Below are 57671 nucleotides of genomic sequence, written 5' to 3'. Positions count from 1 at the left end.
CCTATCGACGCTTACTGGGCTATTTCTCACCACGTTTTCTGCTGGGTTTAACGGCGACGCCAGATCGTTCAGACCAGTCCGATATCTTGTCGCTATGCGATGACAATCTGGTGTTCACGCGGGGGCTATTTGCCGGTATCCAAGCCAAGCTCTTGGTACCGTTTCACTATTATGGCATCTTCGACAGTTCCGTCGATTACACCGAGATACCTTGGCGCAGCGGGCGCTTCGTTCTTGAGCAACTGAGCAATAAATTAGCGACGCTGGCTCGTGCTAAGCATGCGCTGACGGAGTGGCAGCGGCATAAGCAGCAACGCACGCTGGCATTTTGTGTCTCGGTCACGCATGCCGAATTTATGACTGCCCAGTTTTCCAAAGCGGGTATCGCTTGTGCTGCCGTGTATGCCGGTTCGCCGCTGAGTCGTGCCGATGCGCTGGAGCGCCTGCGTGACGGACGGCTCGCAGTGATCTTCTCTGTTGATCTGTTTAACGAAGGCGTGGATTTGCCGGCAATCGATACGGTCATGATGCTGCGCCCTACCGAGTCCAAAATCCTATTTCTCCAGCAATTGGGGCGAGGCTTGCGCAAAAGCGAAGGCAAGGAACGCTTGGTTATTTTGGACTTTATCGGCAATCACAAGAGCTTTCTGCATAAACCCGAGGCCTTGTTTGAGATCGATGCCAGCTATAAAAAATTAGCAGATTTCGCACGCAAGGCAGAGGCGAATCAGCTTGATCTGCCAGAGGGATGCTTCGTCAACTACGATTTGGAATTGATCGAGTTTCTCAAATCGTTGGATAGCGAAGGAACGAAGAACGAGTACATCGCCTTGCGTGACAGCTTCGGGCGGCGCCCGACCTTGGCTGAGTTTTACCGAGCCGGCGCCAGCATGCCAGCCATGCGTAAGGAGTACGGCGATTGGTACGCGCTCGTCCACGCCATGGATGATCTTGACGCAGATGAGCAAGCCATCGCCGCCAAGCATCGCAGCTTCCTGCGCGAACTGGAAACAACCGCGATGAACAAGAGCTTCAAGATGGTATTGCTTGAGGCATTACAGGAAATCGATGGTTGGCATAAGCCGCCGACAGCAGCCGCTCTGGCTGAGCGCTCATGGCAAGTGCTGCAACGGCGACGCGCGCTGTTGGCAGATCTTCCGCAGCCACTGCGCGTAGGGAATGGTCAAAGCGAAGCATGGCTGCGCTACTGGTGCAGCAATCCCATCAACGCTTGGATAGGCGGCAATAGCACTGGTAAGAATAGCGATTTCCGGATGAAAGATGGGCGATTTGAAGCCGTCTTTAAGCTTCATGACGGCCATCGGGAGAACTTCGAACTGATGGTGCAAGAGATTATTGATTACCGCTTGGCCACCTATGAAGTCCGTCGCATCCAAGCAGATTTAACAAATAATGTGATTCCGTTTGTTCGCAGCGAAAAGGCGAACAATCTGACGGCACTGCCATATTTCCCAAATTTAAAAATCGCTTGCGGCCACTTTAAGACCGGGACTGTAGATGCGGAGGAGTACCGCAATCTGCCTACCAGCTACGGAAATATCGATCCGCATCGACACTTTATCGCCAGAGCATCGGGCAATTCCATGAACGGTGGAAAACACCCGATTCAAGATGGCGACTACCTGCTACTGGAACATATTACGCCCACCAATGCGGGCTCGATTACTGGCTCGGTGATGGCAATCGAGCGTCAAGATGAGTCTAGCGATGGCTTCCAGTATTTACTGCGCCATATCATCAAAACACCTGACGGCGGCTATGTGCTGCAGGCAACGAATACAGACTATCAAGACATGGATGCCACCGAGGATATGCACACCTTGGCGCGTTTCAAAACCATTGTCAGTCCGCTCGATTTGGCCGTCGGACAGGCATTCAAGCGCGAGGATATTGCGCCGTTATTTGGCGAAACCTATAGCATCGGTAATTGGAATGTCGGGCATGTGACGCTGGCCAGCAAGAACGCAATGGTGTTGCTGGTAACGCTGAATAAGCAAGGCAAGGCCGCAGATCATCGGTACGTCGATCATTGGGTCGATGACAGCACCTTTCATTGGCAAAGCCAAAATTCCACAACACCGAGCAACAAAAGAGGACGAGACATTATCGAGCACGAGCAAAAAGGACTCACAATCCATCTGTTTGTGCGTGAATCTAAGCTACACAACGGCAAAGGTGCGCCCTTCGTTTATCATGGAGCAGTACGCTACGTGAGCCACACAGGCAGCAGTCCGATGAGTGTCTTATTTAGCTTAGCTACGCTATAAGCATCTGATCTATCGCAGCGTGAACGCTAACACCGAAAGAGAAAATAATTACTACTGCCAAAGAAGAACGTGCACTCAGTGCCGCTCCAATTCGCGCTTGGTCAAGAAAAACGACGCTGCCGCGTTCCAGTGCAAGCGCAGTGGCAAGGGCACAGAGGCGTGGCACGCCATATCGCCGGCAATGGTCGATGTGTAGATCCCTGTGAGTCCACGTTGCATAGGTGCGCTGAAGTTAACATGAATGGAAGCATTATTTCAACTTGAGGTGAAAAATGAAATAATGAAATCCTTATTTTATGTTGACGCTATCAAGCCGCCTTCGGCAACAGCACTTCCCAAAAGGTTTACAACACTTGTTCCAACTTGCCGCCCAACATCGCGTCAAGACGCCGACGATGCTGGCGGTGTCAGCATGGCTTCGGTATAACTGTACTGATCGAGCAATAAGCGCCCTTCCTTCATACTGTGGCAGCAGCAGGACACTGCCCATCGTTTTCCTCGCCTCAATCCCCCACACCCCCCAAGAAACCAGTACACTAGTTCCTGAGCGCAACTATTTTGTGCGCGCGCCATACCGCCTGCCGTTGCCGGGAGGCGCCCCTGCCGCAAGGCGTGTTGTCTGCCTGGACAAATGCAATGTTCACTTCACGCAGCCTGTCTCCTGCCTTTTATTACCTGTTCTTTTCAGGAGAACGGGAGCAGCAGCAGCGCTTTTTCAAGGAACTGCATTTCATTTCGATAGCCATCCTGACGTTTGGCCTGGCTTGCTGGCTGGTCACGTTCAGCCTGACCTTGCCGCGCGCCTCGCTCGATCATGCGCAGGCGGCGCTGGGCGTGACGGGCATGGTGCTCGGGCTGGTGTTGACCAAGTATGCGAAGTCCTTGCAGGCCATCATCGTCAGCGGCACCATCAGCGTGCTATTCATCGCTTTCAGTTTTCGCGTGCTGATGCTGGGCACAGACGATCCCGCTTTCTGGGTGTTGCCGCTGGGTGTGATGATCACCCTGACGACGGCGCCCATTTTCAGCGGCATCGCGTATTACCTGGGCGTGTCGCTGTGCGTGTGGGCCATTCTGGGGCTGGGGCAGTTTCCCGTGCATGCGGGCCAGGCAGACCAGCATTGGCCCGTGCTGGCCGTCACCATCAGTGTGATCATCGGCCTGGCGCTGAATATCTATTTTCTCGTCTTGCGCATCCATAACTACCGTGCCCAGCGCGACCTGGCGACGATGGCTTACAAGGATGGCTTGACCGGGCTTAACAACCGCCGCATGTTTACGCAAGGCGCCCGCGCCCTGCAGCGCACGGTGCGCACGCCCGCGTATTTCCTGATGATCGACATCGACGACTTCAAGCAGATCAACGACGTGTGCGGCCATGACGTGGGCGACGAGGTACTGAAAAAGATCGCCGACGTGATATCTGAACTGTCGGGCGAGCACCTGTGCGGCCGGCTGGGTGGCGAGGAGTTTGCCGTGATTTACCTGGGCGAAAAGAACGCGGCCTGCGCCTTTGCCGCGCAACTGGTCGACAGCGTCGAGGCGGCCTTTGTGCCGGAACGCAAGGTGTCCGTCAGCATCGGCATGGCGGAACTGATCAAGGAAGCGGACTTGTCGCACAGCTACCGGCGCGCCGATGAGTCCTTGTACCAGGCCAAGAAAAGCGGCAAGAACCGCTACGTGCTCAACGCCGCCTAGGCATTGCCGCCGGGTTTGGCATCTAGCAGCGCCAGCAAAGCTTGCGGCGCCATCTTCCACGGGTCGCGCTGCTCGGGGTCCACCTCGTCCCAGCTGTCCAGGGCGCCGATCTTGAGGATGGAAATGGTGATCTTGGCCATGGCAACGGGACAGTGATTCAATAGCCAAGCTTAGCAGAAAGGGATTTATTCCTGAAATGCTAAGATCGCGGCCCGCGCATGCCGGCAACCAGTCCGGCATGGCGACTCGACAAGGATGGCCATTGAACACCCCAGGAAAAATCACTCTGCGCATGCTGACGCTGTGCGCCGCCCTGTGCTTGCCGCTTTCCAGCATGGCACAAGGCATTTCTGCCGAAGATGCCGCCTTCGTGGCTGCCACCGTGCCCGTGCCGTCGCCGCCGCTGCGCCTGAGTGCGCACCCGGAGATCCGCGCCGACGTCTTCAAGCTGCTCGGCTATGCGCGCGGCAGCTATACACAAGGCAACACCCTGATCGCGCGCCAAGTGCTCGACAGCATGCATTCACTCGATGACATCACGCGCACCATGCTGCCCGACGGACGTTCGGTGCTGGCCTCCATCGATGCCGGCACGCACGGTGCATGGCGCGCCGCCATGCTGTTCGATCCGCAACGCAAGCTGTTGGCGCTGGGCCTCGTCAACGGCCATTGCCAGGCCACCGGCGATGCCGCCCCCGCCTGCCTGCCGTCCACGCACGCCGTGCTGACCCTGCTCCTGCCGCCAGGCGCGGAGGACGAGACGGCCGCGCCGCTGCTGGTCTGGGCGCGACAAGTGCCGGCCATGCTGGCACAGGCTGCGCCGGAACAGCGGCAAAGCATTGCAGCAGTGGAATACATCACCACCCGCCCCGACCAGCCCGGCTGGGAGCCGCGCGACGTGCCGCCCGGCTTTCCCGCCAGCTTGCTGCACCTGCTGCTGCCGAATGCGGAGTTGAACAGCAGTTCCAGCGGCGGCAAAATCGTCACACCGGCCGGCCTAGCCGGTTTGCCCATGCGCACGCCCACGGAAGCGGCCGAGGCGGGCGACGAACCCATGCCCGATGCCGACATCACCTTGCGCAGCTATGCCGATTTCCACTGGGTGCTCAACACCTACGCGAAACTGGCCAAGGGCGCGCAAGTGAAGGGCCATGACGACAAGGTGGTGTTCACCGGTAGCGATGCCAGCGGCCGCTACACGGTGACCTTGCGCGAACCCAACAAGGACGATGGCGTCGTCATCACCGTGGCCAGCTGGCGGGAAAAATAAGCGCAAGAGCAGGGAAAGCATTGCCATTACGCACAAGAGCATGGCATTTTGGCATTTTGCGGTATGATTTCCGGCCGTGCGGCGCGGCCCTGTCCCTGCCTTGCCCACCCTGCCCTTCAAGCCAGTCACGCTTGCGTCGCCTCCTGCCCTAAGGAATTCATATGTTCGGTTTTAACTTGCGCGTTGCCAAGATGGTGTGGACGGCGTTCCTCATCGCCTTCCTGCTATTTCTCACCTACAAGGTCTCGTCGACCCTGATCGTGGTGGTCTTTGCGATTTTCTTCAGCTACCTCGTGTATCCACTGATCGGCCTGCTGGAACGCCATGGCCCGAAACGCTTGCCGCGCACGGCCGCCATCGGCATCGTCTTTCTCGTGGTGATCTTGCTGGTGGCGATACTGGGCTCCATCTTTGGCGCGCGCATCGAGGAAGAGGCGATCAAGCTCAGCGATCAGTTGCCGACCTTGCTCAAGGGGAATAATTTTGCCGAGCGCATCCCGTTGCCGGAGTTCATGGAACCCTTGCGCGCGCGCCTGCTGTCGTTCATGCAGTCGCAGCTGAGCAGCGGTACGGGACAAGCCATGCCACTGGCGAAAGAACTGGGCTTGACCGTCATGCATGCGGCCAGCAACCTGATCTATCTGGTGCTGGTGCCCGTGCTGAGCTTTTTGCTGATCAAGGAAGGGCCGGACATGCGCGACGGCTTGCTGTCCCTGCTGAACCGCCCGAACAAGAAGCTCTGGGGCGCCATCATCGATGACCTCGACATCTTGCTGTCGCGCTATGTGCGCGCCCTGCTGCTGTTGTCGATCGCCACGTTTGTGTCCTACAGCATCGCCTTTTCCCTGATGGGCGTGCCGTACAGCCTGCTGCTGGCCGGCGCGGCAGCCTTGCTGGAATTCATCCCGTTTGCCGGCCCGCTGGCAGCCGCCGTCATCGCCGTCGTCGTGGCCGGTTTCAGCGGCTTCGAGCACGTGTTCTGGCTGATCGGCTTTATCGCCGCCTACCGTTTGTTCCAGGATTACGTGGTCAATCCGTACTTGATGAGCGAAGGCGTGGAAGTGAGCCCGCTGATGGTGATCGTCGGCTTGCTGGCCGGCGACCAGCTCGGGGGCGTGGTGGGCATCTTCCTGTCCGTGCCCGTGATGGCGGCCATCAAGATCGTCTTCGTGCGCGCGCGGGCGGCCTTGCAGGCACGACACGATGCGCATGAGAAAGCGGAACAGGCGGCGGAAGAAGCGCGCGCCCAGGCCCTGGCCGAGGCGGCGCGCTTGCAGGAACAGGGCAGCAAGGCCACCCTGCCGGCGCAGTAACTTAGAACTCTTCCCACTCGCCGCTATTGTCCGCGGCAGGTTTGGCTGGACGCGGTTTTGCGGCAGCGGCAGGTGCTGCGGCGGCGCGGGTTGGCGCCAGGCGCAGTGCCGGGCGTTTCAAGGCCGTGCTGGCGGCGGCGGTGGCAGGCTTGCGCAAGGCGGGCTTGGCGGCAGGGCCGCTATGGTTGGCGTCGAGTTTGAAGATGCTGACCATCTCGGCCAGTGCCGCCGCCTGCTCCTGCATGGATTCCGAGGCGGCTGCCGCTTCTTCCACCAGTGCCGCATTCTGTTGCGTCACGGTATCCATTTCCGCCACGGCTTGATTAATCTGACCGATGCCCAGTTCCTGTTCGCGGCCGGCGGCGCTGATTTCGCCCATGATGTCCGTCACGCGGCGGATGCTGGCCACGATTTCGTCCATCGTCGTGCCCGTCTGGCTGACCAGCGCGCTGCCGGCGCCCACGTTCTGCACCGACGCTTCGATCAGCATCTTGATGTCCTTGGCGGCGCTGGCCGAGCGGTGCGCCAGGTTGCGCACTTCCGTGGCGACGACGGCAAAGCCGCGGCCTTGCTCGCCGGCACGCGCCGCTTCCACGGCCGCGTTCAGTGCCAAAATATTCGTCTGGAAGGCGATGCCGTCGATCACGCCGATGATGTCGGCGATCTTTTTCGACGATTCGCTGATGGTGCCCATGGTATCGACCACTTGCGCCACCAGTGCGCCACCCTTCACCGCCACGTCCGAGGCCGACACGGCCAGCTGGTTGGCCTGGCGCGCATTGTCGGAATTCTGCTTGACGGTCGAGGTCAGCTCTTCCAGCGAGGACGCCGTTTCTTCCAGGCTCGACGCTTGCTGCTCCGTGCGGCTGGACAAGTCCAGATTGCCCGAGGCGATTTCATTACTGGCCGTGGCGATGGCGCCGCTGCCGTCGCGCACGCCGCGCACGGTGGTCGACAGGCGTTCCTGCATTTTCAGCAAGCCCGTCAGCAAGGCGCCCATCTCGTCGTTGCGCGTGATGACGATGTCGTTGGCCAGGTTGCCGTCGGAAATGGCGCCGAAATGGCGCAGGGCCTGGTCCAGCGGGTTAAAGATGGCGCGCAGCAGCAAAAAGCTGGAAATAATGGTCAGCAAGGCGCCGACGATCATGCCGCCGATGGCCATGGCCACCTGGCTGCGGAAGCTGGACTGGCTGGCCGCATACATCGCGGCGGCCGAAGTGGCCTGGTATTGCGTCAATGTTTCGGCGGCCTGGTCCAGGGTACGGTACAGCGGCGTCAGTCCCGACATCATCAAACCGTCCGCTTGTGCAACGTTGCCTTCACGCAAAGCCTTGCTCATGACCAACAAGCCGTTGCTCATGTAATCGCTGCGCTTCTTGTCCATGTCGTCGGACAGGCGCTTTTCGTCCGTGCTTTGCGGCAAGGCCAGGTACACCTTCCAGGACTTGTTCGAGGCTTCCATGAATTGTTCGGCACGGGCCAGGATATCCTTGGCGTCGGCCGCATCGGGATGCACCATCACGCGGTCCATCGTGAACCGGGCGCGGCCCAGCAGAATCTGCGATTCGCCGATCGCTTGCGTCGATGCCAGCTGATTGCTGTAGACCTCGTTGAGGCTGTTGTTGGCCGATTTCAGGCTGATGATACTCATGACGCCCAGCACGGCGATCAGCAAGCCCAGCACACTCATGGTGGCGATCAGGCGCATTTTTATTGTTATATTCGACAGCATGCATTTTCCTTGGTAGGGGCGCAACCATGCCTGCGTTCACCAAACGGGATAGCAGCAAGCGCCAGATGGGCGGGTCACGTGAATTGTTCAGGACAGGTCGATACGGCGTGTGCGGCGGCAGGGGGGAAGGCGGCCCGCGCATATCGTCAGGAGTGAAAGACAGATCAACAGGGTTGAGGTTTTCTGTATTTTTATTTCCTGACTGCAAGATACAGGGAAAGATTACTAGTAGCAACATCCAGCATGGATTTTCACGCTTTGTAACAAGCGGATGATGTTTTTTGCGCAGAACTGGCATTCCGCAATCGTGCGCGCTCGCGCCGGAATGCCATTTATGTTAGCCAATTAGTTAATACATGGTTTCTTCGATGAGCTGGCCATCGTCGCGGAAGTACTGGAAGCGGCCCGTTTTCTTGCCCATGGTATAGGCGCCGATCTGCTTCGGTTTTCCGTTCTGGAAATTTTCGATGTTGACGCCGTGCAGCACGCCCTTGTGCCAGTTGCGGTGAAATTGCGGCACTTCGCCATCGGGATAAAACAGGGTTTCCGCCCCGTCGCGCTTGCCGCCGGCAAAGCTGCCCTGGTAACGCCGCTTGCCGTCCGGATAGAAACTCTCCATCGGGCCCTCAAGCTCGCCCAGGCGGTAATGTTCGGCCAGTTCCAGCTGGCCGCTGGCCGCGTATTGCTCCAGCTTGCCGTCGGGCTTGCCGTCAACCATCGTCAACACTTGCCAGCCGCCGTCCGGCGTCGCTTTCTTCCACGGCCCCTGTTTTACATCATTGACGTAGTTGCCGCCACCGCCAGGTTCGACCCACTGGCCCTGCTTCTTGCCATTGACATAGTTGCCCTGCCAGTGCACCACGCCTTCGACGCGGCGCTCACTGGGTCCATCCAGCCTGTCCTTGAGATAGGTATCGAAGCCCTGGTAGTTACCCTTGCCCTCGTCGCGCCATTCCTCGACGCCCGGACTCACTTCCCAGCGGCCAGTGCGCTGGCCACGCTGCATCATGCCCGTCGTCGTTTCTTCGCCGCTGGCATACGTCCATGGCCCTTCAGCCTTGTCGTCGACAAAGGCGCCAGACGAGCGGATGGTGAGCGGCTCTTCATAGTGCCACTGCCCCGTGCGCTTGCCCTGCGCATACAGGCCGCGGGCAAACACGCTGCCCCTGCAGCAATTCACGTCGTATTCGATAAATAGTCCATCCTGGCTGGCGGCAAAGCGCTGCGGCTGCGTTTCCCAGGTGATCCACTTGATGTGATAACTGGGCGCGCGGCCCCCTTCCCATCCCTTGCCCAGCAGATAGGTCACCGTGAGGAAATGGCCATCCTTTTCCCCGAAGGTTTTTTTATAGGCAAACGCGGGCGCATCGGCCGGCTTGCCGGGCAACAAGTCACCATCGATATTGAAATAGCAGACCAGGGTACCGTGGCCATGCTCGATGGCGTCGAACTCGGCCACGCCCGTCGGTGCGTAGGCGATGCTGTAGTCGATCAGCTGCAAACGGGCCAGCGCAGCGCGCACCCGCGCCTCGTCCATGGTTTTCGCGCCGCGCACGATGGCGTCCAGGGTCGGCTGCAAAGTGGCGACCTTGAACATCCTGCCGCCGCTGCGCTCGTAGCGGTAGGCATGCAAGCCGTACTGACCGCCGTTGCGGCTGAGCACGAACGTCGTTTCGCTTTCGCTGTCGAGGTCAAGCTGGAACACGGCCGCGATGCTGGCCTGGCCGTACTTGTCCAGGTTCATGCGTTTTTCACTGCTCCCGTTGCACTGGCAGTAGTAACCGTTGACTTCGCCATTTTCCCGCAGGAAGGCCAGCACCACGCCGCCATCGCGGCGCTCGACAACGCTGGCGGTGGCCATCGGCTTACCCTCGTAGAACCGCGCCGCCGCCTGTGCTGGCGCCAGCTTACCGAGCGCCAGCAGCGCCGCCATCGTGCTTATCCAAAATGTTTGCCGCATGCCAACTCCACTGCCGAAAAACCGCCATTATGCATGGCCGTTCAGGCAAGACCGCTCACGCCAGGACGCCGGCCAAACAGGGGCCGCTGCACCGTCTGCGCCAGCAACACGCCCAGCAGCGAGATGCCGCCGCCGACCAGGTGGTACACATGCATGCTTTCGTGCAACCAGACGATGGCCAGCAGGGCCGTCAGCAGGGGCAGCAGGTTGACGTAGATGCTGCAGCGGTTTGGCCCCAGCAGTTTGACGCCTTCGATCCACAGGTAGGACAGCACGATGGACGAACCGATGCCCGCGTAGCCGATCAGCGGCAAGGTGGTGGCGTCCAGCCTGGCGCTGCCGGGCGGCAGCAGCAGGAAGAACGGCAGCATGCACGCCAGCGCCGCCAGGGCCTGGCAATAAATAGCTTGCCAAGCGGGAATGGACAGACGCCAGCGGCGCAGCAGCACGCCGTACAGGGCAAAGCTCAGGCACGCGAGCAGCATCAGCGCGTCGCCCGCATGCACACCTTGATGCAGCAGCGCCAGCACGTCGCCACGCCCGACCAGGTACAGCAAGCCGCCAAACGACAGCACGCCGCCGGCCGCCATGCCGACCGTCAGGCGCTCGCCCAGCAGCAGCACGCTGAGCAGGGCCGTCATCAGGGGCGCCAGTGCCGTGACGATGGCCATATTCGTTGCCGTGGTGCTTTCCGCGGCGCGGTAGGACAAACTCTGGAACAGCGCCATCGACATCAGGCCGCACAGGGCCAGCTGCCACCACTGGCGGCGGATAGCGGCGCGGTTGCGCCACAAGGGACGGGCGATGAATGGCGTCATCACCAGCAAGACCAGCACCAGACGGTAAAAGGTGATGGCCGTTGGGGCGATGCTGGACGCGGCCAGCTTCGAGACGACGACGTTGCCGGCCCACAGCAACATGGCCAGGAACGGATACAGATAAGCGCGCACAGGCATGCGTAACTCCATAAATCATTGCGGGGAACCATCATGCCGCAGGCACATTGTGCTTTCTCGCGCTAAGATGTCCATACCTGTCGCAAAACTGACCTTATTTGATGGATTGTTCCTCCCACGCCTTTCAGGAATTGCTGCCCGTCACGGCGCGCGCCATGGCGCTGGCCGTCGACTATGCGCACGGCCACGTGATTTCCGCGCACCGCCACACGCATGCGCAGTTGCTGTACGCCATCGAGGGCGTGATGACCATTGAAGCGCAGGGCGGGCGCTGGGTGGTGCCGCCCACGCGCGGCGTGTGGCTGCAGCCCGGCATCGCGCACCGGGTGCGCATGAGCGGCGCGGTGAAAATGCGCACGGTGTTCGTCAACTGTGCCAATTCTCCATTGCTGCCTAGCCACAGCTGCGTGCTCGACATCAGTCCCCTGCTGCGGCAATTGATCGTGGCGGCCGTCGACATCGCGCCCGATTTCACGGAAGGCAGCCGCGACTGGCATCTGCTGCAGCTGCTGTTGCACGAGCTCGACAGCCTGCCCGTGCTGCCCCTGTATCTGCCATTACCTAGCGATGCGCGCCTGCGCGGCATTTGCGCGCGGCTGATGGAACAGCCGGGCGAACAGCAGACGGTGGCGCACTGGGCGCAGGAGCTGGCGATCACCGAGCGCAGCCTGCACCGATTGTTCCAGAAACAGACGGGCATGCGCTTTGGCCAGTGGCGCCAGCAGGCGCGGCTGCTGCGGGCGCTGGAACAATTGGCGCATGGCAGCAAGGTCATCGACGTGGCCATGGACAACGGCTACACGAGCCAAAGCGCGTTCACGGCCATGTTCAAAAAGCATTTCGGCACCACGCCGACCGCGTTTTACCAGGCTAAAGTCATCGCCGCATAAAAAAAATGCTGCTATGCATCAATAATCATGGGCGATAGCCGCCGCTCTTGTTATCATCGCAAGCCTTATCGCACCGCGCCCATCCTGGCAGCGGTGTTGACCTCATTCATACCACCATGACACAGAATTTCTTCCAGACATTTATCCTGCTCTTGCTCGTCACCGATCCGTTCGGCAACGTTTCCCTGTTCGTCAATGCCCTGAAACGGGTGCCCATCGAGCGGCGCTGGAAAGTCGTCGTGCGCGAGTGCCTGATCGCCTTCGGCATCTTGCTGTTGTTTATGTTCTTCGGCCGCCATTTCCTGAACGCCTTGCAATTGTCGGAAGTGGCCTTGCGCATCGGCGGCGGCGTGATTTTGTTCCTAATCGCCATGCGCATGGTGTTTCCACAGCCAAACGCGGGCAATAGCGATCACGAGATGGGCGGCGAGCCGTTCATCGTGCCGCTGGCCATCCCCGCGCTGGCTGGCCCGTCGGCGCTGGCCACCGTGCTGCTGTTTTCCTCGCATGAAATGAACGAAGTCATCGCCCATGTGGCGGGGCTGACGGCCGTGGCCGTCGTCTGGCTGGCCGTCTTCCTGTGCGCCGAACGCTTGCAGCGGGCCTTGGGTCCAAGGGTCATGACGGCGTTCGAGCGCCTGATGGGCTTGATCCTGACGGCGATGGCCATAGAAATGTTGCTGGCCGGCATACGCGCATTCCTGAAGTCCGTTTAATATTGTCATTCTTCCACTGAAGGAGTCCAGCATGAGCCGTTGCGCCCATATTTGCCTGATGGCCGATTACAACCAGTGGATGAATGCCAAGGTCTACGCAGCGGCGGCCAGCCTGCCGCCCGGCGAGCTGCAGCGCGAGCGGGGCGCCTTTTTTGGTTCCCTGCTGGCCACCCTGAACCACGTGATGGTGGGCGACACGCTGTGGCTGCAGCGCTATGCGAAACACCCGGCCGGCTTTCCCCTGCTCGATCCCATCCGCGCCATCACGCCGCCCGCCTCGCTCACGCACCCGCTGTTCGCGGCCGAGGATTTTGCCGCCATGCACGCGCACCGGCAATGGCTGGACCAGCTCATCGTAGCCTGGGCCGCCTCCATCCGCGAAGAAGACCTGGACCACCTGCTCGATTACCGCAACAGCAAGGGGCCGAACCGGCGCGCGTTTTTCAGCCTGCTCATGCATTTCTTTAACCACCAGACCCACCACCGGGGCCAGGCCAGCACCCTGCTGTCGCAAGCGGGCGTGGATATCGGCGACACGGATTTACTGTTTCGCATCCCCAACCATATTGCCGACTGACGACGTGCGGTAGCGCCACGCTTTCACGGCAATCGCCGCCAGCGCCAAGGCACCCAGCAGCGCGCCGCAGACCAGCGCCCCCTGCATGCCGCAGGACTCGATGGCGATGCCGCCGGCCAGCGCGCCCACTGTCACGCCCAGGTTGATGGCGGCGATATACACGCCGATGGCGAACGCGGGCGCCTCGCGCGCTTCGCTGCTGAGCCACACTTGCGTGACGATCAGCCCGCTCGTGTGCGCCGCGCCCCAGAACAGCAACAGCACCGCCATGGGCGCCCAGCCGATACCGCTGCCCGCATAGCGGTACAGCAGCCAGTACGCCAGGCCCAGCAGCATGGGTTGCAGCAGGACCGTGCGCAGCACCTGCGCGCCCAGCTGGCGCCCCGCGAACAGATTGCCGGCCACGCCACCGATACCAAACACCACCAGCGCCAGCCCCGTCTGTCGCGCCGACAAGCCCGCTTCCTGCTGCAGATACGCGGCCGCATACGCATACACGGCAAACATGGCGGCAAACACCAGCACGGCGGCGGCAATGGTCAGCCACAGGGCCGGTTTGCGCAGCACGGCCAGCTGGCGTCCATATGCCATTGGCGCTTCCAGCGGCGTGTCGGGCAGGAACAGATATAGCCCCAGCGCCGCCAGCGCATTGACGAGGGCGCAGGCAAGGAACGATGCCTCGTAGCCATACTGCGCGGCAATCCACGTGGTGAGCGGAATGCCCAGCACCATGCCCATGCTGGTGCCCGTGAACGCATGCGCGCCGGCCCGCGCCGATTGCTGCGGCGGATACAGGGCGGCGGCCGCCACCATGGCCAGCGAGAAATACACGGGGTGGAACAGGGCCGGCACCATGCGCAACGCCAGCAGCAGCCCGAAGCGCGGCGCATATGCCGACACCACGCTGGCCAGCGCGAACACGAGCAGGGAAACGATCAACACACGCTTGCGGCGCCAGCGCGTGGCCAGCAGCACGAGAAAGGGGCCGCCCACGGCGATCACGAGGGCGAACAGGCTCACCAAGGAACCCGCCTGCGCGGCCGTCACGCCGTAGCGCTGCATGATCATCGGCAAGATGCCGACGACGCCAAACTCGATGCAATACACGCCGAACAGGCCCAGCGCAAGGAAGACGATCGGGTGCGGGCGGGTCATGGCGTTTCCTTGGCGCCATACACTGCCTGGCACAGCTCCGCGACGAACGGCCCCGCCATGCCCTCCAGCGCCGTATTCGTGAACGCCACCACGGACAACTCCTGCGCAGGATCAACAAACCACGAGTGGCCATACGTGCCGCCCATGCGCCAGCTGCCCGTGGATTCCGGCGTGGCAGCCAGCTGTGGATCCGTCAAGACGGTAAAACCCAGGCCGAAGCCACGACCAGGCCAGAACGGCAAGTCGAAGCCGCCCGTCTGGTTTTCTCTCATCTGGCGCGCCAGCGCTGGCGGCAGCAGCGGCGCGCCGCCCAGGCGCAAGGTTTCCAGCAGGTACATGAAGTCGGGCGCCGAGCCGACCATGCCGGCGCCGCCGGACGGGTAGGCGTGCGCATCGCGGGCGCGCGCCGCAGATAAGGCAAACCCTGCCATGCCATCGAGAAACGGCAGATGGTCTTCGCCCTCGTCGAGCAAGCGGCGCGGCCGGGATTCTCCCGCTGCACGGTCCGCATACGCGACGGCCAGGCGCGCCGGGTCGCTCGCCACAAAACCCGTGTCGCGCATGGCCAGTGGCACCGTCACCAGGTATTCCACGGCATGCGCCAGCGGCATGCCGGCCGCCTGTTCGATGACGGCGCCCAGCACATCGGTGGCGATCGAATACGCCCAGCGCTCGCCCGGTGCATACGCGAGCGGCACGGTGGCCAGGCGGCGCAGGTTGTCCTCCAGGGAAATGCGGGACGCATCCATGCCGTCCGACACCCCTGCCCGCGCATACGCGCCGCCCGGCGGTTGGAAAAAGCCATAGTCGAGGCCGGCCGTGTGCGTAAGCAAATGCCGCACGGTCATCGCCGCCACGGCGCCGTCCGGCTGGCGTGGCGCAAAATACGGCAGCCAGCGCGTCACCAGATCATCCAGGCCCAGCCGGCCCTGCCCCACCAGCGCCAGCGCGGCCGTCGAGACGATGGGTTTGCTCACGGATGCCAGGCGGAAGACGGCGTCCTCAACCATGGGCGTGCCCGCCTCGCGGTCCAGGTAGCCGGCCGCGCGGCGGTAAATTTCCTGGCCACGCTGGCGCACCAGCACCACGGCGCCCACCAGGCGCTGCTGCTGCAACACGACGTCCAGCAAGGGATCGATGCGGGCGGACAAAGCCGCAGGAGAGAAGTTGTACATCATGGCTCAGCCTTTCAAATGATCAGGCTGCCAAGGTAAGGCAGGCGCGATCAAAGAAAAACAGGCTATAGTTTCTGTCTGTGCGGACGTTGGCATCCGTAATCAAAGAGGAACCACATGGACAACCTGGCGGGATTCACGGCCTTCGTGCAGGCGGCGGAGACGCGCAGTTTCGTGGCGGCGGGCAGGGTGCTCGGCATTTCCGCCTCGGCCGTGGGCAAGAGCATCGCGCGGCTGGAAGAGCGCCTCGGCGTGCGCCTGTTTCAGCGCAGCACGCGCAGCATCGCGCTCACCAGCGAAGGCACGGTGTTCCTGGAACGCTGCCGACGCATTCTGGGCGAGATCGAAGCGGCCGAGCTCGAGTTATCCAATAGCAAGAGCGCGCCGCAAGGGCGGCTGCGCGTCAGCTTGCCGCAGGTGGGCAGCTTGCTCAACCCCGTGCTGGCCGCGTTCGCGCGCGCCTATCCGCTGGTGGAGCTCGACCTCGATTTCAGCGACCGCCGGGTCGACGTGATCGAGGAAGGCTACGACGCCGTCGTGCGCGCGGGCGAAAGCGCCGACAGCCGTTTGATGAGCCGCCAGCTGGGCCAGTTCCAGCTGCAACTGGTGGCCGCGCCCGCCTATCTGGCGCAACACGGCACGCCAGCCTTGCCCGCCGACCTGAGGCAGCACACTTGTTTGCTGTACAAGTTTCCCAGCAGCGGCAAGGTCGAGGCCTGGCCCTTGCCCGAATGGCCTGCCCTGCACGCGGCCGGCTTGCCGGCCCTGCTCCACTGCAACAATGTCGACACCTTGCTGCATTTTGCCGAAAGCGGCCTGGGCATCGCCGCCCTGCCCGACTTCGCCGTGCGCGCCGCGCTCGCCGCAGGCCGCTTGCAGCCGGTGCTGGACGCGCACCGCCAGCACGATGGCGCCTTCCGCATCCTGTGGCCCAGCAGCCGCCACCTGACGCCGAAACTGCGCGCCTTCATCGATTTCCTCGCCACCCACGTGTTTCCGAAAAACTAAGTCCGCATCCAGCGCCGCGCTCGTTGTTTCCACACGACAACTTAGTTAAGTTGCTACCAGTTTTTCAGCTTTTCGCGGACTTGATACAAGTTTTTGTATTGCAGTGCGGAATTTTGAGGAACAATTACAGACTGGCCGTGGCTACGTATAAACCCGTAGCCGTGGCCTGTCGCCGTTTTCCCTCACTTCCGCAACACGAAAGCAATCATGTCACTCACACAATTCAAAATCGGCACCCGGCTCGGGATCGGGTTTGCTGTCGTCCTCGGTCTGCTGGTCGCCGTCTTGCTCGTCGGCCTGTATTCCATGGGGCAACTGAGCGCGCGCACGCACGACATCGTGGCCGACAAGAACGTCAAGATGGCGGCCGCCAATACCATGAGCGACAACGTGCGCAACATTACCCTGGCGATCACGAGCATTGTGGTGGCGCCGACGGAAGCGCTGGTGCAGGCGGAACTGGCCAAGATCGGCGAGTCGCGCAAGAAATACGGCGCCGCCAAGGAAACCTTGCAAAAGAAAATCTCGACGGACAAGGAAACGGCGCTGATGGCCGAACTCGATGCCGCCCTGAAATCGGGCGCGCCGCTGAACAACAAGGTCATCGAGCTGCGCAATGCGGGCCAGACGGAAGAGGCGATCGCCTTTCTGACGCAGCAGGCGGCACCGAGCCTGAAGATCGTGCTGGGCGCGCTCGACAGCCTGGTCGCGTATGAAGCGCAGCAGGCGGCGCAAGCGGCAACGGACGCCGAAACGCTGAGCGCCAGCGCGCGCGCCTCCATGATTGCCCTGGGCAGCGTGGCCGTACTGCTGGGCGCTTTTGTTGCCTGGATCATCACGCGCTCGATCACCCAGCCCATCAATGCGGCCGTCAGCGTGGCCGAAACCGTGGCTTCGGGCGACTTGTCGTCGCACATCGTCGTCAATTCCAGCGATGAAACGGGCCGCCTGCTGGGCGCCCTGAAAGCCATGAACGACAGTCTGCTGGGCGTGGTGGCGCAAGTGCGCCACGGCACGGATGCGATCTCCACGGCATCGAGCGAAATTGCCGCCGGCAACCTCGACCTGTCGTCCCGCACGGAAGAGCAAGCCAGTTCGCTGGAAGAAACGGCATCGGCCATGGAAGAACTGACCTCGACCGTGAAGCAGAACGCGGACAATGCGCGCCAGGCCAACCAGCTGGCGAAAAGCGCGTCGGAAGTGGCCGTGCGCGGCGGCAGCATCGTCTCGCAAGTGGTCGACACCATGGGCACCATCAACGCCTCGTCGCGCAAGATCGTCGACATCATCGGCGTCATTGACGGCATCGCCTTCCAGACGAATATCCTGGCCTTGAACGCGGCCGTGGAAGCAGCGCGCGCCGGCGAGCAGGGACGCGGCTTTGCCGTCGTGGCCAGCGAGGTGCGCAATCTGGCCCAACGCTCGGCTGGCGCAGCGAAGGAAATCAAGGAATTGATCGCGGCCTCCGTCGCCAACGTGGACACGGGTTCGCGCCTCGTCAACGAAGCGGGCCAGACCATGGGCGACATCGTCGACAGCATCGTGCGCGTGACCGACATCATGGGCGAAATCACCTCCGCCACGCACGAGCAGACCATCGGCATCGAGCAGATCAACATGGCCATTGCCCAGATGGATGAAGTCACGCAGCAAAACGCGGCCCTGGTGGAAGAAGCGGCGGCCGCTTCGCAAAGCATGCAGGAACAGGCGGGCGAACTGGCGCACGTGGTGGGCTTCTTTAAAACCGGCAACCATGTCGCCAGCGCAGCCAAGCTGACGCCAGTGCGCACAACACCAGCAGCGCCCGCCATCGCCCGCCCCGCAGCCAAACCCGCACCCGCACGCAAGGCCGTCACGGCCGCGCCGGCGCGCCGCAGCAATGCGGCTGTCGAGAGCGAATGGGAAGAGTTTTAATGCACGAGTTTTAACCCTCAGCAACATCGCAACGGGAGAAAGCCAGGCAGGAAGTTGCTGCCTGGCTTTTTTTCGTCCGCAATCACCACTTTTTTTGCGGCAAAGCCCGCGCAATAGGCGAAAGTGCAAAACGTGCACCGCGCATACGCTTTACAATCCTCGCTCGCTTTACAAAATATTGGTCATCATGAATCAGGCAGAACAGCAGCGCCTCCTGGCTATCCTGGAGTATTGGCACAAGATCGAATTCTTTATCCCGTTTGACCTGAATCAAATCACGGACGTTGAAGACCAGTCCACCGTGCGTCTCCTGCACCGCGAACAGCTGGCGCAATTGCCGCTGCAGTTCGCCACGCAATGGCAAGTGCCGTCCGACCGCGAGATCGACGGCTACTCATTGTTCCTCGGCGTGTTCGACAAGGCCGAAATCAACAAGGCTTGCCCGCCGGCCAACGGCCCGGAAAACATGGCCGAAACAGAAAAAACAGAACTGCTGGGACGCTCGTGCTTTGCCCGCCTGAACCTCAATGCGCTGGGCGAGCCGCAGTTCGACCCCGTGTCCGTGTCAACCTTGCCGTGGGCCCTTGGCCGCGCCCGTACGCCGGACTGGTCGGGCCTGAGCCTGGACGCCTTCAGCGATAGCCAGCTGGCGCTGCAAGACAGCCTGCGCAACTTCGCGGCCAGCCGCACGCCACAGCAGGTGACGGACGAAGCCGGCAATGTCTCGTCGCCCCTGTCCGGCATGGAAATCGCGGCCCTGGCCGACCTGCTGCGCGACTGGGCCGGCTTCCACCCGGCCGCCGGCCAACCGCTGGCCGTGCTGCAAGTGCGCACGCGCAAGAAACGTACCGCCGTGACGGATGCCGATACGCTTGAGTCCAGCCAGAACCGTACGCTGGATTTTGGCGACGCGGTGGAACCAAGCGTCGACATTCTCAACAGTTTTTACCTCGATGACCTGGAACAGATCATCCGCGCCTTGCGTGGCGGCAAGCTGCCCGCGACGGTCGCCGCCTATCTGACGCCGCTGGCGCAGGATGAGCGCATCGACCTGTACAGCCCGGCCGGACGCCAGGCGCTGGCCGCCATGCTCAATCCGGCGAACATGAACCGGGGACACTGGCTGGAAGACGCCAGCTACGCCATGAGCCTGATGCAGCAGTTCGCCATCCATGGCGCGCGCACGGGCTTGAGCGAGCGCGGCATCTTTTCCGTCAACGGTCCGCCGGGCACGGGCAAGACGACCTTGCTGCGCGAATTGTTCGCCGACAACATCGTGCGCCGCGCCAGCGTGCTGTCCTGCCTGGACCGCGCCGGCGACGCCTTCATCGGCAAGGTGGCCGTGGCCTTCGAAGGCGTGCGCGACCCGATCACCATCGCGCGCTTGCGCCCGGAACTGACGGGCTTTGAAATGGTCGTCGCTTCGTCGAACAATGCGGCGGTGGAAAACATTTCCGGCGACCTCCCGAAACCTAAACAGCTGGGCAAGGAATGGGCGCGCACGCGTTACTTTGAAAGCGTGGCGCGCCGGGTCGTGGCCGACGGCAATAGTGCCAACCGCGCCTTGAGCGAGGCGGAAGCGCCATGGGGCATGATGTCCTGTGCGCTGGGCAACAGCGCCAACCGCCGCCGCTTCGTCAGCAATTTCTACGACGATGACTGGGACAAGACCACGGCGCGCAAGACACCGAATGCGCAAAATATCCGCCAATGGCTGGCCAGCTACCAGGGCGTCAGCTTCGCCCAGGCGGCGCGCGAGTTTCGCGAGACGGAACACGTGGTGGAAAAGGCCCTGGCCGAGCACGCCCAATACGCGGCCCTGTGGCAAGCCGTGGGCACCTGCACGGAAGCCGATTTCATCGAGGCCAGCCAGCAAGCGCTGATCGCTGCAGAACAAGAAATGGATGCGGCGAATGGCGCACTGACCGATGCGCTGGCGCAGCAGGACACCCTGCTCGCCAGCAAGAAGGAATTGCTGGAAGAAGAACGCCTGGTGGCGCTGACGCAGCCCGGTTTCTTTGCCCGGCTGTTCCGCACGGCACCGGCGCGCGCCTACAAAGAGGCCGTCGTGGCCAATGCCGAAGCGCAACGCCAGGCTGCGCGCGACGTGTCCGCCATCAAGCTGCTGCTCAAGGGCGAGCTGGAGCCGCGCTGCGAGCGCGCCCGCAACACCCTGCACATCGCCCTGCGCACGGCGCAATCGCGCCAGCGCGAATGGGATGACAGCACGGAGCTGCTGCGCCGCGCGCGCATGCGTTTCCCCACCATCATCGCGCCAGCCACCCTGGACGAACTGGACGGCGACGCCCTGCAAATTGGCGGCCTGTGGCATGAGCCGGCCCTGGCGCGCCTGCGCTCGCGCCTGTTCGCCAAGGCCCTGGCCTTGCATGAGGCGTGGCTGGCGGAAGTGGCAAAGAAAGGTGGCCCCGGCTTTGGCGGCAACTTGCTGGCCGTCTCAAAATTGCTGAAAAACAAGCGCGCCTATGACCAGTCGCACATCGCCATGGTCTGGCACAGCCTGTTCATGGTCGTGCCCGTCGTGTCGACCACGTTTGCCTCGTTCGCGCGCCAGTTCCAAGGCATGGGTCCCGAATCGCTGGGCTGGCTGTTCATCGATGAGGCTGGCCAGGCACCGCCACAGGCCGCGCTGGGCAGCCTGTGGCGCGCCAAGCGCGCCGTCGTCGTGGGCGACCCGCTGCAGATCGAACCCATCTTCACAGTGCCGGGCCGCCTCGTGCAAACCTTGTCCGCCCTGTCGCCGCACACGCAGGATGGCAGTTACGCGCCAAGCTCCGTTTCCGTGCAAACACTGGCCGACAAGGCCAACCGCTATGGCGCGCAGGTCGGCGCCGGCAGCGCACAGCCGCTGTGGATCGGCAGCCCCCTGCGCGTGCACCGCCGCTGCGTGGACCCGATGTTCTCGCTGGCCAACAGCATCGCCTACGAAGACAAGATGGTCTACGGGCTGGCTGACCGCACGCCGCCGGCCGGCGCGCGGGGTCTCACGCGTGGCCCCAGCCGCTGGATCGACGCCGTCGGCCCCGTCAGCTACAAGCAGGTCGTGCCGGTGCAGCTTGATTTCGTGCTGGAAGTACTGCTGAAACTGTATCGCCGCGACGGCAAGCTGCCCGACATGTATGTGATTACGCCATTCAAGGCCGTGCGCAACGAATTGCGTTCGCGCATCGTCGACATGGACTGGGACCGCCGCCTCGGCTACGGCAAGGCACCGACGGCGCGCGAATTGCGCCAGTGGAGCAGCCAGATGGTGGGCACCGTGCACACCTTCCAGGGCAAGGAGCAAAGCGTGGTGATGCTGGTGCTCGGCGCCGACGACAGCACGGTGGGCGCCGCGCAATGGGCTGCCGCCACGCCCAACTTGCTCAACGTGGCCCTGACGCGCGCCCAGCACTATGTGTACATCGTCGGCAACCCGCTGCTGTGGGGACAGTTGCCGCACTTTGCGCCAGCGTGCGCGCAGTTGCCGCATACTGGGATGCATGAGTTTTTGGTGGAGATGGGTTGACGGCCCCATGACCATGCTTTACGGCGTAGGTCGGATTAGGTGGGGCCGCCGAGGTCCGCAGGACCATAATCCGACAATATGGTTGGCGCGTGATGTCGGATTACGCGCTTGCGCGCTAATCCGACCTACAGTCCTCGAGCGGAAACACTAAAGTGAACGTCGTGGCGGCCGCGTCGGACGCCACGCTCGCGCTGCCGCCATGCAACTGCATGATGGCCGTGACGATGGCCAGGCCCAGGCCGGTAGAGGCGGCCGAATCGCTGCGGGCCGGGTCGGCGCGATAAAAACGCTCGAACAGGTGGGGCAAGTGGCGCGCGGGGATGGCGGGGCCGAGGTTGCTCACGCTCAGTTCCACGCCCTCGTTCGTCGCATGCGAACGCAATAAGATCGTGCTGCCCGGCGCCGCGTGGCGGATGGCGTTCGACAGCAAATTGCCCAGCGCGCGGCGCAGCAGTTGCGGTTCGGCCGTCACATTGCCGCTGCCATGGCAAGCCAGCGCCAGCTCGCGCTCTTCAGCCAGGCCTTCAAAGAAATCGGCCAGCCTTAAAAACTCGTCCTGTACAGGCAAGACTTGCTTGACGAGCACCATTTCATCCTGCTGCGCGCGCGCCAGAAACAGCATGCTGTCGATCATGCGCGACAGCCGTTCCAGCTCTTCCACATTCGACGACACCAGCTGTTCATACTCGTGCGCGCTGCGCGGGCGGGCCAGCATCACCTGGCTTTGCCCCAGCAGATTGGTGACGGGTGTGCGGAATTCATGCGCCAGGTCGGCGGAAAACTGCGACAGCCGCGCATAGCCTTCCTGCAGCCGCGCCAGCATGGCGTTCAGGGCCTGGATCAGCGGCAGCAGCTCGCTCGGCGCGCCGCGCGCATCGAGTTGCTGCTCCAGCTTGCCAGGCCGCACGAGGGCCGCGTGCGCGGCGATATTGCGCAGCGGCCGCAATCCCCGCAGCAGCATCAAGCTCGCCAGCAGTGCCGCCACCAGCGCGCTGACGGCCACCGAGACGACAATCTGCCAGCGGTAGGCGGCAAACATGGCCGTGCGGTCGCCGTAGACCCGGGCGACGGAAATGTCGGCCATCTGTGCCGGCTCGCCAATGCGCGCGCTGGCAGCCACCACCCTGGCAGGATAACCGTCGCGGCTGGTCCAGCTGACGATGGCGCCGTCGGTGACGGGCGCATCGACGGCGACAGGAACAGCATGCGCCACCGTCTCGCCGTTCGGATTGACATCGATCAAACGCGTGCCATCGGCGCGCACGATGCGCACCAGGGAGTTCTCTTGTCCGCTCATGGTGTCGCGGAAATACTGGGGCCGCTCGCGGATGATGTCGAGAGTGCCCGCATTACCGAGCAATTGCTGAATCTGCCGCAGTTTTCCCAGCAACAAAATATCGTCGCGGCGCTCGATTTCCGCCACGAACGAGCGGTACAAATGCATGCCCAGCCCGGCCGACACGAGCGCCACGATCAGCACGAAGACGAGCGTGACGCGCAGGGTCAGCGAGCGGCGGAGTTGCGCCAGTTTCATGTGGCCGCGCCGCTGTCAGCCACCGTGGGCGCGCGCAATTCGCAGACATAGCCCATGCCCCGCAAGGTGTGGATCAGCTTGGGTTCGAACGGGTCGTCGAGCTTGCTGCGCAGGCGGCGGATGGCCGCGTCTATGACGTTGGTGTCGCTCTCGAAATTGATGTCCCACACTTGCGAAGCGATGATGGAGCGCGACAAGACTTCGCCCTGGCGCCGCGCCAGCAGATGCAGCAAGCCGAATTCCTTCGCCGTCAGGGTGATGCGCTGGCCTTGGCGGCTGACCTTGCGTTTCATCACGTCGATTTCCATGTCGCCGATGCGGATGACGTCGTCTTCGCGTGGTGGCCCGCGCCGCAGCAAAGTACGGATGCGCGCCACCAGTTCCGCAAAGGCGAACGGTTTCACCAGATAATCGTCGGCGCCCAGCTCCAGCCCCTTGACCCGGTCCTGCACCTCGTCGCGCGCCGTGAGGAAAATCACGGGCACGTCCGCGCCGCCTTCCTGCAGCCGCAGCGCGCGCAAGACTTGCCAGCCGTCCATGATGGGCAGCATGACGTCGAGCACGATGAGATCGGGGGACTCCGTACTTGCCATGTGCAAGCCGTCACGGCCATTGCGCGCCAGGCTCACCGTAAAGCCGGACTCGGCCAGGCCGCGCAGCAGATAGTCGCCCGTCTTCGGTTCGTCTTCAATTACCAGGATGCGCATGGCCACTTTCTAAAGAGAATATAAAACCATTTTACGCCGCGCGCAGACGGCCGCGGATGATAAAAATGTCATGCGGCGATCATCTTCTCGTAGGGTAACACTGGCCATACTGGCGTCACTTTACTCAACGGACAGCCACATGAAAACCCTGTTACTCGGCAGTACCCTGCTGTGCCTGCTGGCCGGTCCAGCCCACGCCCAGCTGCGCAAGGTCGATGACCTTTCTCTGACGGCGGCCAACAAGCTGGCCAACGCGGCCATGGCCGCTTGCCAGGCGCAAGGACGGCATATCGTCGTTACCGTGCTGGACCGTGGCGGCAATATTGTCGCTGTGCAGCGCGCCGATGGCGTCGGACCGCACAACACGGATGCCAGCCGGCGCAAGGCCTACACGGCCCTGTCGACGAAAAACGATACCCAGGCGCTGGCCGTGGCCGCGCGCGACAACCCCGACATGGCCAATTTGACGACACTGCCGGAACTGTTGCTGCTGGGCGGCGGCCTGCCCTTGCGAACCAAGGGCGAAGTAGTGGGCGCCATCGGCGTGGCCGGTGGCGGCGGCGCCCTGCAAGACCGTGCCTGCGCCCATGCCGCCCTGGCCGCCATTCCTGAACTCGATTCCCCCACCCTTTGAAAGACGCAACGATGACCTATTTGAAAAAAATCACTGCCGCCCTGGCCTTCGCCAGCCTGTCCGGCATGGCCCTGGCCGCCGCCAATCCCTTGAGCGTGCACATCCTCGACTTGCAGAGCGGTCAGCCGACGGCGGGCGTGACGGTGACCCTGGAGCAAAAGCAGGGCGACGGTTGGCAACAACTGGGCAGCGCCGTGACGAATGCGCAGGGGCGCATCGCGGCCATGTATCCGGTGGATGCGCCCATGCAGGCGGGCGACTACCGTATCGTGTTCAAGACAGGCGAGCACTATGCGCGCCTGAAGCAGGAAACTTTTTTCCCGGAAATTCCCGTGCAATTCCACGTGGAAAAGACCGAGCAGCACTATCACATTCCTTTGCTGCTCAGCCCTTTCGGTTTTTCCACGTACCGGGGAAATTAAGCTTAGCCGAGCGTCTTCGCCGTCTGCCCGAACAGCACGCTTTTCGCGTCGCCGCTGACGGTCGGCTGCACATTGATTTCCGCCGCCCGCGCATATGCGCGCACGGTGGCGGGACGGGCGGCGATGGCCGCGAACCAGCGCGCCAGGTGCGGGAAATCTTCCAGTTTCTGGCGCTGGCGCTCGTGCGGCACGATCCACGGGTAGATCGCCATGTCCGCGATGGAATAGCTGTCGCCGGCCACGAATGCGCGGTCCGCCAGGCGCTTGTTCAGCACGCCATATAGCCGGTTCGTTTCGTTGACGTAGCGCGTGATCGCATAGTCGATCGGTTCGGGCGCGTATTGCACGAAATGGTGGTTTTGCCCTGCCATAGGGCCGAGGCCGCCCATTTGCCAGAACAGCCATTGCATGACTTCGGCACGTCCCCGCACGTCATCCGGCAGGAATTGTCCGCTTTTCTCGGCCAGGTATTGCAAAATCGCGCCCGACTCGAACAGGGACAGCGGTGCACCGCCATCTTCCGGCGCCTGGTCGACGATGGCGGGGATGCGGTTGTTGGGCGCGATGGCAAGAAACTCGGGCTTGAATTGCTCGCCCTTGCCGATATGCACGGGAATGAGCTTGTAGGGGATGCCCGCTTCTTCCAGGAACATCGTCACTTTGTGCCCGTTGGGCGTGGTCCAGTAATACAGGTCGATCATCGTGGTCTTTCCAGGTAGATAAGTAGGGGCAGGCGCACTTGGCATAACTATTGTCGCGCCGCAACTGATATGCATGGATATAATGCCACGTAAGCGAAAAACAAGACGGCGCCCAGGCAGCGCAAGCGCCCACTCTCGCCGCAAGAATTGAACGCCGCCATTCCCGAGAACCATCAACGAAAGCCGACCATGCGCAAACTCCTGATCGTCACGCTGTCCGTCCTGCTGTCAGGCTGTGTCCAGGACTTCGCCATCTACATGTTCGATGGACAGGACCATTCCCTGACCGTGCGCCGCCAGCAACGTTATTTTTGGCAAGATACCGTGGAAGTGCAGCTGATGGCGACGAATCTGCCGCAATGCCAGCGCCTGCATACCCTGTCGACGGATGCGCCGGCCGACATCACCGTCGAGCTGTTTGCGGCTGGCGATGGCCTGTGGAATATCCGCATGGGCAAGCAGTTGTGGCAGGCGGAAACGAATACCTGCAATGAACTGACGGAAATGGAAAACGACCCGAAAGCCGACCTGGGCCAGCCGGTCGGGCAATACGTGGTCGTCGATGACAAGCTGGAATTCGAACCGGCGCCGCCAGCGGCAGCGCCAGCCCAGTAAAACCTTAGCGCGCCGCCAGGCTGCGCAGCGGCTTTTTCGCCACGGCGCGCGGTGCGCCAGCCGAAGTGGCCGCCAGGCGCGGCGATGTTCCCGGCTCTTGCGCCGACAGTTTGAAGCGCGCCACCAGTTGCGCCAGCACGGCCGCCTGGTCCTGCATGCTCGACGCCGCCGCCGCCGCCTCTTCCACCAGTGCCGCATTTTGCTGCGTCACGCTATCCATTTCCGTGATCGCCTGGTTGACGTGGCCGATGCCCGTGCTTTGCTCGTGCGAGGCGGCCGTGATGTCGGCCATGATGTCGGTCACGCGCGAGACGGAAGCGACCACCTGATCCATGGTCGTGCCCGCCTGTGCGACCAAGGTGCTGCCAGCCGCGATGCTGTCGACGGAAGCGCCGATCAGCTCCTTGATTTCCTTCGCCGCACCCGCCGAGCGCTGTGCCAGATTGCGCACCTCGCTGGCCACGACGGCAAAGCCGCGTCCCTGTTCGCCGGCGCGCGCCGCTTCCACGGCTGCGTTCAAGGCCAGGATATTCGTCTGGAAGGCGATGCCATCGATGACGCCGATGATGTCGACGATCTTGCGCGACGAGGCGTTGATGGTGTCCATGGTGCCGATCACTTGCGCCACCACGGCGCCGCCCTGGCGCGCCACGGCGGAAGCGGACTGCGCCAGTTCATTCGCCTGCACGGCGTTGCCCGCGTTTTGCGTCACGGTCGAGGTCAATTCCTCCATCGAGGCGGCTGTTTCTTCCAGCGAGCTGGCTTGCATTTCCGTGCGTGCCGACAAGTCCATATTGCCGCTGGCAATCTCGCTCGATGCCGTGGCAATCGTCTCGGCGCTATGGCGGATTTCGCTGATCGCATCGACGAGGTTGGTTTGCATGGTTTTCATCGCGTACAGCACGCTGTGGCGGTCATTCGCATGCGTGCGCACGACGCCGCTCAAATCGTTATTCGCGATCTTTTCCGCCACATCGGCCGCATACTCGGGATCGCCGCCCAGCGCATGGCGCAAGCTGCGGTTGATCACCACGACGACGCCCGCCAGCAGGCCGCACACCAGCACCAGCACGCCCAGCGAGGTCAGCAGCGACTGGCGGAATGCCGCGTCGATATCGTCCATGTACACACCGACGACGATGGTCCAGCTCCATGGCTTGTAAGCCACCACGCGGCTCATCTTCGGTTCGGGGGTCTTCTGGCCGGGACGGGGGAAATAATAGTGGACGAAGCCCTTGCCCGCATCGCTCTTGCCGACGGCCACGATGTCGCGGTACAGATAGGTGCCGTTGGCATCTTTAAAGTCCGACATGTTCTTGCCATCCGTTTGCGGCGCGGCGGGATTCATCACGACGACGGCGTCGAGGTTGATGATGGACAAATAACCGGTCTCGCCGAAACGCATGCTCTTGATGACGGCCGTGGCCTGCTTCTGCGCTTCTTCCTTCGTCAGGGCGCCGCTGGCGGCCAGGTCGCCGAACATCTTGACGGCGCCCAGGCCCAGGTCGGCGGCATTGCTCAGGTCGGCGCTGCGCTCTTCGATGCGGATCTTGCGCACTTCCAGGGCGTTATAGACAAAAATAACGGTGATGCACAACAGGCTGCAAATCAGGGGAATCCATAACTTCTGCTGGAACGTCAATTTCTTCATGCTGTGTCTCCAACTCTCTATTGTGCGGCGAAGGGGTGTGGCCCGCTTCCTGCCCGGCTGGCCAGGAATGCGGCGGCGACGGTGCTCTGGCGGCACCGTTCAGACGACTCCAGCATACGCTCGAACGACCGATATTTACAATGCCGGGAAGCAATGATTTTTGCCCGGTGTTGTTAATGCGTTGCGACAATTGATGAGAATTGATGCTGCATTGCAGTAAAAAAGCCTGCAGATAGGGGCGGCAAGGCAGGCGGGGGTGGCGTGCCTGTGTCAAAATGCACGCCGTATACTTGATGAATCACGAAAGCACAGCATGACCAAGAATGAAGCCATGAAACGCATCAACGACCGCCTGGGCAAACCCACCCTGACGGACAAGAACACGCATTTTGCCAGCGTCGCCAGCTATGGCACGGACGAAGGCTGGTGGCTGAAGATCCCCTTCCTGACCTTCAAGCAGGAATTGCATTTTATTCTCAACAATGAGAAAACAAAAAGCTTCCAGCACCTGAAAATCGGCGCCAACCAGATCCTCAGCCCCGGCATGAAGTTCCGCAGCACGGGCGGCGCGGCCGACGCCTTCATGTCGGCCTCGGCGCCAAAACGCCTGGTCGACTTGCTCGACGGCGGCAGCAAGTACAACTTCACCAAGCATTTTATTAACGATTATCGTTACTGATGCGCGGCCGTGCCGCCATTGCCTGACGGCAGTTGTGGCGGCAGCCACGCGTGCAGCAAATGCTGCGCGATGTCGAGCGCGTCGTCGCGGCTAGTGCCGAAATGCAGGGGATAACCCCAGAACTTGCCGAACATCACGGCAAAAGCCTTGCCGGCCAGGCGCTTGGCGGCGCTCGGTTCAACCAGCACCATGCCCTGGATATACGCGCGGATGGCCGCCTTGTTCTGCTTCATCCAGAGTGACGCCCGCTTGCGCTCTTCCTGCGGGTGTTCATGCCCGTCCTCGTCAAAACCTTCCTCGCTGAGAATGACAAACGCTTGGCGGCGCGCCAGCAGCGCGTCAAACTGGGCAAACAGAATATCGGGCTGGGCAGGCGCTGCCTCGCGGCGCATCCAAACGAGGGGAAAAGTGGATAGATCAAGCTGCATGATGATGACTCCTTCAAAGGGTTGCCGTTCCTCCTTACCTTCATCAGAACACTGGCGGCGGCGGTTGCCGTTGAAGCGGGGCTGCGGATCAGCACACGATACCGATGGCGCGGCCGGACGTCATTGCATAAAATAGCCACAATATTATTCAATCCAGCCAAAGCGTCCCCATGCCCCATCTATTGCAGCCCAGCATGCTCACCACCGAGCTGGGCCTGGACGCCACCGCGTCACTCATGGATTTCGACATCGATGGCGTGTTGCGTCCGCTGCTGGCCGTGGGCCTGGCCAGCGTGCCCGAGGAGGCGGAGCAGGCGCCGCACCAGCACCGCAAGGGGCAGTTGCTGTATGCCACGCGCGGCGTGATGCATTGCAAGGTGGAAAGCGGTGTGTGGATCGTGCCGCCCCAGTGCGCCGTGTGGATACCGGGCGGCCTGATGCATTCGGCGCAGGGCGTGGGCGAAGCGGAGTGCTATTGCCTGTTTGTCGAGCCAGCCATGGCGCCGGCCTTGCCCTCCGTTTGCTGCACCGTGGCCGTCTCGCCGTTGCTGCGCGAACTGATCGCCAAGGCGGCCGGTTTTTCCACCCTGGCCGCGCTGCAGGGCGCGCAGGAACGCCTGGTGCTCACCCTGCTCGATGAATTGGCGGCCGCGCCCGTGGAAGACTTGCATTTACCGATGCCGCGCGATGCGCGTTTGCGCCGCCTGGCCGCGCTGCTGCTGGCGCAGCCCGCCGATAAAAGCACCCTGGCCAAATGGGCCAGCCGCATCGGCATGAGCGAGCGCAGCATGACCCGCCAGTCACTGGAGGAAATGGGCATGAGCGTGGGCCGCTGGCGCCGGCAATTGCACGTCATCCTGGCCTTGCAACGGCTGGCGCAAGGGCGCAGCGTGAAAGCGGTGGCGCTGGAACTCGGTTATGAAAACACCAGTGGTTTTGTCACCATGTTCCGCAAGGCCGTGGGCAAACCGCCGGCGCGCTACCTGGCGGAGCGGGAGTCCGGAAGAATATAAAAAAAGGCGGCATATGCCGCCTTCGTCCCGCGTCGTCGCCGAAGATCAGACTTCGCGCGCCAGTGCCAGAAACTCCGTGCGCAGCGCCAGGTTCGGCTGCATCTCGCCCAGCATGGCCGAGGTGATGGTTTCTTCGCCCGGCGTGCGGATGCCGCGGCTTTCCATGCACAGGTGGCGGCAGCGTACGACCACGCCCACCGATTTCGGTTCCAGCACTTCCATCAGGGCATTGGCGATCTGCATCGTCATGCGTTCCTGCACTTGCAGACGCTTGGAGAAGCAATCGACGAGGCGCGTCAGTTTCGACAGGCCGACGATCTTGCCGTTGGGCACATAGCCGATGGTGGCCTTGCCGAAGAACGGCGCCAGATGGTGTTCGCAATGGCTGTAGACGGGGATGCCGCGCACGACGATCAGCTCGTTGTACTGTTCCGCGCCATCTTCGAACGCTTTCAGCAAATCCACCGGGTCCTGGCCATAGCCGGACGTCCAGTGCTTCCACGCCTTGGCTACGCGCGCCGGCGTTTCCAGCAAGCCAGGACGCTGCGGATCTTCGCCAAAGCTGCTGATCAGCCGGCGCCAGTCGTTTTCGGAGAATTCTTCTTGAGACATGCTACACCACCCTAAAATTTTCAATTGCCGCCAGTATATAGAAAATGCGGCAAGCTGCCCGAGCAGCTCCCGCTTTACGGCACTGCCGGCGGCCGGTGCGCGCCCACCAGCAGCGCGGAAATCGACACGCTCGAACTCGCTTCTGGCCACGCATCGCCGGGGCCGAACCAGCGCGCCTCAGCGATCTCGTTTTCATCGAGACGAATCTCGCCATCGAGGTAATCGGCCGTAAACGCGATCATCAGCGAATGGGGAAATGGCCAGGACTGGCTCATGAAGTACTGCAAGTTATGCACGCGCAAACCCACCTCTTCCATCACTTCGCGGTGCACGGCTTCCTCGATCGATTCGCCCGCCTCCAGGAAACCGGCCAGCGGACTGAAGCGCTGCGATGGCGAGTGCTTGTGCATGGCCAGCAGCACCTGGTCGCCCTTGCGGATGAGCACCATCATGGCGGGCGAAATGCGCGGATACGCGAGCATGCCGCAGGCGGCGCAGGTGAAGCAGCGTTCGCCGCGCGTGCGCTGCATGGGCGTGGCGCACACGCCGCAATGGCGGTGTGTGCGCGCCCACTCGGCCAGCTGCACGGCGCGGCTGGCCAGGCCCAGGAACGCGTCGTCGACGGCATTGAACAACGAACGCATGCCGTGCCAGGCCAGGCCGGCGCCCGGCGGCAACTCTTCGTCGGTCCAGACCGTCTGGCAATAGCGGCCCTGCCACAGGCCCACGGGCTGTGCGCGGCTCAGGTCGATATCGAGCGCGGCCGCCTCGGCGGCGGTCGGCAGGGTCAATTCGGGCGTGCGCAGCAATAAACGTCCGCGGTGAAAGACAAACGTCAGCGTCTGCTCGGTGGACGGGGCCGGTTCGGGCGCATCGATCAGGGGGACAAAGGCATCGGGAGTCTGCAACATGCTGGGAAGAAATTTGTAAAGGTTGCTCATCATACTCCCGCCGGCGGAGCCTTGCGCGCATAGCAGCGGCCGGGGCGCAAAGCAAGCATTCATGGACCATGACAGTGTTTTTTTTGCGGCACACCCAATCCGTTGCGTAAACGATACTGATAACGATTCTCATTTACGAAATAACGCCCATTTATTACAATACGGCCTTCCGTCTCCATCGCCAGCCACTTGCCCGCGTGCCCAAGCACAGCGGCGCAGAGCCAGCCAGGAACCACTACCCTGACCTTATCGAGAGAGCAAGATGGCAATCAAGAGCCGCAAACACGCCCCAACCCGTTTCAACCAGCACATCGGCGCCGCCCTGGCCGTGATGCTGCTGCCCGTCGCCGCCCAGGCGGCCGACCCGGCCGGTCAAAGTGCCCCGGCATCGCAGCAAATGCTGAACGAAGTCAAGGTCGTGGGTTCCAAGGAAAACGACTTCAAGGCCGAAAAAGCCTCGTCGCCGAAATACACGGAAGAGCTGGTCAATACGCCGCAAACCATCGTCGTGATCAAGAAGGAATTGATCGAACAGCAAGGCGCGCTGACCCTGACGGAAGCGCTGCGCAACACGCCAGGCGTCGGTACCTTCTTCCTCGGTGAAAACGGCAACACGAACACGGGCGACGCCGTCTACATGCGCGGTTTCGATTCGTCCGGCAGCATCTATGTCGATGGCGTGCGCGACGTGGGCTCCATCTCGCGCGACGTCTTCAACATCGAACAGATCGACGTATTGAAGGGCCCGGCGGGCACCGACAGCGGCCGCGGTTCGCCGACCGGCTCGATCAATCTGGTCAGCAAGACGGCCACAATGGAAAACAAATTCAATTCGCTGCTGACGGCGGGCAGCGGCAAGCAGAAACGCGCCACGGCCGACTGGAACCGCGTCCTCGACAGCGATACCGGCACGGCTTTGCGCCTGAACCTGATGACGCAGGACAGCGGCAACGCGGCGCGCGATGAAGTCAAGAACAAGCGCTGGGCCTTCGCGCCCACCGTCACCTTCGGCATCGGCAAGCCAACGCGCATCACGGCCAGCTACCTGCACGTGGATCAAAACAACGTGCCCGACGGCGGCGTGCCGACCATCGGCTTGCCAGGCTACTCGACGCCGGACGTCGCCACGAAGGATAAGCCGATCATCCGCAGCTACCTGAACAGCGCCGCCAGGGTCGATCCGAAGAATTTCTACGGTTCCACCTCGGACTACGACAAGGTCAAGGCCGACATGGGCACCTTGCGCATCGACCATGATTTCTCGTCCAACATCCAGCTCCAGAACACCACGCGCTACGGCAAGACCCAGCAGGACTACCTGCTGACGGCCTTCATGGGCAGCGCCGGCAACCTGAATACGGAGACGAACGGGGTGATGCGAGACCCTTCGACCTGGACCCTGGCGCGCTCGCTGCGCACCGTGAAGGACCAGGAAAACACGATCCTGACCAACCAGACCGTGGTCAGCGCGCAATTCGACACGGGCGTGCTGAAGCACTCCCTGGTGGCCGGCGCCGAGTTCACCAGCGAAAAACAGACCAACTACAGCTATGTGCCAGCCAGCCTGGGCACCTTGCCGGATGCCAATCTGTACAATCCGAATCCGCGCGACACCGTCACCGGCCACAATCCCGTGCGCAGCGGCGCCTTCACGGAAGGCGAAGTCAACACGCAAAGCCTGTATGTGTTCGACACCATCAAGTTCGGCGACAAGTGGATCTTCAACGGCGGCGTGCGCTTCGACCATTTCAACACCACGTATGACGCCGTCGCCCTGCAAACGGCCGTGGGCAAGGACCAGGTACAAAAACTGCCGGTCGGCACGCCGATTCCTACCCATTTGACCCTGAGCGACACCCTGGCCAACGGCAAGATCTCGGCCATGTACAAGCCGACGCCGGACAGCAGCGTGTACGCCTTGCTGGCCACGTCGAAAGCGCCGCCAGGCACCAATTTTGCCCTGAGCACCGCCGCCAACAGCGCGCAAAACCTGAACTATGACCCGCAGGAAACCATCACCAAGGAAATCGGCACCAAGTGGGACTTCCTGAAGCAAAAACTGTCGCTGTCGGCCGCCGTCTACCAGACCACCGTCAAGAATGAAGTGGAGCAAGATCCGGTGATCTCGACCATTTATTACCAGACCGGCAAGAAGCGCGTGCAAGGCCTGGAACTGGGCGTGGTGGGCGAGATCATGCCGAACTGGCTGGTCAGCGCCGGCTATACGCGCATGAATACCAAGGTCGAGTCGAACAAGGTCTTCACGGCCAGCGGCGACAAGAACCTCACCTACACGCCAAAACAGGCGTTCACCAGCTGGACCTCGTACACCCTGCCGTTCGGGCTGAAGATCGGCGGCGGCGCGCGTTACGTGGGTGAAATGCTGCGCGGCACCGATGGCGCCGTCGGCACGCCGGCCCGCGTGGATGCCTACTGGGTCTTCGACGCCATGGCAACCTATACCGTCAACAAGAACCTCGACTTGCAGCTGAATGCCTACAACCTGGCCGACAAGACCTATGTGGCGGCCATCAACAAATCCGGCTACCGCTACACCCCAAGCCAGCCGCGTTCGTTCAGCCTGACGGCGAATATCAAGTTCTGAAATCAATAGCATAGAAACTGCGCCACATCGGGCCCCTCTTCGGAGGGGCTTTTTTATTGTCCTGATAATCTTGCCTTTTGGGGCCTACCGCCACCCCGCCGCGACTAGCGTATGAAAAGTCATACAGCGATGCGCTTGCGCGTCCAATATTTCGCGCAAGCGTGTAAAGTTGCAACATCCTAGCAACAAAAAATCGACCTTAAATCAACAACTTAAGAAGTTATGTAGCAAATTCCAATTTCAGGCATATCCTTTGCTATGTACAGGTTTTGCTGCAAATAATCGCTGGCACGCAAGGGCTTGTTTTTGAGAAATATTGACTCCAAGCTTGAGTTGCTCGCTATCAATAATCCGCTCACAGCGGCGTTTCACCGGAGGAGTCAAAATGAAAAAGAAACGGCCATTAACCCTGTACATCCTGATTGCCATGATCCTCGGCATTGCCGTGGGCTATGGATGCAACACCGCCTTCCCTGATGCCAAGCTCAGCGCTCAAATCGCTGGCAATATTTCCATCGTCACCGACGTCTTCCTGCGCCTGATCAAGATGATCATTGCGCTGCTGGTGTTCTCCACCCTGACGGTCGGCATCGCCCACATGGGCGACGGCAAGACGGCTGGCCGCATCGGCCTGAAAGCCATGTGCTGGTTCGTCGTCGCCTCGCTCGTTTCGCTGGCGCTGGGCATGGTGCTGTCGAACCTGATGCAACTGGGCACCAATCTGGGCTTGCCATTGCCGGACGTCCACGCGTCGACGAATCTGAAAACGGCCGCCTTCACCTTGAAAGATTTCTTCACGCACCTGGTGCCGAAGTCGCCGATCGAGGCCATGGCCAACAATGAAATCCTGCAAGTGCTGGTGTTCTCGATCTTCTTCGGCGGCGCACTGGCCGGCCTGGGCGAATCGGGCAAGACCCTGACGGCCGTCGTCGACCAGCTGGCGCAAGTCATGCTGCGCATCACCGGCACCATCATGAACCTGGCCCCGCTGGCCGTGTTCGCCGCGATGGCTTCCGTCATCACCACCCACGGCCTGGGCGTGCTGGTCACGTTTGCCAAGTTCATGGGCGGCTTCTACGTCGGCCTGCTGTGCCTGTGGGCCCTGCTGATCGGCGCCGGCTTCGTCGTCATCGGCCCGCGCATCTTCAAACTCGTCGGCCTGATCCGCGAACCATTCCTGCTGGCATTCTCGACGGCCAGCTCGGAAGCGGCGTATCCAAAACTGCTGACGGCGCTCGATCAGTTCGGCGTGGACCGCAAGATTTCCAGCTTCGTGTTGCCAATGGGCTACTCCTTCAACCTCGATGGTTCGATGATGTACTGCACCTTCGCCGTGCTGTTCATCGCGCAAGCCTACGGCATCGACCTGTCGATCGGCACGCAGATCACCATGCTGCTGCTGCTGATGCTGACCTCGAAAGGCATGGCCGGCGTGCCGCGCGCCTCGCTGGTGGTGATTGCCGCTACCCTGAACCAGTTCAATATTCCGGAAGCGGGCTTGCTGCTGCTGATGGGCGTCGACCAATTCCTCGACATGGGCCGTTCGGCCACCAACGCGGTCGGCAATGCCGTCGCCACGGCCGTCGTCGCCAAGTGGGAAGGTGGCCTGGCCACCGAGGAAGAAGCCGCCGCGGCCAACGCGGCCAGCCAGAACACGGAAAGCCATTGGGGCGAAGCGGATCACGCTAGCAAAGCCTGATAGCGCCATGGCCCGCCACAAGCGGGCCATTTATTTGTTGTCGATGTTGAGTAACAAGCAGTCAGGTAGTGCGATCAGTAGTCATTCCAACTTATTAGAGAGATTTTCATGAAAAAAGTCCTGTTTACCCTGCTGACCCTCGGCGCAGCCTCCACCGGCGCCATGGCCCAATCGAGCGTGACCATGTATGGCGTGGCTGACGCCGGCCTGGTGTTCGACAAAGATGCGGCTGGAGACCGCCTGAACCGCGTCGCCTCCGGCGTCGCCTCGGGCTCGCGCATCGGCTTCAAAGGCAAGGAAGACCTCGGTGCTGGCCTGGCCGCCATTTTCGTGCTGGAAAGCGGTTTCAATATCGATACCGGTACCTCGGGCCAGGGCGGCCGGCTGTTCGGCCGCCAGGCGTACGTGGGCCTGACCGGCAGCGCCGGCGCCGTCACCCTGGGCCGCCAATATACGCCGTACTACCTGGCCCTGCGCGACGTGGCCGATCCGTTTGTCATCGGCCTGGCCGGCACGGCGTCGAATATTATGGCGACGAATTACCGCATCGACAACATGGTGCAATACAGCACGCCGACCTGGAGCAAGCTGTCGGCCGACCTGGCGTATGGCTTTGGCGAAGTGGCCGGCGACAATGCGAAAAACCGCAGCATGGGCGGCGCCGTGCATTACATCGACGGTCCGCTGAACGTGACCCTGACGCACCACCGCCAGGAAAATGCGCTGGCGACCCAGCAAACGCGCAACACCCTGCTGGCCACGCGCTACGACTTTGGCGTGCTGCAAGGTAACTTCGGCTACGCCGACAACCGCGCCCTCGACGACAGCAAGAGCAATGACATCCTCGTCGGCTTCAGCGCCCCGTTCGGCGCCACCAAGCTGGTCGCGTCGTACATCCGCCACAACGACAAGAGCAATGCCAACCGTGACGCCCAGCAGTGGGCCATCGGCGCCTTCTATGCGCTGTCCAAGCGCAGCGACCTGTACACAGGTTACGGCCACATCAGCAACAAGAACGGCGCTACCTACAAGGTTGGCAATGCCACCGACGATGGCACCGGCAACAGCGGCTTTAACCTGGGCATGCGCCATACGTTCTAAGGACTTTGAACTGTCCGTGACATAAAAGCGTGAGCCGCCGGATGTATATCCGGCGGCTTTTTCTTTTTACGCAATATTTAAATGCGATACTGTGGGTTCTTGCAAGTTGGCAGCTGATTTTATGAATAGCAGTAGTAAACCCTCCCTTTCCTGGCGCCAGCGCCTGTCGCAACGGTCGGGCCGCGAAACGCTGGCCTGGGGCGTGGTGCTGGCCGCCTGTCTGGCCACCGTCTGGCTCGTGTATTTCTGGACCGAGCGCATCGCCATCGGCAAGCTGCAGGCCAGCGGTGCGCAACGCCTCGAGGTGTATGTCAGCAGCCTGGAAAATGCGCTGGAAAAATACGACTTCCTGCCCAAGACCTTGGAGCTGAACCGCGACGTGATCCGTTTGCTGCAGCATCCGGAAGACCCGGTGCTGGTCGATACGGTCAACCATTACCTTGAGCAGATGAATGCCCAGGCGAAATCCTCGACCATTTTCATCAGCAACCTCGACGGCAACACGCGGGCCGCCAGCAACTGGCAGCAGCCCGACAGCTTTATTGGCGACAATATCTCGTTCCGCCCCTACGCCCAGGACGCCCTGCGCGGCACGCCGGGCCGCTTCTATGGCGTGGGCACGACGCGGCTGGAACCCGGTTACTTCTTTGCCCACGGTATCTACCAGAATGGCCACATGCTGGGCCTGGCAACGGTGAAGGTGAACCTGGAAACCCTGGAAAAACGCTGGGTGCAGGGCGCCGACAAGGTCATGCTGGCCGACGAGCACGGCGTGATTTTCCTCAGTTCCATGGCGGACTGGAAATACAAGACCCTGGCGCCGCTGTCGCCGGCGATCGTCGAAGAACTCAACCGCACGCGCCAGTACTATTCGAAGCAGCTGGCCGCCATCCCCTTCGTTTCCGACCGCCAGCTGGGCAATGGCGCCCGCGTGATCAGCGTGCGCGAGCAGGAACATGCCGACGCGCCACCGAAGATCAGTTCCAGCGTCATGACGCAAATCAAGCTGAAATCGCCGCAAGGCTGGACTTTCATTTATTTGTCCGACCTGGCGCAGGCCAAGGCCAGCGCGCGCGCGGCGGCCGCCTTCTCTTGCGTGCTGCTGGGCTTTTTCATGCTGCTGTTCTTTTACCTGCGCCAGCGCCGCGCGGCCGTGGCGCAAAAATTGCGCGCCCGCGAAGACTTGCAACACGCCTACGACAACCTGGAAGCCATGGTCGAGGAACGCACCTCGGAACTCAATGCCATGACGCAAAGCCTGAGCCAGGAAATCGAGGTGCGCAGCAAGGCCGAGCAGAAACTCCACATCACGCAAAATGAACTGTTTCAAGCCGGCAAAATGGCCGTGCTGGGGCAAATGTCGGCCAGCATCACGCATGAGCTGAACCAGCCGCTGACGGCGTTACGCACCATGTCCGACAATGCCGTCATCCTGCTCGAGCGGGGACGGCTCGACGACGCGCGGCGCAATCTGGCGAAGATCTCGCAAATTGCGGCCAGGATGGGGACTATTACAGGTCAATTGAAGATTTTTGCGCGCAAATCGACGACCAGCCTGACCTCCGTCTCGATCCCCACGGCGATCAGCAATGCGCTGTTCCTCGTCGAGCGCCGGCTGCAGGTGGAAAATGTGCGTTTTACTTTGCAATTGCCGCCGGAAGACATCTTCGCCATGTGCGAAAGCAACCGCCTCGAGCAGGTGCTGGTGAACCTGTACGCGAATGCGCTCGACGCCATGAACGGCAGCGACGTGCGCAGCCTGCGCGTGGCCGTCGAATGCACGCCCGAGCACGTGCTGATCCACGTGGCCGACACGGGGCCGGGCCTGTCGACGGAAGTGTATGAACACCTGTTCGAACCGTTCTTCACGACAAAACCGCAGGGTCTGGGCCTGGGCCTGGGACTGGCCATTTCCGAACAGATCACGCGCCAGTTCGGCGGCGTGCTGCGCGCCGAGAACGCTCCTGGCGGCGGCGCCATCTTCACCATCGAACTACAGATTGCAACGCAGGAGGAAAAACATGTTTGACGGCTTGAAGGTCTTGCTGGTCGAGGACGACCCCACCGTACGCGAAGGCAGCGAGCAGGCACTGCAGCTGGCCGGCCTGGACGTGCTGGCGTTTCACTCGGCCGAGCTGGCCTATAAACTGCTGACGCCCGATTTCCCCGGCATCGTCGTCAGCGACGTGCGCCTGCCCGGCATGAGCGGTCTGGAATTGCTGCAAGCGGTCAAGACGCTCGATGCCAACCTGCCCGTGATCCTCGTCACGGGCCACGGCGACATCACGATGGCCGTGCACGCCATGCGCACGGGCGCCTATGATTTCATCGAAAAGCCGTATTCTTCCGAGCAACTGGTCGACGTCATCCTGCGCGCACTGGAAACGCGGCGCCTGACCCTGGAAGTGCACAGCCTGCGCCGCCAGCTCGAAGACGGCGGCGGCATCGAATCGCGCCTATTGGGAAATTCCATGGCGATGCGCGACATACGGCGCCTAATACTCGACGTTGCCGACGAACCGGCCGACGTGTTGATCTACGGCGACACGGGCACGGGCAAGGAAATGGTGGCGCGCTGCCTGCACGACTTCAGCCACCGCCGCAAGCACAACTTCGTCGCCGTCAACTGCGGCGCGATTCCCGAAAGCATATTCGAAAGCGAAGTCTTCGGCCACGAACCGGGGGCGTTTACGGGCGCTGCCAAGCGGCAAGTGGGCAAGATCGAGCACGCGGATCAAGGCACGTTTTTCCTCGACGAAATCGAATCGCTGCCCCTGTCCCTGCAAGTCAAATTGCTGCGCGTGCTGCAGGAACGCTATATCGAGCGTCTGGGCTCAAACGTGCCCACGCCCGTCGATGTGCGCGTCATCGCGGCGGCCAAGCTGGACCTGGAAGACTTGTCGCAGCAACAGAAATTCCGCAGCGACCTGTACTACCGCCTGAACCTGATCGTGCTGCATTTGCCGCCGCTGCGCGAACGGCGCGAGGATATTCCCATCCTGTTCGAACACTTCGTGCTGGCCGCCGCCGCCCGCTACAACCGCGCCGCGCCCGTGGTCTCCAGCGCGCAGATGCGCAACCTGATGGCCCATTCCTGGCCCGGCAATGTGCGCGAATTGCGCAACATCGCCGACCGCTTCGTGCTGGGCATCGCCGGCGGGGCCTCGAGCTTGCTGGCGGCCGGACTGGCCAGCCCCCTGTCGCTGGCGGAACAGGTGAACGGCTTCGAACGCGCGCTAATCGAGCAGGAACTGCGCGCATATTCCGGCAACGTCAGCGAAGTGAGCGCGGTGCTCGGTTTGCCGAAACAGACCTTGTATCACAAGATGCAGAAGTACAATCTGGTGGCCGAAGAGTTCCGCTGATCAACCGACCCGGCCCGTGCGCAAGGGCGTGACCCAGTCGGGCCGCCCGTTCGCCAGCGCCAGCCGGGCCGCCTTTTCCCAGTCATATTCCACGCTGTGCAGCTGCGCCGTCCAGGCCCCATCGCTTCCCTGTTCGGCAATGGCATAGCGCGCATGCGGCGTGCCGTTTTCCATCAGGTGCGGGTAAACATGGTCGTCGTCGTAGGCTTGTAAACCCACGCTGCCCGGATTGACGATCAACCGCCCATCGGCCAAACGCACCTGGCGCGGCATGTGCGTGTGGCCGCACAGGATCAAGGCCGCGTCGGCCGAACCGGCCCGTTCGGCCACCTCTTGCGGCGTGGCGGCGCGGCTGCCTTGCGGCGTGACGCTGTCGAGAAAATACACGAGGTCGCTGCTGGGCGTGCCATGCACGAGCAGCACGTCATGCCGCAGGCGCAAGGTGGCGGGCAGCGCCGCGATCCAGGCTAGTTGCTCCGGCAACAGTTGCGCGCGCGCATAGGCGTCCGAGACGCCCATGCGGACCGGGTCGCCCAGCAGCTGGCGCTCGTGGTTGCCGCGGATGGTGGGCAGGCCGAGCCCCATCAGGCGCGCCGCCGTGGCGCGCGGCTGCAGATGGCCCGAAACGATATCGCCGAGATTGACGGTCACGTCCACGCCACGCCGGGCGATGTCGGCCAGCACGGCGTCCAGCGCGTCCAGGTTGCCGTGGATATCGGATATGGCGGCGATTCTCATGCGGTGTCTCCTCCTGTTGCGCACCATTTTGCCCGCGTTCCCCATCGCAGGCAATGTCGGCATGTACCAGCCGTTACACGTGGTAGGACAAATCCGACGGTAATTTGCGCCGTGCGGCTACGTGATTGAAATGTAACAGTTGCTACCATTTCCTCATCGCACTGTTGCCCAGCGTTGGTCGCCCAAGCGTCGCGACAGTTTTCACTTTATCTTGAGGAGTTACCCATGTCTGCCATGTCCGTGTCCACCCGCCTGTCCCCACCACGCCCGCACCACCTCGCCTTGCGCGGCGCCATGATGCTGGGTGTGCTGGGTATTGCCACGGCGGCCGCCACGGCGCGGGCCGAGCCATCGCCGGCACTGGACCGTGTCAGTCTGTCGGTGGGGGCGTTTTCCGCCGATCCGCGCATCAATATCGGCGCCGACACGCAGTTTGGCCGCATCGATGCGCCCGAATCGAATCCCAAACATACGACCATTCCGCGCATCAAGGCCGAATTGCTGATCGGCGACCGCCACGGCCTGGCGTTCGACTACTACCGCTATGACAAATCCTATACCCCCACGCTCAGCGGCCAGACCACCATCAATGGCCAGCCCGTGACGGGCACGGCCAGCGCAGATGCCGATCTGAAACTGGACCTGGCCAAGATGTCGTACCGTTGGTGGCTGGGCAGCGGCAACGACACTTTCGGCATCGGCCTGGGCGCGGCCTATTACAATGCAAACCTGAACGGCACGGCTACCGGCATCGTCAATGGCGAGACGGCCACGGCGCGCGATTCCATCGGCGAGCACGCGTTCGCGCCGCTGCTGGAAGTGGGCTGGCGCCATGCGTTTACACCGGACTTGCGCATGTATGCGGAAGCATCGGGCATCAAGAAAAATGGCGGGCGCATCAACGGCCACATCTACGGCGGCAATATCGGCGTGGAATGGTTTCCGTTCAAAAATATCGGCTTCGTGGCCGATTACGGCATCTCGAAAATCAAGCTGCACCGCGACAGCGAACGCGATGCGGACTTGAACGTGCGCCTGACGGGACCTTCGGCGTATGTGAAAGTGCGCTTCTAAACGCGCTCAGGCCGCCGGTTTCAGCAAGGTCAGCTGGAACTGCGGCAAGGCCGGATCGTCGTACGCCTCGACACTGGCAAACGGCAGGCGCGCAAACGCCTGCCGCCAGAACGCGCAGGCTGCGGCATCGTCGCGAAACGTCGCCACCAGCCACGTCTGCGCGCTGTCGAGCAGCACACGCCGCAGCACTGCCAGCGCCACACCCCGGCGCCGGTATTTCTTAAGGATGAAAAAGTCGCTGAATTCCTGCACCGGCAACCCACCCGCCATGCCAGGCTCCGTCAGGAAAAAACCGGCCAGCTCGCCATCGACCTCGATCCAGCTGGCCGTGTGGCCGGTGGCATGCAGATACGACGCCAGCCCCGCATCGCACACGTCGTAGCGGCCATCGGCCAGCACGCTTTCTGCGCTCCAGGCGGAATTGTCATAGCAGTACAGTTGAAACAGCTGCGCCAATGCCGCCTCTTCGCCCGGGGCAATGGCGCGCAAAGTCATGTTTACTGGCATTGCAGGCATATCCCCATCCTTTCCGCACCATGGCGTCATTGAAGCGGGCGAGTGTAGCACTGCGTCACTCATCCCCGCCCTCCGGCATTTCATGCCTGCCTTTCCTCACTTGGTCGCAAAAAAATTAATTTTCTCCCAATTGGCTATATATTATTGTTTTTAAGTAACATCCGCCATCGCGGCTGCAAAACAAGGGCGATCCCCTTCCACAGACCGGCAGACATGCATCTGCCGGCTTTCATACCCAAGCTCTGGAGAGTGCTGCACATGCTATCGATCAAACAGCTGAACAAAACGTATGCCAATGGCGTCAAGGCCATCAACAATGTCAGCCTGGAGATTCCCAACGGGATGTTCGGCCTGCTGGGGCCAAATGGCGCGGGCAAGTCCTCGCTGATGCGCACCATTGCGACATTGCAAGATCCCGACAGCGGCAGCATCCATTTCGATGGCGTCGATGTACTCACGGACAAGGCCGGCCTGCGCCGCCAGCTCGGCTATCTGCCGCAGGATTTCGGCGTGTATCCGAAGGTCAGCGCGGAAACCCTGCTCAACCACTTTGCCGTGCTCAAAGGCTTGACGGAGAAGGGGCCGCGCAAGGAAGCCGTGGAAGCGTTGTTGCAGCAAACCAATCTGTGGGAAGCGCGCAAGCGCAACCTGGGCACGTATTCGGGCGGCATGCGCCAGCGCTTCGGCATCGCCCAGGCGCTGCTGGGCGCGCCGCGCCTGGTGATCGTCGATGAACCGACGGCGGGCCTGGACCCGGACGAGCGCAACCGTTTCCTGAATCTGCTGGCGAAGATTGGCGAGCAGGTGGTGGTCATCCTGTCGACCCACATCGTCGACGACGTGACGGACCTGTGCCCGCGCATGGCCATGATCGTCAAGGGTCAAGTACTGGTGCAGGGCGAGCCGCAGGCGGCCATCGACACGCTGCTGGGCAAGGTGTGGCGCCGCAGCGTCACGACGGAGGAGCTGGCGCAATACCAGCAAAGCCTGAATGTGCTGTCGACGCGCCTGGTGGGCGGCAAGCCGCAAATCAATGTGTATGCCGACAGCCAGCCCGACAGCGGCTTCGCGCAGATCGCCCCGGACCTGGAAGACGTGTACTTCCTGCACGTGCGCAACGCTGCCCGCGACGGCGCCGCCGCGCCGGCCGCAGCCCCAGCCGCCGTTCTGGCCTGAGGAGCGCGTCATGTGGAAGGAATTTTTCAAGTTTGACCTCGGCTATCAGCTGAAACAGCCGCTGCTGTGGGTATTTGCCGCCATCATGGCCTTGCTGGCCTTTGGCGCCAGCAGCAGCGATTCGATCCAGATCGGCGGCGCCATCGGCAACATCAACCGCAATGCACCCACGGTGGTGGCGCAGATGCTGGGCATTTTCAGCCTGCTGTCGATGTTCCTCGTCACCGTCTTCATCGCCGGCGCCGTGCTGCGCGATAGCGAAGTGGGCATGGCCGACATGCTGTTCGCCACACCCATGCGCAAGTGGGACTACCTGTTCGGCCGTTTCGCCGCCGGCTTTGTCGCCTGCCTGGTGATCTTTGCCGCCATCGCCCTGGCCACCATGCTCGGCCCCCTCATGCCCTGGGTCGATGCACAGCGCGTGGGCGCGTTTTCGCTGCACACGTATGCGTGGAGCTTTGCCGTCATCGTCATTCCGAACCTGCTCTTCATCGGCGCCCTGCTGATGCTGCTGGCCGCCACCACGCGCTCGATGATGCTCGTCTACGTGGGCGTGCTGGGCTTTTTCGTGCTGTGGGCCATGGCCGGCGTCTTTACGCGCGACATCAACAATGAATGGATTGCCGTCCTGCTCGACCCGTTCGGCTTGCGCGCCTTTGGCCGCATGACGCGCTACTTCACGTCCGCCGAATCGAATGCCAGCCTGCCGCCCCTGTCCGGCTTCCTGCTGGCCAACCGCCTGCTGTGGATCGGCATCACGGCCGTGCTGTTCCTCGCCACCGTGGCGCTGTTCAAGCCGCAGCGCACGGGTACGGGAAAGCGTTTGTTCGGCAAGCACAAGGTGCAGACGGCCGCCCCCGCCATCTCGGCGCCGCTGCACCTGCCGCGCACGCTGCCCCGCTTCACCGCGGCGACAGCCTGGCGCCAGTGGTGGCAAATCCTGCGCTTCGACGCGGCCGGCGTCTTCAAGAGCGTGCCCTTCCTAGTCATGCTGCTGTTCGCCATGATCAACCTGATCGCCGGCGCGAATGTCGGCAAGAACATGTACGGCACGGCCGTGTATCCGATGACGCATTTGATGCTGCAAAATATCAGCAACAGCTTCAGCTTCATGCTGATCATCATCGTCACCTTTTATGCGGGTGAACTGATCTTCAAGGAACGTCACGTCAGGATCGCCGACGTCAGCGACGCCATGCCCGTGCCCAACTGGGTCCCCCTGCTGGCCAAGTGCACGGCGCTGATCGGCGTCATCGCCGGCTACCTGCTGGCGGGCATCATCACCGCCATCGGTTTCCAGCTGGTCAAGGGCGGCGCGCCCGTGGAACTGGGCCTGTACCTGAAAGGCACCCTGCTGGGCGCCCTCTTCTTCGTGCTGATGGGCTTGTGCGCCCTCACCCTGCAAGTGCTGTCGAATAACAAGTTCATCGGCTACCTGCTGGTGATCCTGTTGATGGTGGCGCAAGCCGTGCTGGGCATGCTGCACTTCGAGCACAACCTGTACAACTTCGCCGCCACGCCGGCCATCAAGTATTCGGACATGAATGGCTATGGCCACTTCCTGACCGGCTGGGCCTGGTTTGCGCTGTACTGGAGCCTGTTTACCGTGGCGCTGGTCATGCTGGCGCGGGCCTTCTGGGTGCGCGGCCTGTCCGCCGACTGGCGCGCGCGCGTGCGTCTGGCGCGCCAGCGTCTGCACGGCCGCGCCGGCGCCGCGCTGGCCGTGGTGCTGCTGTGCTGGGCCGGCACGGGCGGCTGGATCTTCTACAACACGAATGTGCTGAACCAGTACGAAACGTCCGACGTCAGCATGGACAAGCAGGCCCGCTACGAGAAATTGTACAAGCAGCACAAGGACTTGCCGCAGCCGAAGATCACCGACATCCAGGCCAACGTGGATATCTATCCGGAACAGCGCAAAGTGTTGATCAAGGGCCACTACGTGCTGCAAAACAAGACGCAGCAAGCGCTCGACACCTTGCGCATCCAGCGCAACCCAGACCTGGAAACGCACTGGTTGAACTTGCCTGAGCACAAGGTGACGCTGAACGACGAGGAACTCGGCTTCAGCATCCTCAAGCTGGCGCAGCCGCTGGCGCCCGGCGCCACCCTGCCGCTCGACTTCACGGTGGCCGTCACGCATGAAGGCTTTACCAACAGCGGCACGCCGGACCAGGTCAACCTGAACGGCAGCTTCTTCAACAACCAGGCGTATTTTCCGCACTTCGGCTATGCCAAGGAAATGGAGTTGACGGACCGCAACGAGCGCCGCAAGCGGGGCCTGGGCGAGCCGCAGCGCATGGCCAAGCTGGAAGACAAGTCAGCGTATGGCGACACGGTGCTGGGCGGCGATGCCGACTGGATCCATTTCGACACGACGGTGTCCACCAGTGGCGAGCAGATCGCCCTGGCGCCCGGCTACCTGCAAGGCAGCTGGGAAAAGGATGGCCGCCGCTATTACCGCTACAAGATGGACCAGCCGATGCTGCCATTCTTCGCCTACCTGTCGGCACGCTGGGACGTCAAGAAGGGCGACTGGCACGGCGTGCCGATCGAGGTCTATTTCGACAAGAAACACGGCTACAACACGGACCGCATGATCACGTCCGTGCAAAAGTCGCTCGACTATTTCAGCACCGAGTTCACGCCCTACCAGCACAAGCAGGTGCGTATTCTGGAATTCCCGGGCTACCAGAGCTTTGCGCAGTCGTTCGCCAATACGATCCCGTATTCGGAAGGCATCGGCTTCATCGCCGACCTGCGCGACAAGGAGGACATCGACTATGTGTTCTACGTCACGGCGCATGAAATGGCGCACCAGTGGTGGGGCCATCAGGTGATCGGCGCCAATGTGCAGGGCGCCACCATGCTGATGGAGTCCCTGGCGCAATACTCGGCCCTGATGGTGATGGAAAAGGAATACGGCCGCGACAAGATGCGCCGCTTCCTGCGCTATGAACTGGACCGCTACCTGAGCGGACGCGGCGGCGAAGCCATCGAGGAATTGCCGCTGGCGCGCGTGGAGGGACAGCAATACATCCACTACAACAAGGGCAGCCTGGTGTTCTACCGCCTGCGCGATGAAATCGGCGAGCAAGCGCTGAACCGTGCCTTGAAACGCTATCTGCAGGACAAGGGTTACCAGCAGGCGCCGTTCACCACGTCGTCGGAATTGCTGGCCTACATCCGCGCCGAAACGCCGCAGGACAAGCAGGCCCTGATCACCGACCTGTTCGAGAAGATCGTCTTCTACGATAACCGCGTGACGCAAGCGAAAGCCGTGCAGCGCAAGGATGGCCAGTGGGACGTCACGATGCAGCTGCACCTGGCCAAGCTGGAGTCGGACGGCAAGGGCAAGGAAAGCCCGCGCGCCTACGACGAACCGGTAGAGATCGCCATCTTCGCGCGCGCGCCGGGCGGCAAGGAGAAGGATGAAAAGGTCCTGTTCACGGACAAGCGCGTGCTGTCGGGCAGCGATCCTGTGGTGACGATTACGGTGAAGGAAAAACCGTTTGAGGTGGGTGTCGATCCGTACAACAAGATGATCGACCGGGTGGCGCGCGATAACCGCAAGGAAGTCAGTTTCAACTAACGCTTGATGCAAGGCAAACAGGCCACCCCGTCACCGACGGCGTGGCCTGTTTTTTTATGCTGTCAGCGCCTGGCGGTACACCAGGCCGGCCACGTCTTCCGGCGTCTCGGCGCGTTCCAGCGCGATGCCGTCCACGTATTTTTTATATATCGCGAATCAAGGGGAGTCCAGGAAAAGCAAACGACGGACGCGCCGTAATGTTAGTCACGTCGAAAAACGCAAGCTATGCGTATCTCAATTGCATTTCTTGATCGATCTCCTTGACCGACTTATTGACATTCGGGCTGCCATGAATTTGCAACTGTATATGAGGCCAATCCTTGAAACTTTTCCAGTAACCACCGGGAAACAAGCCAAGCGCCTTGGCCTCGGCCGCATAGACTTGATAGCCGTTTTTCCAGTTGATTAATTTGCTGGATGACCATTCCGCTTTGCCATCCACCAGCCAAAAACAGTCAACTGCCTGTCCCCATTGATGCCACGAAAATCCGGGAGCGGCATTGGTCACATGCTCCCCATGCTGAGGACCAACCTCTTTCAGGCATGCGGCAAGATATGGGGCGCCCTGGCTTTCAAACTCGTCGATTTTGGCCTCGATTTCCTCCAAAGAACGAGATTGTCGCCATAGCTTTGCCTGATCGTGGGGATTGCGCAAGCCATTGTTGGGCCGCATTTCCACACCTGCCGCCCGACAGCGCGCCAGCACTTGCGTCATGGTATTTTTTAATGCAGGATCGAGTAAATTCAGATCAGCAGCCATATTTCCTCCCCTAGGTCACAACAGAAAAATGAAGCTACGGCAAGGATGCGATCACGTTATCGATAATGGCAACAACGATGAGCGGCCATGCACATAGCTTCCCTGATTCTTAGAGACGCTGTGACTGGAATAGTTCGGAGCACATATCCATGCATGGGCCGCGCGGGCCGCACGCCTGTTTTGCATGAGCGGACATTGGCCATACGGCCAAGACGCCGCGGCGCATTGATCCGCGTCACGCCGGCTTGCTGCCCGCCGCGTATTTGCTGGCGGCGAGCGCCAGGCAGGCGGCCAGCAAGAGGATGGCAGCCAGGACAAACGCAGCACCGCTGTCGTGGCTGGCAGGATCGACGGCGACCAGCATGGCGAACAGGGCCGGTGTCGCCAGCCCCGCCAGGCTGCCGGCGCTCTTGACGGCGCCCTGCAGCCAGCCCTGCTGCCGCGCCGACACGGCACTGGTCAGCAGACCCTGCAGCGCCGGGTTGGCCATTTCTCCCACGCCGAGCAAAAAAATGGCCAGGTACGCCCCCGCCGACTGGCGCGACAGAGCAAGACACAAGAAGCCGGCACAGCAGCCGGCATAGGCCAGCATGGCCGTACGCCGCGGGCCGTATCGCGCCATCAGAAACGGGGCGCATTTCAGCTGCGCCACGCCGCCCCAGCCTGCCAGCACGGCAAGCATCAAGCCGACCTGGGTGGAGTCCCAGCCATAGCGCTGCTGCGTGTAAAACACGAACGCCACGGCAATCGACCAGTGCGCGCTGGCCACCAGCAGATACGCCAGGGTCAGGAAACGCAGTTCGGGACGCCTGGCCAACTCGCACAAGGCGCCGAATGGATTGCTCATGCGCCAGCTGACGGGAACGCGCTTGTCCAGTGGCAAAGATTCAGGCAAGACCAGCACGCCGTACACGAGATTGCCGAGCGACAGCCAGCCGGCAAGGTAGAAGGGCAGGCGCACATCGATATTGCCCAGCCAACCGCCCAGGGCCGGCCCGGCCACCAGTCCCATGCTGTAGGCCGCGCCCATCGAGGCAAACGCGCGGGTGCGCGCGGCGCCCTCGGAACAGTCGGCAATGAACGCATAGGCGATGCCAAAGCTGGAGGCGGTGATGCCGCACAAGATACGCCCCAGCACCAATTGGGCCAGCGTTTCCGTATCGGCCAGGCAGAAAAAATACACGGCCACGCCCAGGTTCGACAGCAGCAGCAGCGGGCGCCGGCCAAAGCGGTCCGACAGCGCCCCCAGCAGTGGCAAGGCAAACATTTGCGACAGCGAAAACAGCATCCCCAGGTAACCGAGCCATAACACGGGCTGGGCGGGACTGTCCCTCAATTGCAGCAGCAAACGCGGCAAGACGGGGGCCACCAGTCCCGCGCACAGGACGTCGATCAGGACGGTCATGAAGACCAGCGGAAAACCGAATAGCTGTACCGGCCGCCCCTGCACCGTGCGCATCAACACGGTGCCAACCGCCTCAGGCGGCAAGCGCTGGCGTGTCACTCTTCCATTCCGCCGGCGCATGCAGGGCAAACCCGTCGAGCAAGGGGCCGCCATACGGCTGCAGGGCACGCGCGACCAGGTCGCCAAACGCCTGCTTGCCGGCCGGCGGGTCGAGCAGGACCGCGCGCATGGCGGCATGCAGGTCGTCCGCGATCACCGGGCTGTAGGCCCTGAGCCGGCGCGCCAGATGCTTGCCGACGCCGCTCCACGCGCCCCCGGCCCGCAGCACGAAATTGGCCAGCACGTCATACAGCTTGGTGGCGATCGCCAGTGTTTCCTCGGCAACCGTGCTGTCGACCAGGTCTTCCAGCAAGGTCGTGATTTCATAGCGCCGGCTGGCCAGGGCATCGCCCGTCAGCGCCGGCGGGCCTTCGTCGTACATGGCTTGCGCCAGCCGGTACAGGGCGGCGGATGTGGTCGTCTGCGGCAAGAGATTCCTGCCTTCGATCACCATCATCGCCATCGGTATGCGGCCGCCGGGACGATCCATCTTGCGGCAAAAGTAATCGAAGGAGCGCAGGTCATGGCCATACAATTCCACCGTCTGCTGGCCCAGCTTGAGCGTCTCGCGCCAGGCATGCGGCACGTTTTCGAACAACACGAACAGATCGATATCCGAGGTGGCCGTTCCCTGGCCGCGCGCGATGGAGCCGCCGATGATCGCCGCTACGGCATGCGGATAGGCGGGCAGGATGTGTTGCTCCACCAACTGGCGGGCTGCGTCGAAATTCATTCCATCATCCCCTGCAGGTCAGGTAACTCCACCGCTTGCGAACGGTCACGCTGGCGTTCAATTTCCGTCGCGCTGAAACCGACATACTGGCGCGCGGCGGCATTGAAAAACCGTCCGCCAACCACGCTCACCTTGGACGATTCTTCCAGCGTGCGCAAGCGCTGCACGGCCTGCGCTCCCAGCAGCGTGTGAAAACTGGCCAGGCCATTCTTCACGTGGTTGACCTCGTCGATATAAATGCATTCATGCAGCAGGGAAATATCGGCGCGGCCGATGGCACGGTACAGCTCTGCGTAGTACAGGTCGGCGCCCAGCGAAAAGCCTTCGCCGATGACTTGCTCGAGGCCGATGCAATCGGCCGCATTCTGCGCCGCGCGGCAGCTTTTCCAGATGCCCAGGGACACCGGCGTTTCGCCGATGCCACCCCCTTCGTTCGCCAATGCGCCCAGCAGCAGCTGCGCGTGCCGGAATTCTTCCACGCACTGCAAGGTCAGCGATTCGGCCACGTCGCCCGGCAACTCCGGGAATCGCAGCACCAGCATGGCGCACACTTCACCGGCGCACACTTCCACATTAAAAATTTGCTGGTGCAATTTTCTGCGCGGATAATCGCGGTCCAGCTCATAGCGCACGTAGTCGACGATTTCCAGCTGCTCGGGGCGCCCGGGCAACTCCGGACAATCCCACTGCGCCGGCAGCACCTGGCCTTCGAGGCGCTGGCAGCCGCTGTGCATGGCAGGCAGGAGCCACAGGACTTTCTGTGCCGCCAGTTCGCTCTTGGCCCACAAGCCAAGCGAGGCGAGCGCCTGCATGCTGTGCCGGAGGGTGGCGAAATGCGCGTCGATGTGCACGCCCGCGTCCGCGCCATGCGGATTGGCGGCTGCCGCACCCAGGGCAAAGCTATGGCAGCAATCCTGTACCGCCGACAGTGCCTGCTGCGCCGCATGCAAGGTCATGGACCACGCGATCTTGCCAGCCACCTCGCGCTCCGTGATCAGCGCGTGCGCCGAGGCGTTCCGGATGGCCGTGAGGGCGTGTGCGGCGGCGGCCAGGTGTGCCGTGTGTTCTGTGATGACGGACATAGCATTCCCAACGGTAGATAATCGAGTATCAATAACGGCCGAACAACCGTGGCGCGCGGCGATGCGAAGCTTGCCCTGGGCAAGGCGCGCCAGCGGTTGTCCGGCAGCCTAGGCGGTGGTGCGCAACATCCTGAGGAAGCGTTCCCGCAGCGCCCAGTTCACGGGCTCGAGCGTCTCATAGCCCAGCACCTCATCCACAGGGAACACCGTCTCCCCGGCGGAGCCTTCCTTTGCCGCCCAGCGCAACATTTTTTCGGGCAGGCCGGGAAACGCCGACGCCATCCAGTACGCCATCGAATAGTACGCGTTGCGTCCCTCCGCATAGCCAGGATAACGGTCTGCGTAATTCGAAAACGAATACTTGGGGAAGCAGCCGTCGATAATTTTCTTGGGCGTCATCCACAGCGGATAGACGAGGGTGACATCGCCGATCGGGCGGGCCGGCAGCGGTAATAAACGCCGTTCGGTTGCCATGATGGCGAACATCTCGCCCAGCAAATCTTCGAAATTGAGGCCGGTGGCGATAAATTTCGCGTCCAGCGATTTGGCCACGCTCGTCAGTACGCGCCGGATGATCAGGGTGCCGAGGAATTCGAAGTCATCGTCGGGAAATTCCCGGGCAAACCGGTCGGTGATGCCCAGGCCGCCAGCGCTGGCGCCGAGTATCGCCTTCGATTCTTCTTCCGATACCACGGTCAGCGGCAGATTGTAGGCCTGCGCCAGTTCGCGCGCGCGCGGCACGCCGGAATTCCACTCGCCCGGTCCTTCGATGATGACCGGATGGATGTCAATCGGGAACTCGTCAAATTGCGACAAGGCATACAGCAAGGCATTGCTGTCGCCCCCGCCACTCACGCCGACCACCAGCTTGTCGCCAGGCGACAGGGTGTCGCGCAGCGTTTGTGCCACGGCATCGCGCACGGCCAGCTTGCACTCGTTCGACGAGAGGCGTTTCAGGATATTCGGGCCGCCCTTTGCCGCGCCGTTGGCGTAGATATATTCAGCCACGGCTTCTTCATTGTTGGCCGGCGGCGACACCTGCAAGGTGTTGTTGGTATGTAGGAAAGGATCAATATTTCTTTGAAAAAATGCATAGACTTGCCGGTCCGGCGGGATCGCGCTGCCAGTTTCACTCAAGCAAGGAAAAAGGCTATAGGCGCCGGAGGGATCGCGCAGGTAGGTGGCCACCGCCGTCCAGGGCACATGATTGCGCGCCAGGGCATCGAGCACGCGCTCATCCTCGCCGATGTCAAAACTGGATGTTCCATGGGTCGTTACTACAATTAATTCTCGATTCATTGAGCCTCCCTCGGAGAAAGCCCAAGGTGGGCTAGGGGCTAGCACCACCTTGGGCACAGTCAGTGATTACATCGACGACAGCACGGTGCTCGGGCCGACGATGCACTCGAGGTTATTGCGCGAGCATTTCGGCGCGGCGCCGTGCATGCGGCTGTTTTCCAGCGCGGCAATATCCAGTGAGGCCACGGCGACATTGCTGGCAGCAGCGATGTCGCGGCTGGCGCGTTTCAGGGAATAGCCAGAGGTGTTGAAAGACCCGGTACCATGAACCACTTGGGTGTTACTAATCATAAGTTTCTCCTTGAGTGATGGACCTGCGCTCGGAACCGCAAAAAAAGCACGCTTCCGGCCACCGGCAAACGGTGGCGTAGATTATTTTATAAGCTTTCATCTACGACATTCTCTCGTTTTGTCACGACTGGACAGTAAAGCGGCAAGCCACGGTTTTTTGTTACCCCTGGAAAATATTGTGCACAGGACGCGCCCGCCTGCTGGCGTGGCAACCCATCCTGTCCGCCGCAAAAAAAAGCCCCGCACATCAAGGATGTGCAGGGCTTTGCTTAGTGATCGGGGTAATCCGATCAGAACGGGATATCGTCGTCCATGTCCGAGAAGTTCGGTGCTGGCTTCGGTGCCGGGCGTGGCGCCGGCGCCGGGGCTGGACGCGGGGCTGGCGCCTGGCGCGGGGCCGGGGCTTCGTAGCCGCCGCCACCGCCGTAGCTGTCATCGCCACCGCCGGCGTCGCCGCCCATGCCGGAACGGCCGCCCAGCATTTGCATCTGTTCCGCGATGATGTCGGTTGCGTACTTCTCGACGCCGTCCTTGTCCGTGTATTTACGGGTTTGCAGACGGCCTTCGACGTAGACGGACGAACCTTTTTTCAGGTATTGGCCGACGATTTCCGCCAGGCGGCCGAAGAACGAGATACGGTGCCACTCTGTCAATTCTTTTTGTTCGCCCGTGTTGCGGTCCTTCGATTTGTACGAAGTGGCCACGGCGATGTTGGCGATCGCGTCGCCGCTAGGCATGTAGCGGATTTCCGGGTCACGGCCCAGATTGCCGACGATGATGACTTTGTTGACTGATGCCATGAATAACTCCTGATGAACTGCAGCGGGAGCCGGTGTCCCGCGCGTTAGTTTAGTGTACTAAACGAGGATTATAAGCGACCACGCGGCGCAAAGCACCCGCTTTCTGGCGGACGCCCTCTCCCGTGCGGCAGCACGTTTTTTTCACGGCAGGTGAAAACAAGAAACTTGAATACTGGTATTATATACAGTGTTTAAACGTCTGCACGCATCTGTATCAAACTTTGTCGGGGCACGTTCGCCTGGCGGCGCAATCCGCCCGTGACTGCCTCAGGCATGCAGAGCAAAACCCGGCTATAGTTACAGGTTGACCCGTTGTGGCTCCTCATCCGCACCCAGGCACAATGCGCCGGCCGCACCACTCACTGAAAGCAAGGCAATCACATGGAACAGATCCGCATTCGCGGCGCTCGCACGCATAACCTCAAGAATATCAATCTCGATTTGCCGCGCAATAAGCTGATCGTGATTACCGGCTTGTCCGGCTCCGGCAAGTCCTCGCTGGCCTTCGACACCCTGTACGCGGAAGGCCAGCGCCGCTACGTCGAATCGCTGTCGGCGTATGCGCGCCAGTTCCTGCAATTGATGGAAAAGCCCGACGTCGACCTGATCGAAGGCTTATCTCCTGCCATCTCCATCGAACAGAAGGCAACGTCGCACAATCCGCGCTCCACGGTCGGCACCGTGACGGAAATCCACGATTATCTGCGCCTGCTGTATGCACGCGTGGGCACGCCGTACTGCCCCGACCATCCGGAAAACGCGCTGGCGGCCCAGTCCGTGTCGCAAATGGTCGACGCCGTGCTGGCCATGCCGGAAGACACCAAGCTGATGATCCTGGCGCCCGTCGTCGCCAACCGCAAGGGCGAACACGTCGATCTGTTCGAGCAGATGCAGGCGCAGGGCTTCGTGCGCTTTCGCGTGCAGAGCGGCACGCATGCGGCCAAGATCTATGAAGTCGATGACCTCCCGAAACTGAAGAAAACGGAAAAACACACGATCGACGTCGTCATCGACCGGGTCAAGGTGAACCAGGAGATCAAGCAGCGCCTGGCGGAAAGTTTCGAGACGGCCCTGCGCCTGGCAGACGGCCGCGCCATTGCCTACGAGATGGATACGGCCCAGGAACACGTGTACTCGAATAAATTCGCCTGCAATGTGTGTGGCTATTCCCTGCAGGAACTGGAACCGCGTCTGTTCTCGTTCAACAACCCCATGGGCGCCTGCCCTGAATGCGACGGCTTGGGACACATTGAATTCTTTGACCCGAAACGCATCGTCGCGTTCCCGAACCTGTCGCTCGCTTCCGGCGCCGTCAAAGGCTGGGATCGCCGCAACCAGTTTTACTTCCAGATGCTGTCGAACCTGGCCGCCTTTTACGAGTTCGACCTGGACATGCCGTTCGAGCAGCTGGACCTCAATTCTCAGCAAGCCGTGCTGTACGGTTCAGGCAAGCAAGTAATTCCGTTCAGCTATGTGAACGAACGGGGCCGCACCGTCATCAAGGAACACACGTTCGAAGGCGTGGTCAACAATCTGCAACGCCGCTACCGCGAGACGGATTCGATGGCCGTCAAGGAAGAGCTGGCCAAGTTCATCAATGAAAAATGCTGTCCTTCTTGCGACGGCGCGCGCCTGCGCGTGGAAGCGCGCTTCGTCAAGGTCGGCACGGGCAAGCAGCAACGGGCCATCTATGAAGTGGCGGCAAAACCGCTGCGCGAGACCTTGGAATTCTTTGAAAAGCTGAAGCTGACGGGCGCCAAGAAAGAGATCGCGGACCGGGTCGTCAAGGAAATCATTTCGCGCCTGAAATTCCTCAACAATGTGGGCCTCGACTACCTGTCGCTGGACCGCAGCGCCGACACGCTTTCCGGCGGCGAAGCACAGCGCATCCGCCTGGCATCGCAAATCGGCTCCGGTTTGACGGGTGTCATGTATGTGCTCGATGAACCGTCGATCGGCTTGCACCAGCGCGATAATGACCGCCTGATCGAAACCTTGAAACACTTGCGCGACATCGGCAACAGCGTGCTGGTGGTCGAGCATGACGAAGACGCCATCCGCACAGCCGACTACATCGTCGACATGGGTATCGGCGCGGGCGTGCACGGCGGCGAAATCATCGCCGAAGGCACCCTGCCCGAGATCTTGAAGAACAAGAAATCGCTGACGGCGCAGTACCTGAACGGCAAGCTGAAAATCGCCGTGCCGGCCAAGCGCCACGCCAGCAATCCGGAAAAGCAGCTGGTCATTACTGGCGCGACGGGCAACAACCTGAAAAAAGTGTCGCTGAGCTTGCCGGTGGGCTTGATGACGTGCGTGACGGGCGTATCCGGCTCGGGCAAGTCGTCGCTCGTCAACGATACGTTATATCCTGCCCTGTCGCGCCATTTGTATGGTTCGCAGACGGAGCCGGCGCCGCACGACTCGATCAGTGGCCTGGAGCATTTCGACAAAGTCATTTCCGTCGATCAGGCGCCGATCGGCCGCACGCCGCGCTCGAACCCGGCCACCTATACGGGCTTGTTTACGCCGATCCGCGATTTGTTCTCCACCGTACCGACGGCCAAGGAACGCGGTTACAGCGCGGGCCGCTTCTCGTTCAACGTGAAGGGCGGACGCTGCGAAGCGTGCCAGGGCGATGGCGTGATCAAGGTCGAGATGCACTTCTTGCCCGACGTCTACGTGCCGTGCGACGTGTGCCACGGCAAACGCTACAACCGCGAAACACTGGAAGTGCAATACAAGGGCAAGAACATCACGGAAGTGCTGGGCATGACGGTGGAAGAAGCGCATGAATTCTTCAAGCCCGTGCCACTGATCGCGCGCAAGCTGCAAACCCTGCTCGACGTGGGCCTCGGCTACATCAAGCTGGGCCAGAGCGCCACCACCCTCTCGGGCGGCGAGGCGCAGCGCGTGAAACTGTCGCTGGAACTGTCCAAGCGCGACACGGGCCGCACCTTGTACATCCTCGACGAACCGACGACGGGCTTGCACTTCCACGACATCGATTTATTATTAAAAGTCATCCACCGTCTGCGCGACCAGGGCAATACCCTCGTCATCATCGAGCACAACCTCGACGTCATCAAGACGGCCGACTGGATCGTCGACCTGGGCCCTGAAGGGGGAGCCGGCGGCGGGCAGATCATCGCCTCGGGTACGCCGGAAGATGTGGCGCTGAACCCGGCCAGCGTGACGGGCAAGTACCTGGGACCGCTGCT

At 61.7% G+C, this 57671-nt stretch carries 47 protein-coding genes (1 of these 47 running past the window's edge); 25 read left to right on the top strand and 22 right to left on the bottom strand.

What is annotated here, in order from left to right:
* The 3 genes from HWE17_RS16135 to HWE17_RS16125 all read left to right on the top strand — a co-directional run.
* A protein-coding gene (locus tag HWE17_RS16135) for a DUF3427 domain-containing protein (protein WP_176389443.1) crosses the window boundary here: on the top strand, window positions 1–2288 show its 3' portion. 1570 nt of this gene lie to the left of the window's left edge; 2288 of the gene's 3858 nt are visible here — the last part of the coding sequence; the start codon falls outside the window, past its left edge; it ends in the stop codon at window positions 2286–2288.
* A 241-nt stretch (window positions 2289–2529) separates the two neighbouring features.
* Window positions 2530–2715, top strand: coding sequence for a hypothetical protein (locus tag HWE17_RS16130; RefSeq protein ID WP_176389442.1), 186 nt, complete (start codon window positions 2530–2532; stop codon window positions 2713–2715).
* Window positions 2716–2924: 209 nt separating this feature from the next.
* On the top strand, window positions 2925–3986 hold the full coding sequence (locus HWE17_RS16125; protein ID WP_176389441.1) for a GGDEF domain-containing protein: 1062 nt from the start codon (window positions 2925–2927) through the stop codon (window positions 3984–3986).
* Here HWE17_RS16125 and HWE17_RS16120 read toward each other — a convergent pair.
* The gene (locus HWE17_RS16120; RefSeq protein WP_161784189.1) at window positions 3983–4126 is read right to left on the bottom strand and encodes a hypothetical protein; all 144 of its coding nucleotides are present in this window, start codon (window positions 4124–4126) and stop codon (window positions 3983–3985) included. The genes HWE17_RS16125 and HWE17_RS16120 overlap by 4 nt on opposite strands.
* Before the next feature lie 122 nt (window positions 4127–4248).
* Here HWE17_RS16120 and HWE17_RS16115 point away from each other — a divergent pair, with 122 nt between their 5' ends.
* On the top strand, window positions 4249–5256 hold the full coding sequence (locus HWE17_RS16115; RefSeq protein ID WP_176389440.1) for a hypothetical protein: 1008 nt from the start codon (window positions 4249–4251) through the stop codon (window positions 5254–5256).
* A 161-nt stretch (window positions 5257–5417) separates the two neighbouring features.
* Entirely contained in the window at window positions 5418–6569 is a 1152-nt protein-coding gene (locus HWE17_RS16110) for an AI-2E family transporter (RefSeq protein WP_035822949.1), read from the top strand.
* A 1-nt stretch (window position 6570) separates the two neighbouring features.
* Here HWE17_RS16110 and HWE17_RS16105 read toward each other — a convergent pair whose 3' ends face one another.
* The 3 genes from HWE17_RS16105 to HWE17_RS16095 form a co-directional block, all read right to left on the bottom strand.
* A complete protein-coding gene (locus HWE17_RS16105; RefSeq protein WP_176389439.1) occupies window positions 6571–8301 on the bottom strand; it encodes a methyl-accepting chemotaxis protein in 1731 nt (576 codons plus the stop codon).
* 349 nt (window positions 8302–8650) lie between these two features.
* Window positions 8651–10261, bottom strand: a complete 1611-nt coding sequence (locus tag HWE17_RS16100; RefSeq protein WP_176389438.1) for a toxin-antitoxin system YwqK family antitoxin — start codon at window positions 10259–10261, stop codon at window positions 8651–8653.
* Between the two features lie 41 nt (window positions 10262–10302).
* Window positions 10303–11217 carry a DMT family transporter gene (locus HWE17_RS16095; protein ID WP_035822956.1) on the bottom strand — a complete coding sequence of 305 codons (915 nt, stop codon included), beginning with the start codon at window positions 11215–11217 and terminating at the stop codon, window positions 10303–10305.
* Window positions 11218–11318: 101 nt separating this feature from the next.
* Between HWE17_RS16095 and HWE17_RS16090 the strand changes: the two genes are divergently transcribed.
* From HWE17_RS16090 to HWE17_RS16080, 3 genes are all read left to right on the top strand, one after another.
* Window positions 11319–12107, top strand: a complete 789-nt coding sequence (locus HWE17_RS16090; RefSeq protein WP_176389437.1) for a helix-turn-helix transcriptional regulator — start codon at window positions 11319–11321, stop codon at window positions 12105–12107.
* 116 nt (window positions 12108–12223) lie between these two features.
* Entirely contained in the window at window positions 12224–12823 is a 600-nt protein-coding gene (locus HWE17_RS16085; RefSeq protein ID WP_034781292.1) for a MarC family protein, read from the top strand.
* Window positions 12824–12854: 31 nt separating this feature from the next.
* Window positions 12855–13400: a DinB family protein gene (locus HWE17_RS16080; RefSeq protein ID WP_176389436.1), complete on the top strand. Its 546-nt coding sequence runs from the start codon at window positions 12855–12857 to the stop codon at window positions 13398–13400.
* Here HWE17_RS16080 and HWE17_RS16075 read toward each other — a convergent pair.
* Both HWE17_RS16075 and HWE17_RS16070 read right to left on the bottom strand, forming a co-directional pair.
* Window positions 13365–14555: an MFS transporter gene (locus tag HWE17_RS16075; protein ID WP_176389435.1), complete on the bottom strand. Its 1191-nt coding sequence runs from the start codon at window positions 14553–14555 to the stop codon at window positions 13365–13367. The genes HWE17_RS16080 and HWE17_RS16075 overlap by 36 nt on opposite strands.
* A complete protein-coding gene (locus tag HWE17_RS16070) occupies window positions 14552–15733 on the bottom strand; it encodes a serine hydrolase (protein ID WP_176389434.1) in 1182 nt (393 codons plus the stop codon). The genes HWE17_RS16075 and HWE17_RS16070 overlap by 4 nt, the downstream gene beginning before the upstream one ends.
* Before the next feature lie 114 nt (window positions 15734–15847).
* Here HWE17_RS16070 and HWE17_RS16065 point away from each other — a divergent pair, with 114 nt between their 5' ends.
* The 3 genes from HWE17_RS16065 to HWE17_RS16055 all read left to right on the top strand — a co-directional run bounded on the left by HWE17_RS16065 (window position 15848) and on the right by HWE17_RS16055 (window position 22178).
* On the top strand, window positions 15848–16738 hold the full coding sequence (locus HWE17_RS16065) for a LysR family transcriptional regulator (RefSeq protein ID WP_176389433.1): 891 nt from the start codon (window positions 15848–15850) through the stop codon (window positions 16736–16738).
* Between the two features lie 207 nt (window positions 16739–16945).
* Window positions 16946–18652, top strand: a complete 1707-nt coding sequence (locus HWE17_RS16060; RefSeq protein ID WP_176389432.1) for a methyl-accepting chemotaxis protein — start codon at window positions 16946–16948, stop codon at window positions 18650–18652.
* Between the two features lie 187 nt (window positions 18653–18839).
* The gene (locus HWE17_RS16055) at window positions 18840–22178 is read left to right on the top strand and encodes a DEAD/DEAH box helicase (protein WP_255206272.1); all 3339 of its coding nucleotides are present in this window, start codon (window positions 18840–18842) and stop codon (window positions 22176–22178) included.
* Window positions 22179–22293: 115 nt separating this feature from the next.
* Here HWE17_RS16055 and HWE17_RS16050 read toward each other — a convergent pair whose 3' ends face one another.
* Entirely contained in the window at window positions 22294–23712 is a 1419-nt protein-coding gene (locus HWE17_RS16050; RefSeq protein ID WP_176389430.1) for a heavy metal sensor histidine kinase, read from the bottom strand.
* Complete coding sequence (locus HWE17_RS16045; RefSeq protein WP_099403778.1) at window positions 23709–24419, bottom strand: heavy metal response regulator transcription factor; 711 nt, start codon at window positions 24417–24419, stop codon at window positions 23709–23711. The genes HWE17_RS16050 and HWE17_RS16045 overlap by 4 nt, the downstream gene beginning before the upstream one ends.
* 139 nt (window positions 24420–24558) lie before the next feature.
* Here HWE17_RS16045 and HWE17_RS16040 point away from each other — a divergent pair, with 139 nt between their 5' ends.
* Both HWE17_RS16040 and uraH read left to right on the top strand, forming a co-directional pair.
* Complete coding sequence (locus HWE17_RS16040) at window positions 24559–25053, top strand: heme-binding protein (protein WP_035822969.1); 495 nt, start codon at window positions 24559–24561, stop codon at window positions 25051–25053.
* Between the two features lie 11 nt (window positions 25054–25064).
* Entirely contained in the window at window positions 25065–25475 is a 411-nt protein-coding gene (uraH, locus tag HWE17_RS16035) for a hydroxyisourate hydrolase (protein WP_035822971.1), read from the top strand.
* Window positions 25476–25477: 2 nt separating this feature from the next.
* Here uraH and HWE17_RS16030 read toward each other — a convergent pair whose 3' ends face one another.
* Window positions 25478–26176, bottom strand: coding sequence for a glutathione binding-like protein (locus HWE17_RS16030; RefSeq protein WP_035822974.1), 699 nt, complete (start codon window positions 26174–26176; stop codon window positions 25478–25480).
* Window positions 26177–26365: 189 nt separating this feature from the next.
* Between HWE17_RS16030 and HWE17_RS16025 the strand changes: the two genes are divergently transcribed.
* Window positions 26366–26791 carry a hypothetical protein gene (locus HWE17_RS16025; RefSeq protein WP_176389429.1) on the top strand — a complete coding sequence of 142 codons (426 nt, stop codon included), beginning with the start codon at window positions 26366–26368 and terminating at the stop codon, window positions 26789–26791.
* A 4-nt stretch (window positions 26792–26795) separates the two neighbouring features.
* Here the strand turns inward: HWE17_RS16025 and HWE17_RS16020 are convergent, their stop codons facing one another.
* The gene (locus tag HWE17_RS16020) at window positions 26796–28442 is read right to left on the bottom strand and encodes a methyl-accepting chemotaxis protein (RefSeq protein WP_035822977.1); all 1647 of its coding nucleotides are present in this window, start codon (window positions 28440–28442) and stop codon (window positions 26796–26798) included.
* Between the two features lie 313 nt (window positions 28443–28755).
* On the opposite strand from HWE17_RS16020, the gene HWE17_RS16015 reads away from it, so the two are divergent.
* On the top strand, window positions 28756–29121 hold the full coding sequence (locus tag HWE17_RS16015) for a hypothetical protein (RefSeq protein ID WP_046683244.1): 366 nt from the start codon (window positions 28756–28758) through the stop codon (window positions 29119–29121).
* On the opposite strand, the gene HWE17_RS16010 is transcribed toward HWE17_RS16015, so the two are convergent.
* A complete protein-coding gene (locus HWE17_RS16010) occupies window positions 29115–29549 on the bottom strand; it encodes a hypothetical protein (RefSeq protein ID WP_176389428.1) in 435 nt (144 codons plus the stop codon). The genes HWE17_RS16015 and HWE17_RS16010 overlap by 7 nt on opposite strands.
* A 170-nt stretch (window positions 29550–29719) precedes the next feature.
* On the opposite strand from HWE17_RS16010, the gene HWE17_RS16005 reads away from it, so the two are divergent.
* Window positions 29720–30562, top strand: coding sequence for a helix-turn-helix transcriptional regulator (locus HWE17_RS16005; protein ID WP_255206271.1), 843 nt, complete (start codon window positions 29720–29722; stop codon window positions 30560–30562).
* Between the two features lie 45 nt (window positions 30563–30607).
* On the opposite strand, the gene folE is transcribed toward HWE17_RS16005, so the two are convergent.
* A complete protein-coding gene (gene folE, locus HWE17_RS16000) occupies window positions 30608–31174 on the bottom strand; it encodes a GTP cyclohydrolase I FolE (protein WP_035822985.1) in 567 nt (188 codons plus the stop codon).
* A 74-nt stretch (window positions 31175–31248) separates the two neighbouring features.
* The gene (nudC, locus tag HWE17_RS15995; protein WP_176389456.1) at window positions 31249–32085 is read right to left on the bottom strand and encodes an NAD(+) diphosphatase; all 837 of its coding nucleotides are present in this window, start codon (window positions 32083–32085) and stop codon (window positions 31249–31251) included.
* Between the two features lie 292 nt (window positions 32086–32377).
* On the opposite strand from nudC, the gene HWE17_RS15990 reads away from it, so the two are divergent.
* The 5 genes from HWE17_RS15990 to HWE17_RS15970 all read left to right on the top strand — a co-directional run bounded on the left by HWE17_RS15990 (window position 32378) and on the right by HWE17_RS15970 (window position 40885).
* Entirely contained in the window at window positions 32378–34720 is a 2343-nt protein-coding gene (locus HWE17_RS15990; RefSeq protein WP_176389427.1) for a catecholate siderophore receptor Fiu, read from the top strand.
* Window positions 34721–35105: 385 nt separating this feature from the next.
* Window positions 35106–36419, top strand: coding sequence for a dicarboxylate/amino acid:cation symporter (locus tag HWE17_RS15985; RefSeq protein WP_035822991.1), 1314 nt, complete (start codon window positions 35106–35108; stop codon window positions 36417–36419).
* Window positions 36420–36527: 108 nt separating this feature from the next.
* A complete protein-coding gene (locus HWE17_RS15980) occupies window positions 36528–37520 on the top strand; it encodes a porin (RefSeq protein ID WP_051959190.1) in 993 nt (330 codons plus the stop codon).
* A 121-nt stretch (window positions 37521–37641) separates the two neighbouring features.
* Window positions 37642–39549 (top strand): ATP-binding protein, encoded by a 1908-nt coding sequence (locus HWE17_RS15975; RefSeq protein ID WP_176389426.1) that lies wholly within the window; start codon window positions 37642–37644, stop codon window positions 39547–39549.
* Window positions 39542–40885 (top strand): sigma-54 dependent transcriptional regulator, encoded by a 1344-nt coding sequence (locus HWE17_RS15970; protein ID WP_176389425.1) that lies wholly within the window; start codon window positions 39542–39544, stop codon window positions 40883–40885. Before HWE17_RS15975 ends, HWE17_RS15970 begins: the two co-directional genes overlap by 8 nt.
* Here the strand turns inward: HWE17_RS15970 and HWE17_RS15965 are convergent, their stop codons facing one another.
* Window positions 40886–41623: a metallophosphoesterase gene (locus HWE17_RS15965; protein ID WP_176389424.1), complete on the bottom strand. Its 738-nt coding sequence runs from the start codon at window positions 41621–41623 to the stop codon at window positions 40886–40888. It abuts the gene before it with no gap.
* Window positions 41624–41848: 225 nt separating this feature from the next.
* Between HWE17_RS15965 and HWE17_RS15960 the strand changes: the two genes are divergently transcribed.
* Window positions 41849–42697 (top strand): MipA/OmpV family protein, encoded by an 849-nt coding sequence (locus HWE17_RS15960; protein WP_051959192.1) that lies wholly within the window; start codon window positions 41849–41851, stop codon window positions 42695–42697.
* Window positions 42698–42703: 6 nt separating this feature from the next.
* Here the strand turns inward: HWE17_RS15960 and HWE17_RS15955 are convergent, their stop codons facing one another.
* Window positions 42704–43213, bottom strand: coding sequence for a GNAT family N-acetyltransferase (locus HWE17_RS15955; RefSeq protein ID WP_176389423.1), 510 nt, complete (start codon window positions 43211–43213; stop codon window positions 42704–42706).
* Between the two features lie 258 nt (window positions 43214–43471).
* Here HWE17_RS15955 and HWE17_RS15950 point away from each other — a divergent pair, with 258 nt between their 5' ends.
* Both HWE17_RS15950 and HWE17_RS15945 read left to right on the top strand, forming a co-directional pair.
* Window positions 43472–44389 carry an ABC transporter ATP-binding protein gene (locus HWE17_RS15950; protein ID WP_176389422.1) on the top strand — a complete coding sequence of 306 codons (918 nt, stop codon included), beginning with the start codon at window positions 43472–43474 and terminating at the stop codon, window positions 44387–44389.
* 10 nt (window positions 44390–44399) lie between these two features.
* The gene (locus tag HWE17_RS15945) at window positions 44400–47981 is read left to right on the top strand and encodes a M1 family aminopeptidase (RefSeq protein WP_176389421.1); all 3582 of its coding nucleotides are present in this window, start codon (window positions 44400–44402) and stop codon (window positions 47979–47981) included.
* 223 nt (window positions 47982–48204) lie between these two features.
* On the opposite strand, the gene HWE17_RS15940 is transcribed toward HWE17_RS15945, so the two are convergent.
* From HWE17_RS15940 to ssb, 7 genes are all read right to left on the bottom strand, one after another.
* A complete protein-coding gene (locus HWE17_RS15940; protein WP_176389420.1) occupies window positions 48205–48741 on the bottom strand; it encodes a M15 family metallopeptidase in 537 nt (178 codons plus the stop codon).
* 235 nt (window positions 48742–48976) lie between these two features.
* A complete protein-coding gene (locus HWE17_RS15935; protein ID WP_176389419.1) occupies window positions 48977–50245 on the bottom strand; it encodes an MFS transporter in 1269 nt (422 codons plus the stop codon).
* Window positions 50220–50978, bottom strand: a complete 759-nt coding sequence (locus HWE17_RS15930; RefSeq protein WP_176389418.1) for a nucleotidyltransferase family protein — start codon at window positions 50976–50978, stop codon at window positions 50220–50222. The genes HWE17_RS15935 and HWE17_RS15930 overlap by 26 nt, the downstream gene beginning before the upstream one ends.
* The gene (locus tag HWE17_RS15925; protein WP_176389417.1) at window positions 50975–52060 is read right to left on the bottom strand and encodes a DUF455 family protein; all 1086 of its coding nucleotides are present in this window, start codon (window positions 52058–52060) and stop codon (window positions 50975–50977) included. Before HWE17_RS15925 ends, HWE17_RS15930 begins: the two co-directional genes overlap by 4 nt.
* A 108-nt stretch (window positions 52061–52168) precedes the next feature.
* Window positions 52169–53359, bottom strand: coding sequence for a hypothetical protein (locus tag HWE17_RS15920; RefSeq protein ID WP_176389416.1), 1191 nt, complete (start codon window positions 53357–53359; stop codon window positions 52169–52171).
* 66 nt (window positions 53360–53425) lie between these two features.
* Window positions 53426–53650, bottom strand: a complete 225-nt coding sequence (locus HWE17_RS15915) for a hypothetical protein (RefSeq protein WP_176389415.1) — start codon at window positions 53648–53650, stop codon at window positions 53426–53428.
* A gap of 290 nt (window positions 53651–53940) precedes the next feature.
* The gene (gene ssb / locus HWE17_RS15910; protein WP_034781209.1) at window positions 53941–54450 is read right to left on the bottom strand and encodes a single-stranded DNA-binding protein; all 510 of its coding nucleotides are present in this window, start codon (window positions 54448–54450) and stop codon (window positions 53941–53943) included.
* Between the two features lie 381 nt (window positions 54451–54831).
* On the opposite strand from ssb, the gene uvrA reads away from it, so the two are divergent.
* A partial coding sequence (uvrA, locus tag HWE17_RS15905; RefSeq protein WP_176389414.1) for an excinuclease ABC subunit UvrA occupies window positions 54832–57671 on the top strand: 2840 nt, incomplete at its 3' end.

It is taken from the genome of Janthinobacterium sp. BJB401 (genome assembly GCF_013372745.1).
In the GTDB taxonomy this organism is placed as follows: domain Bacteria; phylum Pseudomonadota; class Gammaproteobacteria; order Burkholderiales; family Burkholderiaceae_D; genus Janthinobacterium; species Janthinobacterium rivuli.
Note: the sequence above shows the minus strand (reverse complement) of the source record. Positions and strands in the feature narration are given on the sequence as shown.

Excerpts from the sequence above, each read along its gene's own strand:
- HWE17_RS16130 (WP_176389442.1), top strand. The coding sequence starts at position 2,530 with ATGGAAGCATTATTTCAACTTGAGGTGAAAAATGAAATAATGAAATCC.
- HWE17_RS16125 (WP_176389441.1), top strand. The coding sequence starts at position 2,925 with ATGTTCACTTCACGCAGCCTGTCTCCTGCCTTTTATTACCTGTTCTTT.
- HWE17_RS16120 (WP_161784189.1), bottom strand. The coding sequence starts at position 4,126 with ATGGCCAAGATCACCATTTCCATCCTCAAGATCGGCGCCCTGGACAGC.
- HWE17_RS16110 (WP_035822949.1), top strand. The coding sequence starts at position 5,418 with ATGTTCGGTTTTAACTTGCGCGTTGCCAAGATGGTGTGGACGGCGTTC.
- HWE17_RS16105 (WP_176389439.1), bottom strand. The coding sequence starts at position 8,301 with ATGCTGTCGAATATAACAATAAAAATGCGCCTGATCGCCACCATGAGT.
- HWE17_RS16100 (WP_176389438.1), bottom strand. The coding sequence starts at position 10,261 with ATGCGGCAAACATTTTGGATAAGCACGATGGCGGCGCTGCTGGCGCTC.
- HWE17_RS16095 (WP_035822956.1), bottom strand. The coding sequence starts at position 11,217 with ATGCCTGTGCGCGCTTATCTGTATCCGTTCCTGGCCATGTTGCTGTGG.
- HWE17_RS16090 (WP_176389437.1), top strand. The coding sequence starts at position 11,319 with ATGGATTGTTCCTCCCACGCCTTTCAGGAATTGCTGCCCGTCACGGCG.
- HWE17_RS16085 (WP_034781292.1), top strand. The coding sequence starts at position 12,224 with ATGACACAGAATTTCTTCCAGACATTTATCCTGCTCTTGCTCGTCACC.
- HWE17_RS16080 (WP_176389436.1), top strand. The coding sequence starts at position 12,855 with ATGAGCCGTTGCGCCCATATTTGCCTGATGGCCGATTACAACCAGTGG.
- HWE17_RS16075 (WP_176389435.1), bottom strand. The coding sequence starts at position 14,555 with ATGACCCGCCCGCACCCGATCGTCTTCCTTGCGCTGGGCCTGTTCGGC.
- HWE17_RS16070 (WP_176389434.1), bottom strand. The coding sequence starts at position 15,733 with ATGATGTACAACTTCTCTCCTGCGGCTTTGTCCGCCCGCATCGATCCC.
- HWE17_RS16065 (WP_176389433.1), top strand. The coding sequence starts at position 15,848 with ATGGACAACCTGGCGGGATTCACGGCCTTCGTGCAGGCGGCGGAGACG.
- HWE17_RS16060 (WP_176389432.1), top strand. The coding sequence starts at position 16,946 with ATGTCACTCACACAATTCAAAATCGGCACCCGGCTCGGGATCGGGTTT.
- HWE17_RS16055 (WP_255206272.1), top strand. The coding sequence starts at position 18,840 with ATGAATCAGGCAGAACAGCAGCGCCTCCTGGCTATCCTGGAGTATTGG.
- HWE17_RS16050 (WP_176389430.1), bottom strand. The coding sequence starts at position 23,712 with ATGAAACTGGCGCAACTCCGCCGCTCGCTGACCCTGCGCGTCACGCTC.
- HWE17_RS16045 (WP_099403778.1), bottom strand. The coding sequence starts at position 24,419 with ATGCGCATCCTGGTAATTGAAGACGAACCGAAGACGGGCGACTATCTG.
- HWE17_RS16040 (WP_035822969.1), top strand. The coding sequence starts at position 24,559 with ATGAAAACCCTGTTACTCGGCAGTACCCTGCTGTGCCTGCTGGCCGGT.
- uraH (WP_035822971.1), top strand. The coding sequence starts at position 25,065 with ATGACCTATTTGAAAAAAATCACTGCCGCCCTGGCCTTCGCCAGCCTG.
- HWE17_RS16030 (WP_035822974.1), bottom strand. The coding sequence starts at position 26,176 with ATGATCGACCTGTATTACTGGACCACGCCCAACGGGCACAAAGTGACG.
- HWE17_RS16025 (WP_176389429.1), top strand. The coding sequence starts at position 26,366 with ATGCGCAAACTCCTGATCGTCACGCTGTCCGTCCTGCTGTCAGGCTGT.
- HWE17_RS16020 (WP_035822977.1), bottom strand. The coding sequence starts at position 28,442 with ATGAAGAAATTGACGTTCCAGCAGAAGTTATGGATTCCCCTGATTTGC.
- HWE17_RS16015 (WP_046683244.1), top strand. The coding sequence starts at position 28,756 with ATGACCAAGAATGAAGCCATGAAACGCATCAACGACCGCCTGGGCAAA.
- HWE17_RS16010 (WP_176389428.1), bottom strand. The coding sequence starts at position 29,549 with ATGCAGCTTGATCTATCCACTTTTCCCCTCGTTTGGATGCGCCGCGAG.
- HWE17_RS16005 (WP_255206271.1), top strand. The coding sequence starts at position 29,720 with ATGCCCCATCTATTGCAGCCCAGCATGCTCACCACCGAGCTGGGCCTG.
- folE (WP_035822985.1), bottom strand. The coding sequence starts at position 31,174 with ATGTCTCAAGAAGAATTCTCCGAAAACGACTGGCGCCGGCTGATCAGC.
- nudC (WP_176389456.1), bottom strand. The coding sequence starts at position 32,085 with ATGTTGCAGACTCCCGATGCCTTTGTCCCCCTGATCGATGCGCCCGAA.
- HWE17_RS15990 (WP_176389427.1), top strand. The coding sequence starts at position 32,378 with ATGGCAATCAAGAGCCGCAAACACGCCCCAACCCGTTTCAACCAGCAC.
- HWE17_RS15985 (WP_035822991.1), top strand. The coding sequence starts at position 35,106 with ATGAAAAAGAAACGGCCATTAACCCTGTACATCCTGATTGCCATGATC.
- HWE17_RS15980 (WP_051959190.1), top strand. The coding sequence starts at position 36,528 with ATGAAAAAAGTCCTGTTTACCCTGCTGACCCTCGGCGCAGCCTCCACC.
- HWE17_RS15975 (WP_176389426.1), top strand. The coding sequence starts at position 37,642 with ATGAATAGCAGTAGTAAACCCTCCCTTTCCTGGCGCCAGCGCCTGTCG.
- HWE17_RS15970 (WP_176389425.1), top strand. The coding sequence starts at position 39,542 with ATGTTTGACGGCTTGAAGGTCTTGCTGGTCGAGGACGACCCCACCGTA.
- HWE17_RS15965 (WP_176389424.1), bottom strand. The coding sequence starts at position 41,623 with ATGAGAATCGCCGCCATATCCGATATCCACGGCAACCTGGACGCGCTG.
- HWE17_RS15960 (WP_051959192.1), top strand. The coding sequence starts at position 41,849 with ATGTCTGCCATGTCCGTGTCCACCCGCCTGTCCCCACCACGCCCGCAC.
- HWE17_RS15955 (WP_176389423.1), bottom strand. The coding sequence starts at position 43,213 with ATGCCTGCAATGCCAGTAAACATGACTTTGCGCGCCATTGCCCCGGGC.
- HWE17_RS15950 (WP_176389422.1), top strand. The coding sequence starts at position 43,472 with ATGCTATCGATCAAACAGCTGAACAAAACGTATGCCAATGGCGTCAAG.
- HWE17_RS15945 (WP_176389421.1), top strand. The coding sequence starts at position 44,400 with ATGTGGAAGGAATTTTTCAAGTTTGACCTCGGCTATCAGCTGAAACAG.
- HWE17_RS15940 (WP_176389420.1), bottom strand. The coding sequence starts at position 48,741 with ATGGCTGCTGATCTGAATTTACTCGATCCTGCATTAAAAAATACCATG.
- HWE17_RS15930 (WP_176389418.1), bottom strand. The coding sequence starts at position 50,978 with ATGAATTTCGACGCAGCCCGCCAGTTGGTGGAGCAACACATCCTGCCC.
- HWE17_RS15925 (WP_176389417.1), bottom strand. The coding sequence starts at position 52,060 with ATGTCCGTCATCACAGAACACACGGCACACCTGGCCGCCGCCGCACAC.
- HWE17_RS15920 (WP_176389416.1), bottom strand. The coding sequence starts at position 53,359 with ATGAATCGAGAATTAATTGTAGTAACGACCCATGGAACATCCAGTTTT.
- HWE17_RS15915 (WP_176389415.1), bottom strand. The coding sequence starts at position 53,650 with ATGATTAGTAACACCCAAGTGGTTCATGGTACCGGGTCTTTCAACACC.
- ssb (WP_034781209.1), bottom strand. The coding sequence starts at position 54,450 with ATGGCATCAGTCAACAAAGTCATCATCGTCGGCAATCTGGGCCGTGAC.